We start from the raw sequence: 57,671 nt of genomic DNA, 5'->3' as shown, positions 1-57,671 counted from the left end.
CTGCGCGCGCAGCATGCGGACGCACGTGGAGTGGAAGGTCGACACCCACATGTATGCCGCACGCGGGCCGACCAGGTCGATGACGCGCTCGCGCATCTCCGCGGCGGCCTTGTTGGTGAAGGTGATGGCCAGGATCTGCCCCGGCGTCACGTCCCGCGCGGCGAGCAGGTAGGCGATGCGCCGGGTCAGGACCGACGTCTTGCCCGAACCCGCGCCGGCCACGATCAGCAGCGGCGCTCCCGCGTGCAGCACCGCTGCACGCTGCTGCGGATTCAGCCCGTCGAGCAGGCGCTCGACCCGGTCGTCGGCAGCAGGCGCACCCGAGGAGGAAGACGAGGTGCGGCCGGTGAGCAGGGGGGCGGGAGAAGAGCTGTTCATCGGTAGTTCAGGCTACCCGCACCGACCGACACCGCCCCCCCCGTCGGCCCGGCCCGGCGGGCGTCGTCCTGCGATCGGCGGACCACCTGGGGAGTTGACCCTCGTCGGACCAGTCCCCATGGCTACGATGACCCGGTATCACTGGCTCTCGGGGGCGCCCGTAGATCACGGACGCGTGCCTCGACGACCGAAAGAGGCGACCGAATGAAACGACCGTCCCTTGCCCCCGCCATCGTCGCGCTGGGCGTGGGTGTCCTGGCACTCGTCGCCGCCCTCGTCGTGTCGTTCGTGCCCTTCACCGCCTCCGGCTCGGCCGAGCCGACCGCGGCCTTCCGCGCCCAGAAGAGCCTGGACGAGGTCCTGTTCAAGATGGCCATGAGCCCGGCGGCGAAGTACACCGGCAAGGTCGGCTACAAGTACGACAACGCCGGCGGCGAGGGCACGGTCGAGTTCGAGGACCTCATCGCCACCTCGTCGAACACCGCCGAGGGCACCATCACCCTGGGGTCCAACCAGGCCGAGTACCGCCAGATCGGCAACAACCCGTTCATCAGCGCGCCCGGCGCGTTCTGGAACGACCTGCTCGTCGCCGACGAGAAGCTCAACCTCGACATGGCCCCGCTCGACAACAAGTGGGCGTCCTCCCGTTTCGTGGGCCTGCCCCGGTTGGGCACCGTCCTCGGCCCGGACAACCTCGCCGCGCAGATCGGCAACGTCGAGGAGAACTCCGAACAGCAGCTCGGCGCCGAGCTGCCGAGCCCCAACCGCGGGACCCCCGACGCCCGTCGCTGGCCGACCAGCGACCCGCCCATCGAGTTCATCGGCGACAACAAGGTCAAGATCGGCTCGTGGGAGGTCACCTACGAGCCGGACTCGAAGAACGTCACCCACGTCAAGGGAGAGCTGACCGTCGGGTCGGCGACGTACGACATCGACACCTCGATCGACCTGCAGCCCGCGGATCGGGCGCAGAAGGTGTTCGCCAACCAGCGCGCGCTGGTCGGCGACCTGCTGTCGGTGCCGGCGCCGGGCCTGTGGCCCAAGACGCCGGCGGTCTCCCCGCGTCTGGTCGGCCAGTGCACCACCGCGGCCTGCGCCTACGACTTCACGGTGAACGGCAACACCTGGTCCGACAACGCCCGCGGACACTTCAACTTCGGGCTGACCCTGAACTTCTCCGTCGGCGACCGTCCCGCCGGGGCGCTCGGCGGCGAGTGCAAGCCCGTCGTGCGCGTGGACTTCGGCCAGACCGCCGTCACCCGGTGCACCGCCACCAACCTGCCGGCGAACTCGTCGATCCGTCCGCAGTCCGCGTTCACCTACCTCGGCTTCGTCGACACCACCGACACCGCGCTCAACAAGCTCATCGACGACAACGAGAAGATGACCAACACCGAGGTCGTCTACGTCCGCACCGGGAACAAGAACCCCGAGCAGGCGGCGTACAACTCCAGCGTGACCGGCCTGCCCAGCTACTACGCGGTCAAGCGCGGCGACTACCTGTTCGACGGCATCGGCACCGACGGAAGCCTGCACGTGACCTTCGGTCCCGGCTACAAGGAGCACATCGTCGGCAGCGGCTTCGACCCGTCCTGGGAGGGCACCAAGGTGCTCAAGGACCAGATGAAGGAGCAGTTGAAGGCCGCCGACGACGTCGAGGTCGTGTACTTCACCAAGGAATCGGAGACGGCCCTCGCCCTGCGGTTGCTGGTCGTCCAGGAGGGCCACACCGGCAAGATCGCCGTGGCGCAGGTCGACTGACGCCGGTCGTCCCCGCAGCGGGCCGTCCGGCTGACGCCGGTCAGCCGGCGAAACGCGCCTCGACGGCCTCGCCGACCCGCCCGGTCCCGGTGTGCATCCGCAGGCCGGGGGTCAGGGGCCGGACGGTGACCGCGTCGCCCGCGCCGTCGAGCCGCACGTACACGGCGCCGAGGCCGGCCCGGACCGGGACCCGGACGGCCTCGCCCTCGTCGAGCGACATCTCGATCTCGCCGTCGCGTGTGGCGCAGTAGCCGATCGCGACGGTCCAGGGCCACCGGAACAGCGGACCGTCGAGCCGCAGGCGCGTCGGCCCGTCGACCTCGGGACGACCGCAGTCGCCCGCCCCCTCGAAGATCAGCCGCCGCCGCGTCACGCCGCCGGGCACCGCGTCGCCCGCTGTGTCGAGGACGAGCAGCCGTTCGGTGCCGGCCCCGAACCGCGGGCGCGGCTCGACCCGGCCGAAGATCCGGCTGATCTGGTTGTCGGGATAGACGACCGGTTGGAGGATCTCCAGCGGCACCGACTGGTCGAGCATCGTCTCGTCGGCGTTCTCACGCAGGGCGACGACGGCGGTGTCGAGGTAGTCGCCGGTGGGATTGTCCCGCCACGACGCCGAGAACGAGACCAGCGACACCACCGCCGACACGATCACCAGGGCCGCGGCCGCCGGCGCGAGCAGTTCCCTCGCCGCGTCGGGGCGGCCCGGGTCCGGCCGAGGGGAGTCGGGGTCGCCCCGACCCGCCCGATGGGTGGCGCGGTGGTCGCCGGCCCGGCCCCTGGGCTCGGCGGCGGCGAGCAGCGCGATCACGATGGTCAGCACCAGAGCCGTGTCTGGCAGGTAGCGCATGTGCTGGGCCAGGACGAGCGCGGTCTCGGGGCTCGACCGGTTCCACATGATCGGGATCTGGGCCGCCACCGCGTAGACCAGCCCGAACACCACGATCGGCAGGCCGCCGCGGCGCCGCAGGCAGGCCCAGCCGACCACCGCGACCAGGACGGCCCACCCGGCCACGATCATCCAGGTCGCCGCGAAGCCCGTCGGCGGGCTCGGGGTCCACCGGTCCCACTCCCACGGCCCGCCGACGAGAGACGGCACGATCGCCTGGTTCACCGATCCCCAGACGAGCCGGGCGGTCTGGGCGACCGAGTGCCGGCCGTCGCCCAGGCCGACCGTCGCGAAGTAGACCGCCGCCCACACCACCGTCAGCGCGGTCATCGACACCCACAGCTCGCGCGCGGACCGCAGCGCCCGGCCCACGGCCCGGCGGTCGGCGCCGGCGGCGAGCACGGCGACGACGAGAACCGTCGGGAGGATGAACAGCGACTTCTCGAAGAAGGCCAGCGCCACCAGGAAGACGACCGTCGAGCGGATCCACAGTATCCGCCGCCGGAAGTCGTCCACCTCTCCCCGCACGAGCGTCACCGCGTCGGCGACGATCCAGGCCATCGCGGCCTGCATGGGCAGAGTGTTGAGCGCCGCCGACCACCAGGCGAAGGCGGGCACGGTCATCGGACTGAACAGGTAGAAGGCGAGCGCGACGATCGCCCCCGCGCGTGCCCGCGGCGCGACGGTGCGGATCATCCGCCACACGCAGACCGACGCGATCAGCTGCAGCACGACGAGCGTGGCCGCGGGCAGCAGCCAGTTCAACGGAGCCAGCCACGTCGTCACCCCGGCCACGAGGAAGGCCGCGGGCATGAAATGCCCGTCGTGGGCGTGGCCGAGGAACTCCCAGGAGAGGATGGGGGCCGACGAGGCGCGCGCGATGAGCACCAGGTCGTCCCAGTAGAAGTCGCCGGTCGCCGCGAGCCACCCCCGGACGAGCAACTGCCCCGTGATCAGCGCGACCGCGATCATCGACATCGTGCGCGTGTTGAGCATGCGCTCCAGTGTCCAGATCCGTCGGGCGGATGCGGGTACCCGGTCCGCGACGTGGCAAAATCGGGCCGTGACCGACCGCAGCCCCAGTTCCGGATCCGACGATTCCCCGCAGCCCACCGGAACGTCGTTCGAGAACACGATCGACCTCGAGAAGTACGACCTCACCACCGATGTCGCCGATCTTCCCGACGACATCGACCAGTTGCGACGCGAGATCGACCGTCTCGACGCCGTCATCCTCGCCGCGGTCAAACGACGTTCGGCGGTGTCGAAGAAGATCGGCGCGGCCCGCATGGCGTCGGGTGGTCCGCGACTGGTGCACAGCCGCGAGGTGAAGGTCCTCGAGCGTTTCGCCGACCTCGGCCAGGAGGGGCACACCCTGGCGATGCTGCTGCTGCGCCTCGGCCGCGGCCCCCTCGGCCGCTGATCTGCGGGCGGCCGCGCCCGAATTGTGAGGTTGCACCCACGAGTGTGACGAGCGTCGCGTGGGAGACGGCGACCACATAGGGTTGGATGTCATGAGCACGCAGGCAACCGGAAGTGACTTCACCGGCACCGATCACGGGGACATCACCGCAACGCAGTCCTGGCAGGCTCTCGCGGCGCACCAGCCGCACGTCTACGCGATGCATCTGCGCGAGGTGTTCGCGATCGATCCCGACCGGGGGCGCGACCTGACCGTCGACGTCGGCGATCTCCACATCGACTACTCCAAGCACCGGGTGCTCCGCGAGACGCTCGAGTTGCTGATCGGCCTCGCCCGCGAGGTCGGGCTCGAGGAGATGCGCGACGACATGTTCGCCGGCGCCCACATCAACACCTCGGAGGACCGCGCGGTCCTGCACACGGCGCTGCGGCTGCCGAGAGATGCCGAACTCGTCGTCGACGGGCAGGACGTGGTGGCCGACGTCCACGACGTCCTCGACCGCATGGGCGCGTTCACCGACCGTCTCCGCAGCGGAGAGTGGAAGGGCCACACCGGAAAACGGATCACCGACGTCGTCAACATCGGCATCGGCGGCTCCGACCTCGGCCCCGTGATGGTGTATCGGGCGCTGCGCCACTACGTCGACGCCGGGATCACCTGTCATTTCGTCTCCAACGTCGACCCGGCCGATCTGGTCGGCACCCTCGCCGGACTCGACCCGGAGACCACGCTGTTCATCATCGCCTCGAAGACCTTCACCACCCTCGAGACGCTCACCAACGCCGCCGCCGCACGACAGTGGCTCCTCGACGCGGTCGGCGGCGACAGGGACGCTGTGGCAAAGCATTTCGTGGCGGTGAGCACGAACGCCGACGAGGTCGCGAAGTTCGGCATCGACACCGACCACATGTTCGGCTTCTGGGACTGGGTCGGCGGCCGCTACTCCGTCGACTCCGCGATCGGACTCTCGGTGATGGCCGCGATCGGAAAGGAGCGCTTCGCGGAGTTCCTCGACGGCTTCCGTATCGTCGACGAACACTTCCGCACGCAGCCGCTCGAGCGCAACGCGCCGGTGATCCTGGGCCTGATCGGCCTCTGGTACAACAACTTCTGGGACATCGGCACCCGAGCGGTGCTCCCCTACAGCAACGACCTCGCGCGTTTCGCCGCCTACCTCCAGCAGCTGACCATGGAGTCCAACGGCAAGTCCGTCACCGCGGGCGGACACCACGTCACCACCGACACCGGCGAGATCTTCTGGGGCGAACCGGGAACCAACGGCCAGCACGCGTTCTATCAACTCCTGCACCAGGGCACGCGGATCGTGCCCGCCGACTTCATCGGGTTCGCCGAACCGACCGACGACCTGCCGGCCTCCCCCGACGGATCGGGTTCGATGCACGACCTGTTGATGAGCAACTTCTTCGCGCAGACCAAGGTCCTCGCGTTCGGCAAGACCGCCGACGAGATCGCCGCCGAAGGCGTTCCGCCGCACGTGGTCCCGCACAAGGTGATGCCGGGCAACCGGCCCACCACGTCGATCCTCGCACCCAAGCTGACCCCGTCGGTGGTGGGCCAGCTGATCGCGCTCTACGAGCACCAGGTGTTCGTAGAGGGCTCGATCTGGGGCATCAACCCCTTCGACCAGTGGGGCGTGGAACTCGGCAAGACGCAGGCGAAGGCGCTGCTGGGCACCATCACCCAGCCCGACGCGCCGACCGCCGACGACGACGCGTCGACCAACGAGCTGGTCGCCTGGTACCGCAGGCACCGCGGACGCACTGTCTGACCAACGGCATCGAGACCGCCCACACGAACCGGCCGCGGCGAGTACGACACTCGCCGCGGCCGATGCGTCACGACCGTGTTCCGGCCGGCTCAGTTGCCACCCGCCTCCGTGCTCGGCGGGGCCTGATCGGCCTCGTCGGGGTCGTCGCCCGAGTCGCCGTCGGAGTCGTCGTCGGACGCCGCGCCCCCGCCGTGGTTCGGATTGGTGCAGACGGTGCCCTCACACGGGACGTACCGATTCGCGCCGTCGGGGCTCTTGATCGCGTTGGGTCCCACATAGGTTCCGTGCGGACAGGCCGGATCCTCGTTCTGCGCACAGTATTCGTGGGTCAGGTTGTTGCCCGTCGAGCCGTCCGCACCGGTCGGGCCGCCGTTCACCGGCTTGCCGTTGGCGTCCCAGGCGCCGGTGCCCTCACCGCCACCGTGATTGGGATTGGTGCAGACGGTGCCCTCACACTTGACGAACGAGTGGCTGCCGTCGGGATTGCGGATCGCGTTCGGACCGACGTAGCTGCCCTCGGGGCACGCGGGATCCTGGTTGCGAGCGCAATACTCCTGGGTCAGGTTGTTACCCGTGGAGCCGTCCGCGCCCGTGGGACCGCCGTTCACCGGGTTTCCGTTCGCATCCCAGAAACCGCTCTTCTCGTGCGCGGCGACGTGCGCACCCAGGTAGCTTCCCCTGGGGCACTTGGAATCGACGTTGTGGGCGCAGTAATCCTTGGTCAGGTTGTTGCCGGTGGAGCCGTCGGCGCCCGCGGGACCCCCGTTGACCGGCTTACCCTCCTTGTCCCATGTTCCGGTCTTCGCGACGTTGCTGACCGACGAACTCGACGACGACGCGGAGTCGGTCGAGCCACCCGAACCCGAACACCCGGCGACGACGAGACAGAGAGTGAACACGGCGGCCAGAGCCGCCCAGATCCGTTTCACCCCGACACCTCCGAAACACTCAAAACGGTAGATCGCAGATCTTAAAACACGGACAAGGCGGACGCAAGGGCATTTCGACGCAAAATTGGTCCGACCGGTGCCAGGAATTGCTCCTAGCTGTGCGGTTTCCCGACTACCGCAGCTTCATCGGTGATGCTTCGTCCGGTGCTGCCTCATGCGGCGCTGCTACGCCCGGCGTGGTCTCGGTGCGCTGCTGCCTACTGCCAGTAGCTCTCGTCGAAAACTTCATCGGGGATCTCGTCGCCGGGCTCGACCCCCAATTCCTCCAGGCGCCCCATGATGGCGGCGGAAGTGGCCACGTAGGTCACGAGATCCTCCGGCTCGACGACCCTTTCGGAGGGATCGCCGCCGAGGAACTCGACGAGCGCGGGCGGGACGCAGGAGCCCATGTCGAGGGAGCGGGTGCCGGTCGCGGTGCGCCAGGCGTCGAAGCTGGCGACGTCGACAGCATCGGCGACCTCGCCGGTCCGGACCGCCTCGAGCACCTCGTCGACGGTGGCGAGCTCACCGGAGCTGCCGCTGGACGGATCGAATCCGACCACGGTCTCGGGATCGATGGTCTCGCCCTCGGCCAGCGTGAAGTAGACGACGCCGCGCCAGTCGGCGGCCAGCGCCTCGACGTCGTCACGCCCGAAGACCTCGCCGAGCAACTCGCTCACCTGGTCGCTGCGCTTGCTGCCGAACACCTGGAACGCGCCCGACGCCACCATCTGCCCCTGCTTCTTCGCCACGGACAGTCACCTTACGCAGGTCAGTCGTGGATACCGAGCACGACGACGCGGCCTGTCGTCGGTGACAGAAAGACGGTCGCCGTCCACTGTGCCGACGAGAACGCGGCGTCGAGATTCGCACTCCCCAGGAGGCCTCCGGCGGAACGATAGGGGCGAGTTCGGTGGCGACCGTGCCGGGATCGGGCACCGCGCCTGCGCCGTACGCCTCTGCCCAGGCCGCGACCTGTGCGGTGCCGACGTCGACGATCGCGTCGAACCAGTGGGTCGTCGGGCGGGGACACGGTCCGGTGTGCCCGGCACGCCACCGACGGTGTCGGCGGCCCAACCGTCGACGGAACCATCGGCGAGCATCGGGAATCGGCGTGCGACGGGCCCGGTGTCGCGGGCTGGGCCGGCGGTCACGACCTTGGCGACGGTCGGCGACGTCGGCGTCGACGTGGTCTGGCTCCGCGCGACTCCCGCGGGATCGGTTGCACAACCGACCACGCCCAGCAGGGACAGGCCGGCACACACCAGTGCCGCGGACAAGCGGTGCGCCGGTGCCCGATTCGAGAACATCCCGCCACGCTAGCCATTGTCGGCGTGCTGCGGCCGAAACGTCCTTCGGGCGGATGAAACCCCTCGTGCCGGGCTTCGGATCAGACCAGGCGGCGGCTCAGCGACAGCGGCAGGTACCTCAACGCCGCGGCGATGGGGGTCCACGGCCACGGCGGGACCGGCGCCCAGTTCTTCTCCGCCTCGATCGCCTTCACCAGGGCATCGACGCCCTTGTCGGTGTCGACCTTGAGCTTGGTCTCGACGCCGCGGTTGATGTCGGTGTCGATGTAGCCGGGTGCGATCACCGACACCTTGATGGGCGAGCCGGCGAATTCCGCCTGCAGCCCCTGCCCGAGCGCGGTGAGTCCGGCCTTCGACCCCGAGTACGCGGCCTGCGCCTTCGGCAGCCCGCGGACGCCGGAGATCGAACTGATCAGCACGAGGTGCCCGGCGTTCTGTTCGCGGAAGATCTCGAGGGCGGCCTCGGCCTGTGCGAGGGCGCCGACGAGGTTGGTCTGGACGGTCTCGATGTTGGCTGCGGCCTTGCCGGTGCCCAGCGGGGCGCCCTTGCCGAGGCCTGCGTTGACGATGACGCGGTCCAGCCCGCCGAGCTCGTCGGCGAGCTTGCGGAACGCGAGCGGCACCGCGTCGAGGTCGGTGACGTCGAGCGGGGTCACCGCCACGTGCGCGGCCGACGGCCGGAGCTCGCCGGCGAGCGCCTCGAGCCTCTCGAGACGGCGCGCCGCCAGGCCAAGGGCACGCCCCTGTGCCGCGAATCGACGTGCCATGCCCTCGCCGAGTCCCGAACTCGCACCGGTGATGAGGATCTTCTGCCGTGGGGTCACGCCGCCCAGGCTACCGCGCGGTAAGTTGCGCCGGAAGCCGCTACTTGAGGAGCCGCGACATGCGGCGGTCGGCGAGCACCTTGCCGCCGGTCTGACAGGTCGGGCAGTACTGGAACGAGCGGTCGGCGAACGAGACCTCCCGGATGGCGTCGCCGCACACCGGGCACGGCAGGCCGGTGCGCGCGTGCACGCGCAGGCCGGTGCGCTTCTCGGACTTGAGCCGCGCCACCTCCTGCCCCTCGAGACGGCTGGTGGCATCGGTGAGCACGGTCCGCATCGCGTCGTAGAGGGCGCTCACCTGGTCCGGCTTCAGGGTTTTCGACGACGCGAACGGCGACAGCCGTGCGGTGTGCAGGATCTCGTCGGAGTAGGCGTTGCCGATGCCGGCGATCACGCGCTGGTCGGTGAGCACGTTCTTGATGCGGCCGGTCGTCGAGGCCAGGATCTCTGCGAGGCGCTCCTCGGTCAGCTCGAGGGCGTCCGGGCCGAGTCCGGCGACGCGATCGATCTCGGCGGGGTCGCGGACCAGCCACACCGCGAGCCGCTTCTGGGTGCCGGCCTCGGTGACGTCGAATCCCTCGCCGGGCAGGCCGCAGTGCACCCGAAGCGCGATCGGCGACCTGCCGCCGGGCCGCAGCGGTTTGGGCGAGAGGTCCTCGCTCCAGCGCACCCAGCCGGCCCGCGAGAGGTGGACGACCATCGCGATCATCGGTTCCGACGCGGCGGCCTCCGAACCCGGGACGGTGCGGATGACCAGGTACTTACCGATCCGGCCGACGGATTCGACGATCCGGCCGGCCAGGGCGGTGTACGGCGGGTCGGCGGTCTTCAGGACCGAGAGGGATGCGACATCGACGCGCCGGATCGGGAGTCCGGCCGCCCGGCCGTCGACATAGTCGGCGATGGCGGCGACCTCAGGAAGCTCGGGCATGCCTCCAGTGTGCTCTAGTAAAGGGATGAGTTCCCGTCTTTCCGACGCCGAGCTGGCCGCCCGGATCGCGCAGGGCGCCGGGGAGATCCTGCTCGGGATCCGGTCCGGCGACCTCCTCGGCGGGGGAATGCTCGGCGACGTCGGCGACGCGCTGGCACAGGCGTGGATCTCCACCGTGCTGCGCAGGCACCGCCCGAACGACGCCGTGTTGTCGGAGGAGGCCGCCGACGTGGGCGACCGGGCGACCGCCGAGCGCGTGTGGATCATCGACCCCCTCGACGGCACAAGGGAGTTCGCCAACGGCACCGCCGATTGGGCCGTGCACGTGGCCCTGACCGAGAACGGCAGGGTCATCGAGGCCGCCGTCTCGCTGCCGGCCACCGGCGAGCTGTTCCGGGCCGACACCGTCGCCGAGACCGACGGCCCGCTGACCCGGCGCCTGGTGACCTCTCGCTGGGGAGGCTCGTACGAGACGAGTTTCGTGGCCAACCGCCTCGGTCTGCAGATGGTGCCGGTCGGTTCGGCCGGAGCGAAGGCGATGGCCGTCGTCCGCGGCGACGCCGATGCGTACGTGCACGCCGGCGGCCAGTACGAATGGGACAACGCCGCGCCGGTGGGAGTGGCGCTGGCCGCGGGCCTGCATTGCAGTCGCCTCGACGGTTCGGAGATCGTCTACAACAACCGCCACCCTTACATGCCCGACTTCGTGATCTGCCGCAGCGAGATCCGCGACGACATGCTCGCGGCCCTGCAGCAGATCTGGTGAACTGGCCCGTGTGAACGGAGTCGGCGACGCCGTCGTCAACATCGGTCCGGCCCTCGCGGTCGCGATCGTGTTGCTCGCCGTCGTCGCCGTACTGGTCAACCGGCGTAGCGGCCTCGCGACCGACACCCTGGTGGCGTCGGTGCGCGCCGTCGTCCAACTGGCCGCATTGGCCGGCGTCTTGGCGGTGGTCATCGAGTATCTGTGGGCGTCGGCGCTGTTCGTGCTCGTGATGGCGACGGCTGCCGCGTTCACGTCGGCCAGGCGTATACGGCAGGCGGCTCCCGACGTGCGTGCGATCGGCTGGTGTGTGGGACCGGTCGCGGTGCCGACGCTGATCCTGGTCGTGGTACTGGTGCTCGTGGGCGTGCTCCCCGACCGCGGTATCGCCGTGATCCCGACGGCTGGCATCCTGCTCGGCAACGCCATGGTCACCACGTCGCTGACGGGGCGCCGGGCGCACGACGAATTGACCACCCGCGCAGGCGAGGTCGAGGCCGCGTTGTCGTTGGGGCTGCTCCTTCGCGACACGCGACTGGAGATCTGCGCGACCGCCGCGGCGACATCGCTCATCCCCGGGCTCGACCAGACCCGCGCGGTCGGGCTGGTTACGATCCCCGCGCCTTCGTCGGCATGGTCCTCGGCGGCGCGTCCGTGTGGTCCGCGGCCGCCATGCAGTTGTTCGTGCTGATCGGCCTGCTTGCGGTGAGCTCGATCGCAGCACTGGTGACTGTGGAGTTGGTGGCACGGGAGCTGATGTGAGAACCACGGACCGGGCACGCGTGAGTCCTGATGGGGGCTCGCACCTGTTCGGCCCGGCAGATCGAGGCCACCCCCGCTACCCCTTGCGCAACAGGTAGATGTCCATGATCCAACCGATCCGTTCGCGCGCCTCGGCACGCGCGGCCACGATCCGGTCGGTCACGTCACCGACCCGGCCGCTGATCAGGATCTCGTCGGCGGTGCCGACGTAGGCACCCCACCAGATGTGGTCGTCGGGGTCGGCGGTGTGCCGAAAGGCGAGATCCCCGTCGAGCATGACGATCTGGTTGGCGTCCGCACCCGCCGGGGTCTCGGCAAGCCGACGGCCGGTGGTGATGTGAATCGGCTCGCCGACGCGGTTGGCCACGATGCCGTGCGCCGCGGTGAGCGCACTCGCGCTGGTCACACCCGGGATCACCTCGACGTCGAGGTCGAGGTCGTCGTGGGCGGACAGATCCTCGACGATGCGGAGCGTGCTGTCGTAGAGCGCCGGGTCGCCCCACACGAGGAACGCGGCCACCCCGCCGTCGCCGACCTCGTCGCGCAGTGCGCGGGCGATCAGATCCGCACGTGCCGCATGCCAGCGCCGGACCTCGGCGTCGTAGTCGACGGGATCGCGGTCGCGGGGCGGGTCGGGGATCTCGACGAGCGAATATCCCTGCCGCGCATGGGCGTCGAGGATCTCACGACGGGCCTGCAGCAGACCGCTCTTGGCCGCCCCCTTCTCCAGCACGAGGAAGGCGTCGACGTCGGCCATCGCGTCGACGGCCTGAAGGGTGATCTGGCGCGGGCCTCCGGGGCCGATCCCGATGACCCGCAACGTGATCCGCACGGTCAGATCTTCACCTTCGGCAGGCCGTGCTTGCGCGCGGTCATGTCCAGGACGAGCTGACGCGGCGCGAGGCGACGCAGCAGGAAGACCAGCGGGGCGTTGTTGCCCCGGGCATAGAAGGGTTTCGGGTGGTCGGCGAGCGCGGCGTCGACGATCTGTCGGGCCATCGACTCGGCACTGATGCCGGCGTCCTCGTTGCGACGCGTCGCCGCGGCCAGGGTCTCGTACTCGGCACGGTAGGGCGAGTTCTCGCCGATGTGGATGCTGCGCCGGTCGCCGATACCGGTCGCGATGGTCCCCGGCTCGACCGCGATCATGCGGATCCCGTACGGCGCCACCTCACGCCGGGTCGCGAAGGCGAAGGCCTTCAGCGCCGACTTGGTGGCCGCGTAGTTGGAGCGGAATGCGACCGGGAAGCTCGACAGCATCGACCCGACCATGACGACGGTTCCGCGACGCCGCTCCCGCATCCCGGGCAGCACCGCCTTCGTGAGGGCGATCGGCCCGAAGACGTTGACGCGGAACAGATCCTCGATCGCCTGCATCGACGTGTCCTCGAGGGCGCCGGCCTGCGACTCGCCGGCGTTGTTGACGAGGATGTCGACGGCCCCGACGGTCTCGGCACACGCGGTGGCCGAGTCGTAGTCGGCGTTGTCGAGGCGGACATAGGTGACGCCCGGGATCGGGTCGCGCACGGTGTCGGGGTTGCGGGTGGTGCCGAAGACGCGGTGCCCGCGGGCGACGAACTGACGGGCGACCTCGGCGCCGATGCCGCTGGTCGCGCCGGTGACGAGAACGGTCTGTGAGCTCACGCCCGCTACCGTAGCGCAGCCCTCGGCGGGCACACCGGACCCACGTCAGACGAGTCGGTCGTGGCGACGGGTGAGAATGCTCAATTCCGCTGCGACACGGTCGGTGTCGGGACCGTAGGGCAGCCGGGGATCGCGCGTCCACCAGTCGACGAGGCGCTGGAGAGGCGTGCGGCGGCCGGGCGGGGTCCGACGGGTCAGGACGACGAGTCCGATCACGGCGACGAGGACGGCGGCGGCGAGGACGAGGGCTGCGATGATCATGGCAGCAATTTTCCGCCCGCAGGAATTTCGCTAACAGTGGCATGAACGTCAATATGCGCAAATCTTCTGCCATACTGGCGGGATGCTGAAATCCGTCGGCGTCCTCCTCCACGGCAACGTCGCGCTCTTCGAGTTCGGCGTCGTCTACGAGGTGTTCGGCCTCGACCGCTCCGACGACGGCGTCCCGGTGTTCGACTTCCGCGTGGCTGCGCCCGAACCGTCGCAACCGCTCACCGTGGGTCGCGGCATCTCCGTGCAGGTGTCCCACACACTCGACGAGTGCTGCGACGTCGACCTCGTCGCGATCCCGGGCGGCAAGACCGACGGCAACTACCCCGAGGAGATCCTCGACACCGTGCGTGCGGTCGTCGACAACGGCGGGCGTGTCCTGACCGTGTGCTCCGGGGCGTTCGTCGCGGGTGCGGCCGGACTCCTCGACGGCCGCCGCTGCACCACCCACTGGCGCTACGGCGAGGAACTCGCCCGGCAGTTCCCGAAGGCGCAGGTCGACACCGACGTCCTGTTCGTCGACGACGGACCGGTGACCACCAGCGCGGGCACCGCCGCCGGCATCGACGCGTCGCTGCACCTGGTCCGCGAGGCGTGGGGAGCGAGCGTGGCCAACCGCATCGCCCGGCGGATGGTGGTGTCGCCGCACCGCGACGGCGGCCAGCGCCAGTTCGTCGACATGCCGATGCCCGCTTGCTCCGACGAGGGGTTCGGCGAGCTGCTCGGCTGGCTGCTCGAACATCTCGACCGCGACGTCACCGTCGACGCCATGGCCGAACGCATGCACATGTCGAGCAGGACGTTCGCCCGGCGATTCGTCGACGAGGTCGGGGTGTCACCGCGGCGATGGCTGACCGAACAACGGGTGCTCGCCGCCAAGGAGCTGCTCGAATCGACCGATGCACCGGTCGAGGAGGTGGCGCGCCTCGTCGGGTTCGCGTCGGCGACGCTGCTGCGACATCACTTCGCGGCGTCCGTCGGGGTCTCGCCCCTCGTGTACCGGAGACGGTTCGCCCGGTCGCCACGCCACTAGTGGAGCGGAAAAGTCTCAGGTCAAGGCCGGTTCGGTGCCCTCGGTAGGATTCGAACCTACGACCTACCCTTTAGGAGAGGGTTGCTCTATCCCCTGAGCTACGAAGGCGTCGCGCCCGCGCGGGCGGCACCGGAGAGTCTACGGCAGCAACCCGGGTGCACACCGCACCCACCCGTCACTTCCGTTTACGCCCACCGCCGCGTCACCGAGTACCGGCACAGCGACGAGGCGCGTACGCCCGACAGTGGCGGCAAGCAGATCGCGCGTGAGATGGGTCTCGCTCCGGCGATCGCGCGCGACAGCCTCGCGCACCGGTTCCACGGGTCGGCGGCGCGCACGCGCGGCGTACGTCCAGATACCCCTTGACCTGCGCGGACGCCGTCCGGGTGCCGCCGCCTACGACGCTGGGTACAGTGGTCGGCGACACGGAACCGGGCGATCACGGCTGCGTTCCGGGACCGCCGCACAGCCCTCGGCGACGAGGCCGTTGCCGGAATCGGTCCGTACACTTCGTATCGGTAACAGTTTGGTCAACCGGGGAGGGTTCTTTCTTGGTGCACGCAGCGAGCTCGGCGCGCACCGCCGGCGACGACGTTTCGACGTCCGAGGTCTCTTCGACCTCCGTCGCCGAAACCGCGCCCGCCACCGCCGAGACCGACCCCTCCCCCGCAACCGGCACACCGGACGCGGGCTCCGCCGCCACCGCGGCTTCCGACGCAGACGGGAGCGACGAGGCCACACGCCGTGACTCCGCCCGACAGGGTGCCGTCGACGCTGCGGCGATCAAGAAGGCCCGCTCCCGCGCGCACACCGCAGACTTCGTCCGTGTCGCGCTGTTCGCCTTCGTCGTCGTCGCCCACAGCGTCAACGCCATCAACGGCGGCCCCGACGAGGTGCGCGCCGCGAACCTGATCGGCACGCTGTGCCATCTCACCCGCTACGGCTTCGTCGCGGTGACCCTGTACGTGCTGGTCCTCAGCACCCAGGGCCGGGACATGTCCCCGGTGCAGTTCTGGCGCCGCCGATTCGGCCTGGTGATCTGGCCGTACCTGGCTTGGACCGTGATCTACACGATCACCGATCACGTCATCATCCGGGACAACCCGTTCCCGCCGATGAACGAGCTGTTCCCCCAGCTCGCCCACGATCTGCTCGTCGGCGAGGGCAAGTACCAGCTGTACTTCCTGCTGATCTCGATGCAGATCTACCTGTTCTTCCCGCTCATCTCGTGGATCTTCGAGCGCGGCCGCAACCACCCGTGGACGCTTCTCTCCATCGGCGCGGTCATCCAGGTCGCGATGTTCGTGGTGTACCAGTACCTCCCCCGGCCCTCCGGACAGTTCTGGGACGTCACCTACCAGCACCTGTGGAAGACGCTGCCGATGTACGCGCTGTTCATCGCGATGGGCGTGCTCGCCGCGCAGCATCAGCAGGCCGTCGACAAGTGGCTGCGCGACCACATGGCGGCGGTCTTCCTGGTCGCCGTGGGCGCTGCGGCGTTCACCTCGGCCGCCTACCTGCTCGCGACCTCCCCGGGCAACGTGCCGTGGAAGGCCAACACGGCCTGGAACCCGGCCAGCCTGCCCTGGTACGTCGCCGGCTTCGTCCTGCTCTGGCTGATCGGCCTGCTCTGGGACGACCGCCGTGCGTCCGGCCGGCCGGCCGCGGCGAACGTGGTCACCAAGGCGACCCTGCGCGCGTTCGGCGTGTTCGCCGTGCACCCGCTGATCCTCGACGTCCTCGGGCGCGTCGGCTTCCTCAGCGGACTGTTCGAGTGGTTCCCGAACTCGGCCACCCTGCGTTCGGTGATCCTCGTCGTCGTGGTCCTGACCCTGTCGCTGCTGCTCGTCGAGCTCTTGCTGCGCCTGCCGTTCAGCAAGTACCTGACGGCCCGGCCCCGCATCCCGCTGCGCCTCGGGCGCCGCACCAAGGACGACGGCCGCAAGACCGACGACCAGAAGACACCGACCGAGGCCCCCGTGGCGGCCACCCGGAACTGACAGCCGGCGCCGGGCGCCTCAGCCGGGTCACTTGTACTTCGGGTTGTTCATCACCGGGATCTCGATGTTGATCGGCATCCGCAGCTCGGACATGTACCAGAGGACGAACTGCCTCAGGAACTCGTCGATCGCCCAGTAGGCCTCGCGCGGCATGCCGAGGTCGAGCAGGCCCTCGCGCACGAGCACGTACGGCGTCCACGCCGTCTCGAGCAGTGGGCTCCAGACGGGCTCGCGCGGGATCTGCAGCCAATCGGCCGCCTGATCGCCCAGCACGAATCGCGTCAACGCGCCCAGCACGCCGCGGGACAGCAGCGTGAGGTCGAGATTCATGCCGAGGTCGAGCAGCATGTTCGCGAGCTTGCGCCCCTCGGGGGTGGGCTGCAGGATCGGGTCGAGCACCTGCTTGGCCTGCGATTCCGCGGTGGCCCAGGAGTTGGGGATGTACTCGTCCTTCACGCCCAGCATGTGGGCGGTGACCTGCCACGAGTGCAGGAAGCCCTCCGACTCGTCGGGTGCGATCGGCACCTTCCACGTGCGGAAGTTCCGCATCACCGTCGTCGGCAGGCTGTGCCACGTGACCATGATGTCGGCCTGACTGATCGGCACCGACTCGTCGGCGGAATGCACCCAGTGGGGCGACTGCGGCAGCAGATACCGGACGCCGGCGTGCGCCATCCGGGTCTTCAGGCAGGTCACGATCATCTCGCCGCCGGGCTGATACGCGTTGAGCGAACCGATGTCGTAGCCGAGTTTCGCCGTCTTGGTGATGCGGTCCTTGAGGTCCCAGCCGCCCTTCGAGTAGTAGACCGACCGCGCCTCGCGGGGGATGAGCGTGCTCATCATGCCGCTGGCGAAGCCGTAGATGACGCCGAGGTAGGTGCCGCGCTTCTGGTTGAACTTCACTGCGGTGGCGAGCTTCGCCCGGTCGGTCCACGGCGGCAGCTGCCGTGCGTGTTCCATGAAGTCCCGCAGTTCCTTCGGCAGTCCGGCGGGCAGGGGCTGCGAGTTCTTGTGCCAGGTGCGCAGGAGTCTGTTCACATGCGGGGCCTGTCCGCTCTCGATGACCTTCGCGATCACCGGGTCGGCCTCGTCGTCCCAGACCTGCCTCGGGTCGGCGCCCGTTCCACGCCCCGGCAACGAGTTCGCCGGCGACCAGGTCCACGGCGTCGCCGGGGCGACCGCGGCAACGGCTCCGGCCGCACCGACCATCCCGCCCGCCTTCAGCAGCTTGCGCCTGTTGAGTGCTTCCATCGTCCCCGTCCCCATCCTCGTCGAGGCGCATCCCTCGGCGATGTATCAATGTGACAATCTGCGTAACCTTGTATCCTTACGTACCATCGTGTGACCGAGGGCACACCGGAATCGAGATAATTCGGGATTGTTGATCCGGGCGGAGGATCGCCGGAGACGCAGGAGGGACTCGTCTGATGACATCCAACGCCGCCGAGCTGACCGGCACCGTGAAGCCGCCGCACGGATCGTCGTCGAGCTCGGTGATCCAGCGGGCGTTCCTGGGGTCGATGACCCCGACCGCCGCGGAGAACGACCCGACCGCCGAGCGTCTGCTCGACGCCGCCTACGACCTCTTCTGCAGATTCGGCATCCAGCGCACGGCGATGGAGAAGGTCGCCAAGGCCGCAGGCGTGACCCGCGTGACCCTCTACCGCAAGTTCGCGACCAAGGACGCCCTGGTCGACGAGGTGGTGCTACGCGAGTTCCGGCGCTATTTCGACCAGTTCCGGGCCGACATCCCGAAGGCGAGGACCGCCGCCGACCGCGTGGTGCTCGGATTCGTCGGCTCGCTGCGCGCCTTCGCGGGAAACCCGCTCATCAGCGGCATGGCGCACACCGAGTCGAGCATGCTGATCGAGTCGATGATCGGCGACGACGGACTCCTGCTGTCGGTGGTGCAGCAGTTCGTCGCGGCCCAGCTCCGCCGGGAACAGGCGGCGGGCAACATCTCCGCGGACCTCGACGCCGAACTCGTCGCCGAGATGTTCGTGCGGATCTCGGCGTCGTTCCTCACCGTCCCGAGCCGCGTCGTCGACATCACCGACGACGCGCAACTGGCCGACATCGCGCGCCGGTTCCTGGTCCCGATGCTCGAACCGCGCCACTGAGACGAACGAGCCGGGGCCGTCGCGGACGACGACCCCGGCTCGATGTGCTGAGTCGGTGGTGACCGTCAGCCGTGATCGGCGAACTTCTTCGCGATCGTCTCCTCGCTGTGCTTGACGGCCTGGTCGGCGAACGGGCCGATGAGACCGCCGAGCAGCTTGCCCGCGATGCCGCCAGGCAGCTTGAAGTCGAATGCCACGGTCATCTCGGTGCCGCCGTCCTCGGCGTCGGCGAACTTCCACGTGGAGTTGGCGCTGAACCCCTCGACGGCCCTGAGTTCGATCAGTTCGTTGGGGATGTACTGGGTGCACTTGACGACGCTCTTGAGCGTCTTGGGGCCGACGTCGATCGCGACCTCGAAGGTCGAGCCCAGTCCCTGGGTCTGCTCCGTGGTCGGGGTGAACCGCTTCACCCCGAAGAGATACTCCGGGACGTTCTGATAGCCGTCGACGTACTCGAAGACGCGCTCACGCGGCGCATCGACCTTCACCTGGTGGCTTACCACTCCCACGCTGGTCCCCGTTCCTGCAGTGTCGGTGACCCGGCTCGTCCGGGTCGGTGTCCGAGAGATTAGAGACTATGTCCTCGACGCGGCCGAGGTCCCGTCCGACACGACGGCGATTTGCCAGTCCGGCTGCGGGTCGGATATCCCTTCAGACGATGTCGACGACAACGGGCGGATGGTCCGAACTACTCGCCCGCGAGCACCGGGCCGCGGTCTCCGTCTTTGCTGGCGGCATCCTCGTCTTCGCGATCAACACCTTCCTGACCTCCGCGTCGTTGCCGAGCACCGTCGCCGACATCGGCGGCGAGGAGTTCTACGCCTGGGTCGTCACCGTCTTCCTCATCGCCTCGGTCGTCTCGTCGATGCTGGTGACCCGCTCGCTGGCCCAGTTCGGCGCGCGCGGCGCCTACCTGATCGGGTTCAGCGCGTTCGCCGTCGGCTCGGTGATCTGCGCGCTCACCCCGACCATGGGAATCCTGCTCGCCGGACGCCTCGTCCAGGGCCTCGGCGGCGGCCTGCTGACCGGGTTGGCCTTCGCGGTCGTGCAGATCGCGCTGCCGCGACGCATCTGGTCCCGTGCGGTCGCGCTGATCTCGGCGATGTGGGGCGTCGGCAACCTGGTGGGACCGGCGCTCGGCGGCATGTTCGCCGAACTCGGACTGTGGCGGGGATCGTTCTGGTTCCTCGCGGCGCTCACCGCCGCGATCGCCGTCCTGGCCGCGCGGGCCCTGCCCCGGGGTCGCGGGTCCGGCGACCGGCATCCGCTGCCGTGGGCGTCGCTCGCGGCGGTGACGGTGGTCGCGGCCGCCGTCTCGGTGGCGTCGGTGGCGGCTTCGACGACGGTGATCGTGCTGCTGGGCGTGCTCGCCGCCGCCGCGATGACCGGTTTCGTCGCCGTCGACCGTCGTGGGGACACGGGCCTGCTCCCCCGCCTCGCCTACACCCGCGGCAACCCGCTCAAGTGGATCTATCTGTCCGTCGCGGTCCTGGCCATCGGGTCCACCACCGAGGCGTTCCTCCCACTGTTCGGCCAACAGGTCGGCGGGCTGTCGCCGTTCGCCGCCGGTCTGTTGCCCGCGGCGCTGTCGTCGGGGTGGACGATCGCGCAGATCACCAGCAGCACCTGGGCGCACGGTCGTGCGGCGTCGGCGGCGCGGGTTGCCGGCCCCGGGTTGCTGGCCGTCGGCCTGAGCGGCTACGGCGTGCTGCAACCGCTGTCCGGGGCAGCAGCCGTCTTCGGTTGGTACGCATGCCTCGTCCTCGCCGGGACCGGGATAGGCATGGCGTTCCCCCACGTCGCGACGGCCGCCATGGGCATCACCACCGATCAGGCCGAGGCCGCCCGCGCGTCGGCCGGGGTGAACTCGGTGCAGATGGTCGCCAACACCGTGGGCACGGCGGTCGCCGGCCTGCTCGTCAGTCTCGGCTCCGATCCGGCGTCGTCGACCCGGTTGCTGTGCTTCGGGTTCGCCGGGCTCGCCGTGCTCGGCGTGGGGATCGCGATGCGGTCGGTACGGCCCGCAGGACCGTCCGCGGACTGAGACATCGGTGAATCCGCGCGTCCTACCGCAACGAGGAGGCCTTGTTGCGGTAGGACGCGGACTCATTCGCGGATGGTCATGCCCGTCACCAGATCGCCCTCGATGGCGAAGGTGAATGTGGACGGACCGTTGAAACCGTCGCCGCCCACTGTCGCGGTCAGGGTGACCGATTCGGAATCACCGACCGCACCGAGCGGCGCAAGCGTCGCGCGCTTACCGATCAGCTCCGCATCGCTCCAGCGCCGGATCTCGTCACGACCACTGAACACTCGGCCCCAGTCGTCAACACGACCGTTGACGGCGAACGCATCCAGAAAGGCGTCCGTGTCACCGCTGTTGACGGCATCGAGCAGTCGCTGCACAGGTGTGGGCACATCGACCATCTTCATCTCCTTGCGTCGCAATGAAATCAGCGTGTGGTGTAGCCGCCGTTGGCGAACAGGGTCTGACCTGTGATCCACCAACCCTCGGTGCACAGGAACGTGACGATCGGTGCGATGTCCTCGATCTTGGTCAACTGTCCGCCCATGGCCTGCGACTTGTGGAACTCGACACGCTCGGGGGTTTCCTGTGGATAGAAGAACGGCGTGTCCATCGGACCGGGGCCGATCGCATTGACCGATATTCCGCGGTCGGCGAATTCCTTCGACGCCGCGCGGTTGAAGTGTTCGACCGGACTCTTGCCACCCGCGTAGGTGGAGTAACCGTCCGTGTACGCGGCGAGCAGGCTCGTCACGATGGTGATCACCTTGCCACCCCGCTCGAGATGCGCGCCTGCCTCCTTGATGAAGAAGTACGCGGCCTTCGCATTGACGTCGAACATCACGTCGTAGTCCGCCTCGGTCGTCTCGAGGATCGGCTTGCGGAGGACCTTGCCCACGGTGTTGACCGCGATGTCGAGACGACCGAACGCAGCGGTTGCGGCGTCGAAGAGATCGGTGACCGCAGACGCAGTCGTGAGATCTGCCTGGTGGGCGGCGGCCTGCCCACCCATGGCCCGGATCTCGGCGACGGTGTCGTCGGCAGCAGCCTTCGTCGCGTCACTGTTGTAATGAATCAACACATCGGCTCCCCGACGCGCGAGATCGAGCGCAACCAGCCTCCCCAGGTTCTTTGCGCCGCCGGCCACGAGCGCACCCTTCCCGTCGAGCCGGGTGATTTCTGCTGATTTCTCCTGTGTGGTCATGCACCCAGTCTTTGCGGACCAAACACAAAGATCAATCGATGTTTTATGGTGCTAACACAAACACGACTTGTATAAGGACATGCATGCCCCTTCCTGAGACCGAACTCCTCGACACCCGCCGTCTCCATCAGTTCGTGGTGGCGGTCGAATCTGACACGTTGTCCGCGGCCGCGGCTCGACTGTTCCTCACACAACAGGCCTTGTCCGCGTCGATACGCCAGCTCGAGCGCGACGTCGGCGTTCCGCTCTTCGACCGGCGCCGCCGCAAACTCCACCTGACCGATGCCGGCAACGCGCTCTTTTCCGGCGCCAAGTCACTGCTCGCGGGCAATCACGCGCTACTCACCCAGGTGCGTGAGACGGCAAAAGGCGAAAGCAAACCCTTCGTCGTGGGGCACTCGCCCGCCATCTCCGGCGACGAGGTCTACCGTCTCATCACGCCCGCGATCGATCTGATGCCGCATCAGCCGATCACAGCCAGGCAGGTCTTCCCTGGTCAGCTCCGTGATCTGTTGTTCGCCAACGAGATCGACGTCGCGCTCCGTCGCGGCGTCGAGTCGTCGGCGAATCTCGTCTCGGCCGTGTTCGCCTACCACGAGTTGAGAATCGCGGTCGTCGCCGACCATCCCCTCGCGCACCGCAATTCCGTCTCGGTTCCCGACCTCATCGATACGCCCATTGTCGTGTGGGCACCCGAGCGACGGTCCTTCTACACAGACTTTCTCGTATCGTTTTGCCGCCGTGGAGGTTTCGAACCAACTCTGATCGTGAATCCGGTCCAGGGCACACCGCCTGCCACGGCAGTTGCGCGATTCCCCGAAGCCTGCGCGTTCGTCACCGACCCTCCGGGTGACCTGCACGGTGGGTCGGTTCGCGTCGTCTCGTTCGACGATCCGCCACTGGCCCCGGTGCAAGCGCTGTGGTTGCCATACACCCACTCACCGGTTCGAGACGCGATCGTGCGCGGCCGACCGGACTCGGACTGGGCCAGGGGCTCCGGGACGCGGCCGGGAGCCGGCCCCGCATCGCGCGCGAGACCGTAGTTTTCCTCCACGTCACACAGGGGCAACGGCGGGCATACACCCAGCTCATAGCGTCGAGGCGCTCGCAACCGCGTCACCCCAGCGTCGTCGTCGCACCCACCGGAACCGGAGGTCGGCGTGAAACACCAGGAGCAACCAATGAGTGGCAGCAGGTCCCGCCGTCAGGCCATCGAGGCCGTGACCTCCTACGAGGTATCGCCCCCCGGCTTCACCGAACCTCTGGCAGACACGTTCGGCCGCAACGTCTTCGGTCTGTCGGAGATGAAGAAGCGCCTTCCGAGGCACGTCTTCAAGGCGGTCGCGGCGACCATCGACACCGGCTGCCCGCTCGACCCCACCCTCGCCGACTACGTCGCGGTCGCGATGAAGGACTGGGCGATCGAGAAGGACGCCACCCACTACGCACACGTCTTCTATCCGCTCACCGGCCTCACCGCCGAGAAGCACGACTCGTTCCTGGAACCCGATTCCAGCGGGACGTCGATGGCCGAGTTCGCCGGCAAGACCCTGCTGCAGGGTGAGCCGGACGCGTCGAGCTTCCCCAACGGCGGCCTGCGCGGCACCTTCGAGGCCCGCGGCTACACCGGCTGGGACGTGACCAGCCCCGCGTACATCCTCGAGAACCCGAACGGCAACACCCTGTGCATCCCCACCATCTTCATCTCCTGGACCGGTGAGGCGCTCGACAAGAAGACCCCGCTGCTGCGCAGCCAGCAGGCGATGAGCAAGCAGGCGATGCGGCTGCTCAAGCTCTTCGGCCACGACGATGTCGACACAGTCGTCTCCTACGCCGGCGCCGAGCAGGAGTACTTCCTCATCGACGAGCACTTCTTCTACGCCCGACCCGACCTGATGACCTCCAACCGCACCCTCTTCGGCGCACCGCCGTCGAAGGGCCAGGAGTTCGACGACCACTACTTCGGCGCCATCCCGGATCGCGTGCTGTCGTTCATGATCGAGCTCGATCGCGAGCTGTTCAAACAGGGCATCCCGGCCAAGACACGCCACAACGAGATCGCCCCGGGTCAGTTCGAGATCGCCCCGGTCTTCGAGCGTTCGGTCCTCGCGCACGACCACCAGCAGTTGATGATGACGACGATGAAGAACGTCGCCGAGCGGTACGGGATGAAGTGCCTGCTGCACGAGAAGCCGTTCTCCGGCGTCAACGGCTCGGGCAAGCACGTGAACTTCTCGCTGGGCAACGCCAACCAGGGCAACCTGCTCAACCCCGGTGACACGCCGCACGAGAACATGCAGTTCCTGACCTTCTGCGGCGCCATCATCCGTGCCGTCCACAGGTACGGCGGGCTGTTGCGCGCAGCCGTCGCATCGGCGTCGAACGATCACCGACTCGGCGCCAACGAGGCACCGCCGGCGATCATCTCGATCTTCCTCGGCGAACAGTTGATGGACGTCTTCGAGCAGATCGCGAAGGGCGGCGCGACCGGGTCGAAGGCCGCCGGCGTCATCGAGCTCGGGGTCGACACCCTGCCGCCGCTCAAGGCCGATCCGGGTGATCGCAACCGCACCAGTCCGTTCGCGTTCACCGGCAACCGATTCGAGTACCGCGCACCGGGATCCAACCAGTCCATCTCGGATCCGATGGTCGCGATCAACACCATCCTGGCCGACTCGCTCGACCACATCTCCAGCGAACTCGAGAAGCTGCTCGACGCCGGCGTCGACCTCAACGACGCCGTGCAGAAGGTGCTGCAGCAGATCGTGATCGACCACGGTGCGGTGATCTTCAACGGCAACGGCTACTCCGACGAATGGCAGCACGAGGCCGCCGCCCGCGGACTGAAGAACCTGCGCACCACCGTCGACGCGGTGGTCGAGTACACCTCGCCGGAGGTCGTGGAGATCTTCGAGAAGTACGGCGTCCTGTCCAAGCGCGAACTCGAGGCCCGCGAGGACGTGATCTTCGAGTACTACGCGTTGACGCTGCTCGTCGAGGCCAAGGAGACCTCGGAGATCGCCAAGACGCTCGTCATGCCCGCCGCGATCCGCTACCAGGGCGAGCTCGCCGGGACCGCCGCATCGCTCAAGATGGCCGGGATCGACGCCCCCACACCGCTTCTCGAGGACCTCACGGCACTCATCGGGAAGTTCCAGGAGGCGATCGCGACCCTCGACGCCGGGATCGCCGAGATGCACGGCGAGAACACCTACGAGGAATCGAAGTACGCTCGCGACGTGCTGATCCCGGCGATGTCGGCGGTGCGCGAGGTCGCCGACACGCTCGAGGGCATCGTTGCCGACGACCTGTGGCCGCTGCCCACCTACAACGAGATGCTCACGATTCTCTGACCAGCGGCGTCGGACAGGGACCACTGTGCCCGTCGGATCCACTCCGGCGGGCACAGTGCTGTGTCGGCGGCTACCGCACCCGCAACGACAACGCCACGACGAGCCGGGTGGCCGGATCGGCGAGGTCCATACCGGTGAGGGTCTCGATGCGACGGATGCGGTAGCGCAACGTGTTCGGGTGGACGTGCAGGTCGTCGGCCGCCGCCCGGACGTCGCCGAACCGGTCGAGATAGGCGCGCAGCGAGGCGGTGAACCCGCTGCCGGTCCGCTCGTCGAGATCGGCGAGTTCGGTCACGCGCGGATCGACGAGGTCGGGGTTGTCGGCGAGCAGCGCCACGATCTCGCCGAGCAGCACGCCGGTGCGGGAGGCGGCGACGGTGGTGACCTCGTCGATCAGCTCCCCTTCCAGGGTGGCGGCGTCGAGGACGCGGTCGATCTGCGCGCGTAGGCGCGGCACCGACGCGAGCACGTCCGGGCCGGCCACCACGGCCCGGATGCGGGCGTCGAACTGGCGGGCCGTGGCGTCGACCGAGACCCGTGCCCAATCCGTCGCCGCCTCCCCGGCCACCCCGGGGAGCACGGCGTAGGCGCGGTCCCCGATCGTCGCCGTCACCGACGACGGGCTGAATGCGCTGGCATGCAGCGTGAGTGCCGACAGGCGGCTGCGGTCGGCGGCCAGTGGCGCCGGCGGTCCGTCCGGGTTGCCCCGGCCGGCGAAACCGACGACCGTCACCGGTTCCGTCGTCCTCAGGTGCAACTGCGCTGCGAGGTCGTCGACGTCGATGACCTCGCCACGCGCACCGAGGAGTCGCCGGACGAGTTCGTCGTGCCCGGTTCCCGCCGTTCGGCGGCGGGCGATCACGCGGGCCGCGACCGCCGCGGCGCCGACGAGCACCTCGTCGGTGTCGGGCGCGAACGGTCGGGCGGCCTGTTGCAGCCACACGACGCCCAGGAACTCCCCGCTCCCGGGCGCACGGATGGCGGCGGCACGTCGTGGACGCAGGCCGAGGTCCGCACGCTCGGACACCGCCACCACACCGCTCGACGTGCGCAGCGCGTCCATCACACCCCACTGCCGCAGCCACGCGAGCATGTCGGGTGGACCCTCCCGCCCGAGGATCGACAGGCGCCGCAGCTCGTCGGCCTCGTCTCCGGCGGAGCTGTAGGCGAGCACGTGGGATCGCTCGTCCTCGATGCTGACCAGGCCGTTGGTCCGGCGCGCGAGCTCGGCGGCGAGTTCGAACAGGTCGCCCGTCGCCCCCGACTCCATGGACTCGCCGGCGGCCGCGTCGGCGCGCGCGGCGTCGAGGACGTGGGCGACGAGATTGTAGACGCGTTCCCAACGGGCGTGGCGATCTATCCCGACGACGGCGGTCCCGAGACGGGCGGCGACCTCGGTCAGCAGTTCCGACGGAGCCTTGCCGAGTACGGCCACCGGGCGATGGCTGCCGAGGCCGCCCAGCAGGACCGCGCTCTCCTCGTCGGAGAGCCCGACCAGGAGGTGGACATCGGCGGTGCGCGCGGCGTGGTCGAGACCGAACCGGACGTCGTCGGCGTCGATCAGCGCCACCGACCGCACCGGGACGTCGAGTCCTCGGGGTGCGGTGACCAGGGTCGCGACGGTCCGGTCGAGCGCCAGGACGAGTCGTCCGAGCGCCACCCCCGACGATTTGTCCATATGGACAATTCTACGGAGTACGGCTTTGCCGATCGGCCATATCGACAGAAGGCGACCTCAGGTGAACTCTCGATATGGACGCCATCACCTCTCCCCCGCCGCCGGCCAACGAGCCGGTCCACAGCTATGCACCCGGTTCGCCGGAGCGCACCCGGCTTCTCAACGAGCTCACCACCCAGTCCGAAAGGGGTAAACGCGAGCTGCCGCACATCATCGGCGGACGACTGCGGCTCGGGCACGGCGAGCACATCGACGTCGTCCAGCCGCACGCACACCGCGAGGTGCTCGGCTTCATCACCAACGCCACGCACGACGACGCGCGGGCCGCGGTCGACGCCGCGATGGCCGCCGCCGACGACTGGGCGCACACGGGTTTCGACGACCGCGCCGCCGTGCTCCTGCGCGCGGCGGAGCTGTTGTGCGGTCCGTGGCGCGAACGGATCGCCGCGGCGACCATGCTCGGGCAGTCGAAGTCGGTGCAGCAGGCCGAGATCGACGCGCCGTGCGAGCTCGCCGACTTCTGGCGGTTCAACGTCCACTTCGCCCGGGAGATCCTCGCCGAGCAGCCGATGTCGTCCCCGGGCGTGTGGAATCGCCTCGAGTACCGGCCGCTCGACGGCTTCGTGTACGCCGTGACGCCCTTCAACTTCACGGCCATCGCCGCGAACCTGCCGACCGCGCCCATGCTGATGGGCAACACGGTGGTCTGGAAACCGTCTCCCGCCCAGGCATATTCGGCGCAGTACACGATGGCGCTGCTCGAGGCCGCCGGCCTGCCGCCCGGGGTGATCAACCTGGTCCACGGCGACGGCAAAGCCGTCTCGGATGTGGTTCTCGCGGACGAGAACCTGGCCGGCATCCACTTCACCGGGTCGACGACGACGTTCAAATACCTGTGGCGGCAGGTCAGCGCCAACATCGACCGCTACCGCAACTACCCGCGCCTCGTCGGCGAGACCGGCGGCAAGGACTTCATCGTCGCGCACCCGTCGGCCGATCCCGCCGCGTTGCGGACCGCGTTGATCCGCGGCGCGTTCGAGTACCAGGGTCAGAAATGTTCGGCGGCCTCCCGCGCCTACATCGCCCGGTCCATGTGGGAGAAGATGGGCGACGACCTCCTGAGCGAGACGACGCAGATCACCTACGGCGACGTGCGCGACCTGTCGAACTTCGGCGGCGCGCTGATCGGCCAGAAGGCCTTCGACAAGCAGATCACGGCGCTGCGGCGGGCCAAGTCGTCGCCGCGGATCACCGTCGCGGTCGGAGGCCAGGTCGACGACTCGGTCGGATGGTTCGTGCAGCCCACCGTCCTGCTGGCCGACGACCCGACCGACGAGGCGTTCTCCGTCGAGTACTTCGGCCCGATCCTGTCGGTGTACGTCTACGACGACTCCGACTACGAATCCGTTCTCGGACTGGTCGACTCGACCGCGGGCTACGCCCTCACCGGAGCGGTCTTCGCCACCGACGTCGCCGCGGTCGCGCTCGCCTCCGACCGGTTGCGCAACGCGGCGGGCAACTTCTACATCAACGACAAGCCCACGGGCGCCGTCGTCGGACAGCAGCCGTTCGGCGGCGGCCGCGCGTCGGGCACGAACGACAAGGCCGGGTCGAAGCAGAACCTGCTGCGCTGGACGTCGACGCGCACGATCAAGGAGACGTTCACCCCGCCGACGACCTGGCGCTATCCGCACATGGGCACCGACCTCACGGGGATCTGACGTGGGCGCCTTCGACACGCTGCTCCGGCCGGGGATTCTCGCTGCCGCCCGCAGCGACCGGATGAAACAGATGTCGCAGCGGTGGGCGGCCACCGAGAGGGTGGTCCGGCGGTTCGTGGCGGGCGAGACGCTCGACGACGTGCTCGCCGCGATGCGGCGCGAACTCGACGACGGCCTGTCGGTCACGGTGGACCACCTCGGCGAGGACACCACCGACGAGGCGCGCGCCGAGGCGGCGGTCGCCGCGTACGTCACGCTGCTGGAGGCGATGCCGACGCTCGGCGATCGCCCGCCCGGTTCGCTCGAGGTATCGCTCAAGCTGACCGCGCTCGGGCTGCGCCTGCCCGAGCACGGGGCGAAGATCGCCGAGGAGAACGCACGGACCATCACCGCGGCCGCCCGTCGGGTCGGCGCGCTGGTCACCGTCGACGCCGAGGACCACACCACCGTCGACGAACGGCTCGCCATCGTGCGGTCGCTGCGTCGCGACTTCCCCGACGTCGGAACCGTCCTGCAGGCGTATCTGCGTCGGACCGAGGACGATTGCGCGGAGTTCGCCGCCTCCGGAGCGCGCATCCGGCTGTGCAAGGGCGCCTACGCCGAACCGCCGTCGGTCGCCTACCCTGATCGGCGCCTCGTCGACGAGTCGTACCTGCGGTGCCTTCGGATCCTGATGAAGGGCGACGGATATCCGATGGTCGCGAGCCACGATCCGACGATGATCGAGGCCGCATCCGTGCTGGCCGACGAATTCGACCGCGCACCGGACGGCTGGGAGCACCAGATGCTCTACGGCATCCGCACCGACGAACAGCGTCGGCTGGCCCGGTCCGGGGCCCGAGTGCGGGTGTACATCCCCTACGGCACCGAGTGGTACGGCTACTTCGTGCGGCGGCTGGCCGAACGACCGGCCAACGTGGGGTTCTTCCTGCGGGCGCTGGCCGGGTGATGCGCCATCCGTCGGCCGCGGGCACCACCGCCTGGACCCCGCCTGGACCGTTGCCTTTCCGCTCATCGGATCGAATCAGCGGCAACGAAGCCGGTCAGATGGCGTGCGACGGTAGTTCGGTTGTCCTACAACGGCTGCGGACGCCGAACCGGGTAGGCGGCGCGGGCGGGATCCAGCTCGACGTCGGCGAGGAGGGTCGCGGGTCCGACGCTCAATGTCCCGGACGTGAGCGGTTGCGCACGCAGGCCGCCGCGTCCGATCAGCGCCTTGCGAACCCCCTCGCCCGCGACGGTGTCCATCCACGCGCACGGGTGCGCGGGCCGACCGCCGCGGAACCGGACGGGTCCGGAGCCGGTGTCGAGCGAGAACTCCCGTCCCCGTAGCGGGTCCAGTTCGAGGCCTCGCACCAGGATGTTGCGTCGGGCGAGCACCGGATCGGCGTCACCGGCCGCAGCCGTCCAGGCCTCGAGCGCCAAGAAGGAGACCGCGGCCTCGGTGTGGGCTCGCACGCCGAAGAACCTGTCGCCGCGAATCCCCTTGTCGGCGACGACCTCCACCGTTCGCGGGCTGTGGGTCTCGACCTCGTCGGCGGGTCCGTCCTTGGGCCGCCCGAAGTACGCGTGAGCCGGCGACACCACGAAGGTGACGATCTCACAGGGGTATCGGCGGGACATCAGTACCCCGCGAACGAGTCGGTGTGAATCCGCCACGGCCGCAACCGTGTCGCCGCGTCGAATCGGCGGACGGTCGCCGTGGTGCGCTCGACGAACACCGGGGCACCCGAGACGTAATAGTGGACGGGTTCCTCTCCTCGGTCGCCCGCCCCGAGTGGGCCGACGAGCTCGGCCAGGCGGCCCGGATCGTCGATGCCGTCGGCGAGCTCGGGCCCGACGACCGTCACCACCTGCGCGCCGGCCGAACGCGCCTGCTCGAATTCGGCCTCGTAGACCGCTCGTTGCGGCGACCGCAGCACGTGCACCAGGGTCAGTCGCGACAGATCCGCGCCGGCGAGCGACCGCACCATCGACACGAACGGGGTGATCCCGATCCCCGACGCTAGGAGCACCACCTGCCCGGTCGACGGGAATCCGCGCGGCAGGACGAAATCCCCGCCGATCTCGTCGACCCACACGCGCCGCGCGCGGCCGTCGAGGAGCGCCGCCTTGAACGCCGAGGGCTCCCCGGAGACCGTGAAACCGAACTCGACCGGCGTCCCCTTCGGCGCGGACACGAACGAGAAGACCCGCCGGGATCCGACCCACACCGGAGCCCGCCAGCGCGGCACGCTCACGCTCGACCACTGTCCCGCACGGAAGGCCGGTGCGCCGCCCGCGGGTTCACCGTGCAGCGCATACGTGTTCTCGGCGAGCGGTTCGGCGGTCACGTCCAGACGCACGCGCCGGGCGGTGCGCGTCGCCAGGCGGACGACGAAGGCGTACGAGCACCCGACCAGCAGCGCGACCTCCGGCACGAAGGCCAGGGTGTAGGAATCGGTCACCTCGACGGTGTACTGGCAGTGCATCAGGACGCCGACGAGCGCGGCGTAGATCAGGCGGTGCAGTCGGGTCGCCGGCGATGTGAGCGGCTCGGGCAGCATGATCGCCGCGACGAACAACATCGGGCTCGACACAATCCAGGTCCTGAGATCCTGTCCGCCGCGGACCAGTTCGACGACCCCGATGGTCACCAGCGAGGCGACGACGAAGACGGTCACCAGCTGCCAGTCGCGGATCAGCGTCACCACGAGGGCGCCGACGACGATCATCGGGATCAGCATCGGTTCGGCGGCCACCCACCAGAACGGGAAGTCGACCTGCCCCACCCCGGCGTAGGCCAGGGCATAGCATCCCACGGCGCCGGCGACCGCCGGGTTGACGATCAGCCGTCGCCGCCAGGCGACCAGGAATTTCGACGCCGACGCGATCACCGCGCCGGTGGCGACCGTCGCCACCGCGGTGTCCTCCGAACCGCCGGGCAACACGAAGAACAGGATCAGAGCGGTGATGAGCCACGAATCCGAGTTCGGCGGCACCCGCAGGACCGCGGCGATCGCGTAGCTGGAGACGAAGCCCGCGACCACCGCGACGACCAGCCACACCGCGAGATCGGCGGGCCGGTAACCGAACTCGGCGTCGACCGCGGAGACCACGAACGCCGCCACCGCCAGCACGACGAGACCGCACAGCACCGCGCGGTACGGGGTCAGCAACCGCCGCGCCGCATCGACCGGCGCTTCCAGGCGCACGAGTACCGACTTCACAGGAACAACTCCAATCCCGGGACCGCCGTGTGCTCGACGCTCCCGTTGCGGCGGACGGTGACGTGGTGGAACCCGTCGGCGTGATGGTCGAAATGTCCGCGCAGCCGGGCCGCCGGGGTGAGGAACAGTGCGGTGGCCAGGCCGTCGGCCTCCATCGCCGACGGCGCGATCACCCAGGTGGCCAGCACCTCCCACGCCGGCGAGGCGGTCCGGGGGTCGACGATGTGATGCCAATCCGCCCACGCCCGCCGGTTCGACGCCGAGGCGCAGATCGCTCCGCCGTCGAGGGTCACGACCCCGATCGCCTTGGCCGGGTCGAGCGGGTGCTCGAGTGCGATCCGGACCGGCTGCTGCCGCGCCGAGACGACCATGTCCCCGCCCGCGTCGACGATGTACTCGTCGACGGCGTCCGCGACGATGCCGGCGACCCGGTCGACCGCGAACCCCTTGCCCGCCGCGCCGACGTCGATCAGCGCGGGCCGTCGCAACTCCAGAACGCCGTCGTGACCGGCGATCACGTCGTCCCAGGCGGGGACCGGCGGAACGGATTCCGCGGGGCGCAGCGCATAGTCGGCGTCGTAACCGGCTGCGGCGAGGGTCCCGCCGACGAGCGGGGTCACCGCGCCGCCGGTCAGGTCGTACAGCCTCCGGTACCAATCGAGCAGCGGCTGGTCGGTGGCCTCCACCCGGTGGCTGCCGCCGGCACGGGCCATCTCGGCGACGGCGGAGTCGTCGCGAAACCTCGACCACGCCCGATCGATCCGCTCGATCTCGGCACCCACCGCCGCGACCACGGGCGCCGCCAGTGGCGCCGGGGTCGTGATCGTCCATCGGGTGCCGATCGCCTCGAAGACCCAGTCGTGCACGGAGAGGGGATTCCTCGAGCCGGGACTCAGCCGGCCGCCTCCCGCTTGATCTTCTCGATCGCCTCGTTGAAGCCGCCCGAGGTGAGCGACGATCCCGACACCTTGTGCACGTCGATGTCGTCGATGTTCTTGCCCACCACCACGTCCGCGATGCCGCCGGCGAACTTGCCCTGGTACTTCAGCGACGGGCCCTTGGTCTGGCTGGTGTCGACCGACACCGACTTGATGACGTTGTTCGACAGGGTGACGGTGACGCCCACCTTCTGCGGGCCTCCGGGCGAGATGTAGCCGCCCTCCGCGGTGTATTCGCCGTCCTTGTAGTGGACGTCGTGCGAGGCGTCGTGTCCGGCCGGATGGGACGTGGCCGAGGTGGCCGAGGACGACGAGTCGTCGGACGAACACGCACCGGCGACGAGGCCGACCGCCGCCATCGCGGCGACCACGCCGCCGGTTCGGGTCAGCACCGCACGGCCGGAGCGGGCCGACTCGGCACGCGCGGCGTCACCGGACACCTCGGCCGCACCGGACAGATCGGGATCGATGCTCGAATCACGGGTCATCGGCCCATTGTCCCCGATGACCTGCACTCCGGTGATCCCACCCGCGCCCCGGCGCGTCCGGGTCCCGGCGTCCGGGTCCCGGCGCGTCCGGGTCTCGGCGTCCGGGGTCCCCGGCGCGTCAGCGACCGGCGGCCGCGACGCGCGCCTGGATCGCGTCCACGAACACGGTGCGGATGTCGGCGGCGTCCTTCGCGACGTAGGTGGTGCCGCCGGTGGCCTCGGCGATCTTCGCGAGCGCCTCGGTGTCGGCGTCGTCGGAGATTCCGATGGTCAGGACGAGCACCGGGCGTGCCGGGTCCTCGAGGCGCTTGAGCTCGGCCAGCAACTCGTCGAGCGTGATGCTGTTCGGGTCGTCGTTCTGGCCGTCGGTCATGACGATGACGCTGTTGGAGTAGTTGGGGTCGTAGGTGTCCTGGACCTTCTTGAACGCGGCCAGCGTCGTGTCGTACAGGCCGGTGCCGCCACCGAGATCCGACAACCCGTCCTCGACGGCCTCGGCGAGGGCCTCGCGGTGGGTGCCGCGGCCGGAGGGTGCGTCGAGGCGCTTGATCGGAGCCATCTCCACCCAGTCCTGGCCGTTGCCGCCCTTGTCGACGCTGAACGCCCAACCGCCGATCTGCGTGTTGTTGGGGAACAGCTTCAGGCCGGTCTTCGACGCCTCGATCAGCAGTTCGGCGCGCGTCGCGCCGCCGGCCGCCGCTGCCATCGAACCCGAGGTGTCCTGCACCACCAGGCTGCGGATCGGCACGCCGAGAACCTGCCACTGGCGCAGCGCCTTGTCCACCGAGGCAGGATCTCCCAGCAGGAGGCGTTTGACCGGCTCGCCCACCCCGTTGCCCTCGGGGTCGCGGTACCCGGCGTCCGCGAGCGCCTTGCGGCCCGCCTCCGAATCGAGCGCGGCCACCAGGGCCGCGCCGGCCTCGGCGGCGACCTCCTGCCGGGCCGTCGCCGCGGTGTTCACGAGCGGGTAGTCGAGGGTGACGGTGCCCGACTCCGGGACGCTCGACTTCAGCTCCGATCCCGGGTGGGTGCGCACGAACTGCTGGTACTGCTGCTCGGTGGTCACCACCGGCACACCTTCGCGGTCGGCGAGGTTGAGCCGTGCGCCCTCGCTGTCGTTCTGCAGGCGCGCATTGTTCTGTTGCACGGCGAGCACCGTCATCGCCTCGGTGAACTTCTCGTTCGTCAGCTCGCCCGCGTCGACGGCTGCGAGGGCGCCGATGATCGGGGCGTCGCCGGTGCTGGTGTCGATCGGGCTGCCGGTTCGGAGGTTCGGCAGCTTCATGACGTCGACCCAGGTCTGCAGCTCGGGTACGTCGCTGCCGACGACGACCGCCGGGGTCGAGGCGATCGACGGGGACACGAGGTCGAGTTCACGACGCACCTGCGTCGTCACCCGGCGGGCCTGCACCTGGGAGTCCGCGACCCACAGGTCCGGCGCCGCGGCGCCCTGCGTCATCAGGCCCGGCACGTCGGCGCCGGCCGCGGTCTTGACGTCGAAATCGAAGCAGGAGTCCTTCGACGCCTGCCGCGCCACCTCGCTCAGCGCGTTGGTCATCGCGGCGTCGGAGACGACCGCCACCTTGGTGCGCTCGCCGCATCCCGACGTACTGGTCTTCCAGATGACGAATCCGGTCACGAGTGCCGCGACGACCACCAGCGCGACGATGCCCCACAGCCACGGACTGCGGCGACCGGTCCGCGGCTCGCGGTGCTCGAAACCGAAATCGTCGTCGCCCGCGTCGGCGGCATGACGAAAGCCCCCGGTGTCCGACGCGCGGGGGCTGCCCGACGCGGCCCGGAAACCGCCGCTGTCGGATGCGCCGCGGGAGCGCCCGGTGTCGGATGCGCCGCGGGAGCGCCCGGTGTCGGATGCGGCGCGGGAGCGCCCGGTGTCGGATGCGGCGCGGGAGCGCCCGGTGTCGGATGCGGCGCGGGAGCGCCCGGTGTCGCTCTCGGCACGGGGGCGTCCGGGGTCACCCGCAGCGCGGAACCCGCCGGTGGCCCGTCCTGTCGGGTTCTGCCCTGCTGGATTCTGCCCTGCTTGATTCCTCGCCGCCGGATTCTTCTCCGACCGGCTCCACTCGTTGCCCGCGCGATCGCCGTCTGAGCTGTGACGCCCCATAGATGTTCTCGTTCCCCTCGTGCGGCGGTGCCCTCACACCGCCCGACGCATCAGCGCCGACAATCGAAGCCCCCGACGCGGCGCGTCACTCGAATACTTCCCGGAATTGCTGCAGCGACTTCGTCAGGTCCCCCGACACCATCTCCGCGACGGCCTTGCCCACGGGACCGATGAGCGGCAGCCCACCCAGATCAACTGTGAACGTTACTTCGGTTCCCTTGGCGGTGGGAGCCACGCCCAGGTCCAGCTTCGCCTTGATCCCGGCCTTGGCCTTGCCCTTGAGACGCACGTGCGAGGCGTGGTCGAGCTTCTCGACCACCCAGTCGAACTTCCAGTGGAAGCCGTTGATGTCGAAGATCGAGGAGACCTTGGTGCCCTTCCGGAGTTCCGCGGAAGTCGGGATCGGCCCGTTCCAGCCCTCGAGGATCACCAGCCACTCGGGATACCGGGAGAGATCCGTCAACCCGGCCCAGGTATCTTCCGGGGACAGCCCGATCTCGATGGAGTTGCTCGTCTTCGCCATGGCCCCAGAGCCTAATGTCCCCGTGACGCGGGCCACCGCACCGGTGGCCGAACAGGCGCGCGGACTCCTCGGCGCCCGACTGGTCGGGCACGGGGTGACGATCGTGCTCACCGAGGTCGAGGCCTATGCGGGCCCGGACGACCCGGCGTCGCACGCCTACACGCGCACGCCCCGCTCGGAGATCATGTACGGCCCGCCGGGACGGCTGTACGTCTACCGCATCCACGGCCACCACTGCGCCAACATCGTTGTGCGCGGCACCGGTCCCGCCGCGGCGGTCCTGTTGCGGGCGGGCGAGGTGGTCGGCGGCGCGGAGATCGCACGCGAACGGCGGCATGCGACGCGGTCGACGCCGGTGCCCGACGCGCATCTCGCCCGCGGCCCGGGAAATCTGTGCCGGGCTCTGGGGATCACGATGGACGATCTCGACACGGACCTCACCGACCCCGCGTCCCCGGTGCGACTGGAGACCGCGAGCCGTCGGCCGGGTCGGATGCGGGTGGTCGCCGGCCCCCGTGTCGGGGTCCGGCTCGCCGCGGACCGGCAGTGGCGGTTCCACATCGACGGCCACCCGTCGGTGTCGCCCTACCGGCGCCATCCGCGCGCCGGAGGGTGACAGCCCGTCACTTGTCGTTCTCGGGCGCCTTCTGCTCGGCTCCGACCGCCTTGCGGACGGCGTCCTGCGCCTTGTCCACCTGCTCGGCGTACTTGTTGCCGGTGGCCTTGTCGATGGCGTCGCCGCCCTTCTCGATGAGGTCCGGGTTCTTGCGCAGGGTGTCGCGCGCCTTGTTGACGAGGCCCTTCAGATCCATGTCTCTCCTGGGTCGACGGGCCGGACTCCTTCCGGCCACCGCGTGAGTCTATCCGCGTTCAGCGCGGACTCACGCGGTCGGCGTCACCGGTTCGGCGTCGCGATCCGCGGGATGCACGTGGTGCGGATCGTGCGCGGCGATCCACCGCGGCGCCAGACGAGAGACCACCTCCACCAGTGCGATGCCGACGGCGGCCGACACGAACGCGACCGAGTTCATCGTCCAGTTCGACGAGTCGAGCTCGAACAGGTCCTGGGTGAACGGCCAGGAGAAGATCAGCACGTAGGCTCCTGCCGACACGGCCAGCAGGAGCACCTTCCACCAGGTGTAGGGGCGCGCGACGACCGCGAGGACGTAGACCGCGACCGCGATCAGGGTCATCAGCGACGCGGTGGCCGCCTGCGTCTGCTCCGGCGAGAGGTTGACGCTGTCACCGCCCACCTGGACGCCGGGTCCGCCCGGATTGACGATCACGTAGGTGACGAAGGTGCAGAGGCCGACGATGATGCCGTTGGGGACGGCGGTCAGCAGCACGCGGCGCACGAAGCCGCGCCTAGCGCGTTCGTTGTTGGGCGCCAGCGACAGGATGAACGCCGGGATGCCGATGGTGAACCAGGCCGAGATCGTCACGTGGATGGGCTGGAAGGGGTAGCTCAGCGGCTCGGTGTCGAACAGCTTGCCCAGCACGCCGCCGATGCCCACGAAGAGCGCCAGCAACACCGCGTACACGGTCTTGGTGAGGAACAGGTTGGAGACGCGCTCGATGTTGCCGATGACGCGGCGACCCTCGCCGACGACGTAGGGCAGGGTGGCGAACTTGTTGTCCAGCAACACGATCTGCGCCACCGATCGGGCGGCCGAGCTACCCGATCCCATCGCGACGCCGATGTCGGCGTCCTTCAGCGCGAGCACGTCGTTGACGCCGTCACCGGTCATCGCGACGGTGTGCTCGCGCGACTGCAACGCCTTGACCATGGCCCGCTTCTGGTCGGGACGGACCCGCCCGAAGGTGACCCCTTCCTCGACGGCCTCGGCGAGTTCGTCCGTGTCCGATGGGAGTCGGCGCGCATCGACCGAGGTGTCCACGGAGCCGAGGCCGAGCGACTCGGCGACCGCGCCGACCGAGCGCGCGTTGTCGCCGGAGATGACCTTGACCGCGACGTTCTGGCGCTCGAAGAACTCGAGGGTGTCGCGGGCGTCGGGACGGACACGCTGCTCGAGCAGGACGAGCGCGACCGGTTCGACGTGGCCGGGCGCGATCGCGCCATCGCCGGGTTCGGTGTCGACAGGGACGTCGGTGCGGGCGAGCAGGAGCACCCGCAGACCGGTCGCGCCGATGTCGGAGGCGAGTTGGGCGGTCTCGCCCGCCGGGTCGAGGAGCACGTCGGGCGCGCCGACGATCCAGTGACCCATCGCGGCGCCGGACTCGTCGTGGAAGGACATGCCGCTCCACTTGGTGGCCGAGGTGAACGGCTTGATCGCCGACACCGTCCACGCCGGCGGCGTCGGGTAGGCCTCGGCGATCGCCTGCATGGAGGCATTCGGGCGCGGATCGTGTGCGGCGAGCGCTCCGAGCGCCCGGGCGGCGTCCTCGTCCGGCACGTCGCCGACCATGCGCAGCTCCGACAGGCGCATGCCGTTCTCGGTGAGCGTTCCGGTCTTGTCCGCGCACACGACGTCGACGCGGGCGAGGCCCTCGATCGCGGGGAGCTCGTTGACGAGGCACTGACGCTGGCCGAGCCGCACGACGCCGACCGCGAAGGCGATCGAGGTCATCAGCACCAGCCCCTCGGGCACCATCGGCACGAGGGCCGCGACCATGCCGAGCAGCGCCTGCTTGAGGCCGTTCTCGCTGATGAACAGCTGGTTGACGATGGTCAGGATGCCGGCCGGGATGAGCAGCCAGGTGATGACCTTGAGGATCTGGTCGATGCCCGCGCGGAGCTCGGAGGAGACGAGCGTGAACTTCGACGCCTCGGCGGCCAGCTGCGCGGCATAGGCGTCGGCGCCGACCTTGGTCGCCCGGTAGGCGCCGCCGCCGGCGACGACGAAACTGCCGGAGAGGACGCGGTCGCCGGGAGCCTTGTCGATGGGGTCGGCCTCGCCGGTCAGCAGCGACTCGTCGACGTCGAGCGCGGTGGCCTCGACGATCTCGCCGTCGACCACGATCTGATCGCCCGCGCCGATCTCGATGATGTCGTCGAGGACCACCTCGTCGGGGGCCACCTCGGTGACCTTGCCCTCGCGCCGGACGCGGGGACGCGTCTGGCCGACGATGGCGAGCTTGTCGAGAGTGCGCTTGGCGCGCACCTCCTGGATGATGCCGATGCCCGAGTTGGCGATGATCAGCAGGCCGAACAGGCCGTTGATGAACGATCCGGTGAAGGCGACGATCGCGAAGAGGATGCCGAGGATCGCGTTGATGCGCGTGAAGACGTTGGCGCGGACGATGTCGGCGACGGTCCGGCCGGACTTGTCGGGCAGGGTGTTGACCTTGCCCTCGGCGACCCGCTGGGCCACCTCCTGCGCGGACAACCCCGGATCGATCGTCTCAGCCGTGGTGCTCACGCCGAAACCTCCCACCAACTCGGATGCGCCACACCGGTTCCGGTGCGGTGTTCGAGGTCGATCGAACCACCGGGCTGCGGGACCAGCACAGTCGGGTCCCCGCGGCGCGTCCCGGCCTGCAGTCGCGCGATGGGCTCACCCCACGGGTGACGGGCGAGATTGAACGTCCCCCAATGGATCGGGATCATCACCGAGTCCGCGCCGGCGCCGGGTGACACCATGCGATGCACCGACAGCGCCTCTTCGGGGTTGACGTGGATGTCGGGCCACATCTCGTCGTAGGCGCCGACGGCGATGAGGGTCAGGTCGAACGGCCCCAGGCGCGCTCCCAGGTCCTCGAACCGCTCGGTGTGCCCGGTGTCGCCGGAGAAGAAGACCTTGTGCGTGTGCCCCCTGATCGCCCAGCTGCCCCACTGGGTGAGGTTGCGGGCCAACCAGCGTCCGGAGAAGTGACGGGCCGGCCCGCAGGTGAACCGCAGGTCGCCGGCGGGCGTGCCGACGACGATTTCCTCCCACCAATCCGTCTGCCGGATACGATTTTCCGGGATTCCCCAGGCGATGAGGTGCGCGCCGACCCCGATCGTCGTCACGAAAACGGCATCGGGCTGGCCGGCCGCGATGGCGGTGACGGTGTCCATGTCGAGGTGGTCGTAGTGGTCGTGGCTGATGACCACGACGTCGATCGGCGGGAGCCGGCGCGCCGCCACCGGCGCGGGGTGCATCCGGGCCGGTCCGATGAGTTGGCTCGGCGAGCAGCGGCGGCTCAGCACCGGGTCGGTGATGATCCGGGCTCCGTCGACGTCGACGACCGCGGTCGCGTGCCCGAGCCAGGTGACCGCCAGCGGGGCCGGCGCCCCGAACCGCGGGGTGGTGACCATGACCGGACGCCGCGGCCGGCCCGGCCGGCGTGCCATCTCGGTGAGAACCTGCAGGTCGGGATCGATGGAGCTCTGCGGCTCGGGATTGTCGAACACCCCGTCGCGCTGATGCGGCGAGTTTCGGACGTGCGGTGCGATCTCCTCACGGCTCGCGCCCACCGCACGCGCGGGTCCGACACCGCCGGCGGCGAGACGTTCGAGGGCGAGGTCGGCCATCATGGCCCCCGCCGAGGTCACCCGCCCGAGTACCCGCGAGGCCGATTCCGTGGTCCGTCCGACGTTCGAGGTCACGATCACACACTAGTGCGTTCGGACAGTGAAGGTCGGCAGGCGCGATCCCGCGGGGCACGGCCTGCCGACGGGCCCCGGGCACTCGTGAGCGATGGGACGATCCGTGCGTTTTCGGCGGTGAACCGCGCTGACGGCCCTTATCGCACTGCTAAGCTTCGCGAAACCGTTCAGACCACATGCGCTGGCGCATGCTCACCCGAAGGTAGACCGTCGTGGCCCGGATGTCCGTTGAAGAACGTCGTCGCGCGCTCATCGAGTCGGCCTACCGCGTGATCGCCGATCACGGCGTGGAGGGTGCCACCACCCGCCGGATCTGCGCACACGCCGGTATGCCCCTCGCGAGCTTCCACTACGCCTTCGAGAGCCGCACCGCGCTGCTGAACGCGGTCATGGAGCAGGCGGTACCCGTCGACATCGAACGGATGCTCAACGCGGTGCTCCCCGCCGCCGACTACGAAGAGCCCACGACCATAGAGGTCATCCGCCGGAACATGGAACGGCAGTTCCACGCGTTCTACGACCTGCTCAAGGCCGACCCGGGCCGCATGCAGGCGGCGATCGCGCTGGGCATCTACGCCCACAACCACCCGGAGCTGCAGGAAGTCGGGCAGACGATGTACCGCGAGCTCTACCGCATCGCGGCCGAGGGCCTCCGGGCCATCTCCGACAACGCCCCGGTCACCTGGAACCGCCCCGTCGAGGAGCTCGGGCCGTTCGTCATCGCCGCGACCAACTCCATCACCCTGATCCACCTGAGCACCGGGGACGAGAAGGTGATCGACTCGATCATCGGCGCCGTCTCCGATCAGCTGTCGACCTATGTCACAGTCGACTGACCGTCGGCCCGACCCCTCCGCGCGAGGCCCGCTCGGCGACGGACTGTGGGTGCGCGACCCCGACGGATACTGGGCCGCAATCGATCAGGCGGTCCGCGACGCCGGGCTCGACGCCCCGGTGCTCGCCCTCGACCGGTCGGCGCTCGAGCACAATGCCGCCGATCTGCTCCGACGCGCCTCCGGCGTCCCGATCCGAATCGCCAGCAAGTCGCTGCGGGTCCGGTCGGTCGTCGCCGACCTCGCCACGCGCCCAGGGTTCCACGGCGTGCTGGCCTACGACCTCGCCGAGGCGCACTGGCTGGCGACCACCACCGACATCGCCGACGTCCTCGTCGGCTATCCGACGGTGCGGCGGGATGCGCTCGCGGCCTTCGTGACCGACGAGGTCGCCACGTCGCGGGTGACGTTGCTCGTCGACTCGGTCGACCAGCTCGACATCGTCGACTTCGTCGCACCGCCCGCATCGCGCCGCCCGGTGCGCGTCGCCCTCGACCTCGACGCCTCGTACCGACTGCTCGGCGGTCGCGTCCACGTCGGCGTCCGCAGGTCGCCGGTCCACTCACGACGGGAGGCCCTCGACCTCGCCCGGACCGTCGCCGCCCGTGACGGCTTCGACCTGGTCGGGGTCATGTCCTACGAGGCGCAGGTGGCCGGGGTCGCGAACAGGGTGCCCGGCCGCGCCGCGATGAACAAGGTCGTCTCGCTGATGCAGCGTCGTTCGATGGCCGAGCTCCGCCGCCGGCGCGGCAAGGTCATCGCCGAACTCCGGGAGCTCGCCGACCTCGAGTTCGTCAACGGGGGCGGCACGGGCTCGCTGGAAGAGACCGCGCGCGATCGCTCGGTGACCGACATCGCCGCCGGCAGCGGCCTTTTCGGCGGTCACCTCTTCGACGGTTACGCCCACTTCCGGCCCGCGCCCGCGCTGGCGTTCGGACTCGACGTGGTCCGCAGGCCCGCGCGCGACATCGTCACCTGCGCCGGCGGCGGCTGGATCGCGTCGGGCCCGCCCGGCGCCGACCGGCTCCCGAAGCCGGTGTGGCCGCGCGGCCTCGACTACCTCGGCGCCGAGGCCGCCGGCGAGGTCCAGACCCCGCTGCGCGGACGTGCCGCTTCCGCACTCGCCGTCGGTGATCGAGTATGGTTCCGGCACACCAAGTCCGGTGAGGTCTGCGAGCGCGCCCGGCAGGTGGCCGTGATCGACCTCGACGACGCCGGACGCGCAGTCGTGACCGAGGTGATCCCGACCTACCGGGGTGAGGGGAAGTGCTTCCTGTGAAGGCGACCACGGCGAGTCCGGCGGACCGCTGGCGCAATTGGGGCGGCACCGCGAGTTGCACACCGAACCGGGTGATCTCGCCGTCGAGCGCCGAGGAGATCGCGACGATCGTGCGCGAGACCGCCGAACGCGGCGGGACGGTCAAGACGGTCGGCGCGGGACACAGCTTCTCCCCCATCGCCGTCGCCGACGACGTGCAGCTCGAATTGTCCGGTCTGCGTGGCCTCGTCGGCGTCGACGGCAAGCAGGTCACCCTGAAGGCCGGCACCCACCTGCACGAGATCCCCGCGCTGCTGGCGCCGCATGGTCTCGCGATGGCCAACCTCGGCGACGTCGACCGGCAGACCATCGCCGGCGCGACCTCCACCGGAACCCACGGCACCGGACTGGCGTTCGGCGGCATCGCCACCCAGATCGCCGCGGTCACCCTGGTGGACGGCACGGGCGAGATCGTGCGACTGGGCCCCGAGGATCCCGACTTCCCGGCCGCTGCACTCGGTCTCGGCTCGCTGGGCGTGCTCGTCGAGATCACGCTGAACTGCGTGGACGACTTCCGGCTGCACGCGGTGGAGGGACCGGCGTCGGCGACCGAGGCGATCGAGGGCTTCCTCGACCGGGTCGCAGCGGCCGACCACCACGAGTTCTACTTGTTCCCCCACACCGACTGCGCGCTGGTGAAGACCAACACGCGCCTGCCCGCGGACGCCGCGGTGAGCGGGCCGTCGGGATTCCGCCGCTACCTCGACGACGAGCTGCTGAGCAACAAGGTGTTCCGGCTGTTGTGCGAGATCGGCAGGCGCGCACCGGACCTGGTTCCGAAGATCAACGCGTTCGCCGGGCGCAGCCTCTCGGCGCGCGAGCTCACCGACGCCTCGACGAAGGTGTTCGTCTCGAATCGCGACGTCCGCTTCCGCGAGATGGAGTACGCGATCCCGCTCGAGGACCTGCCCGATGCGCTGCGCGAGATCCGCTCGATGATCGACCGGCGGGGATACCGGGTCAGCTTCCCGATCGAGGTGCGCGCCGCGGCCGCCGACGACCTCATGCTGTCCACGGCGTCGGGACGCACCAGCGGCTACATCGCCGTCCACCGCTACCACCGCGACGACCCGGCCGACTCCGACGCCTACTTCGCCGACGTCGAGGCGATCCTGACCGCGGTCGGCGGACGCCCGCACTGGGGCAAGATGCACACGCGCGACGCCGAGTACCTGCGGAGCGTCTACCCCCGTTTCGACGAATTCCTGAGCGTGCGAGATCGTTTCGATCCGTCGCGGGTGTTCGCGAACGGATACCTGCGCCGGGTGCTCGGCGACTGAGGCGCACAGTTTCACGGTTCGACGACGCGTCGAGCGCGGCCTCGAGCTATCCGCGGTGACCGCATACCACTTCCCTGGGCGCAGCCTAACCTCGCGCTTTCACGCTGAATTCGTGTCGTGAATAAAGAATGGTGCCCTGAACTGGGATGATTGAACTTGCGAAGGTATCAATCGGACCAGATCGAGGAGCACCATTCAGGTGAGCAAGTCTACGTCGCCGTACCCCACGCTGTCTGCAGATGGCACCGGAACCGGGGTCGTGTCGCACGCCGGCGCCGCGGTGTTACTCCGGGCTGCGGAGAAAACGGGTCTGACCAGCCGATTATCCGAGGCGTTGGCGCCGTGGCGCAAACCTTTGGCGACTCATGATCCGGGCAAGATCATCTCGGACCTGGCCGTGGCGGTCGCGATCGGTGGCGACTGTTTGGCCGACATCAACCAGTTACGCGCCGACCCGGCGGTGTTCGGTCAGGTCGCCTCTGATCCGACGGTGTCGCGCCTGATCTCGACGTTGGCCGATGATGCGCCGGCGGCGCTGTCGGCGATTGCGACCGCGCGTGCTGCCGCGCGGGCAGCGTGCTGGTCAGCAGCCGGTGCCACTGCTCCCGACCATGACGCCGACGTCGCTGACCCGGTGATCGTCGACCTCGACGCCACTTTGGTGACCGCGCACTCGGAGAAACAGGATGCGGCACCAACCTACAAGCGGGGGTTCGGTTTTCACCCGCTGTGTGCGTTCGTCGATCACGGCAGCGACGGCACCGGCGAACCCCTAGCGATCGAGTTGCGCCCGGGTAATGCTGGTGCCAATACCGCTGCCGATCACATCGCGGTCACCGCCGCCGCACTCGAGCAGCTACCGCACGTGGCGGGCTATCGGGTTGGCAAGTCGGTGCTGGTGCGCACCGACTCGGCCGGCGGCACCCACGAGTTCGTCGACTACCTCACCCGACGACGCCTGGCGTACTCGGTCGGGTTCGGGCTCACCGAAGCGACCGCAACCGCGATCGACCGGATCAGTCCCGAGGCCTGGACCCCGGCCTACGACGCCGAGGGCATCGAGCGCGACGGGGCGTGGGTGGCCGAGTTGACCGGGCTGATCGACCTATCGGGCTGGCCCGAAGGCATGCGAGTGATCGTGCGCAAGGAGCGCCCGCATCCAGGTGCGCAGCTACGCTTCACCGATCGTGATGGGTTGCGGGTGACCGCGTTCGCCACCAACACCGTTCGTGGCCAACTCGCCGATCTGGAACTGCGTCACCGGCGACGCGCACGCTGCGAGGACCGGGTCCGCACGGCGAAAGACTGTGGCCTGACCAATCTTCCGTTGCACGGATTCGATCAGAACCGCATCTGGTGTGCCATCGTGATGCTCGCTTGCGAGCTGATCGCCTGGACCCAGCTGCTGGCCTTCGCTGATCATCCCGCTCGCCGGTGGGAACCCAAACGACTGCGCCACCGCGTGTTCTCGATCGCCGCCAAGATCAGCCGCCACGCCCGCCGAACCCGGTTGAAGCTTGCCGCCCACGCACCACATGTTGGACTGCTGCTCGACGGGATCTCAAGACTCGCAGCACTTCCCGCACCTGCCTGACATCAAGCCAACCTGACCTCTGATCCAGAAAGGACGTTCCACCTCGGGGCCGTGAACCCCGACGCCCACCGACGCGTCGGGCACCTCTCACGGCCTACGCCCGGAGATCCGGTCCTCAGACCACCCACCCGGGCCACCCAACAGACGACCGCCACCTCACGAAAGATCGAGGCTAATAGCGCACAAGGTTTCAGCGAAATTCGTCGGTTACGTATGTGATCATGACTGAATCAGCGGTTCTATCGGAGGTGGTCGAGGTGGCAGAGCGCAGCCCAAAGGTTAAAGAGAAGAAGGCAGAGAAGTGGTGCGCTACTCTGGCCGCCGACTTGTTACCAGGCGAGACAATCTGGGCAATCACCAATGCAACACGATTCAAACCGGTGACCGTCGGTACTGCGATCACGAACGCCAGGATAATCGGCTTCTATCCTGCTGGACAGAACGCTCAGCAGCGCATTCCCGTTGAGGTCTTTGCGGACCAAGTGCGCGCAGTCGAGTTCCCAACCAAGGCGGGCAGCACGAGCATGCGCGTCCTGACAGACGAGGGCGAGGTCAATTTCGGGCTCCTCCATAAGGAGGAAGTGGACTTCGCGCGCTACTACGCCGAGTATCTGCACAGGACCGGAGTTGACCCCCAGGTTGCTCGAGAATTGGCCGAGCGACGTCACGAAACGAGCGCATCACTCCAGGCCGAAAAGGATCGGATCAGTAGGCGCGATCAGGTCGAGATCTTCGGCTCACCAATGAAAGACAAGTGGTGGGAGGACATCGACCGTCACTCACGCCCAAATGAATTGCCTTGGTTCATAATCAACGCCGGAAGCGGGGGAAGACTCGTAGCATTCGAAGACCGCCTATTGATAAGTAAGACCGGGGGAATGACCAGTTTCATGGCTGGATCGCTTGGCGGTGGCCGAGAGACAACATTTCCGTACGCCGAGATCACAAACATCGAGTACAACGGAGGATTCGTGAACGGCGTCCTAGAAGTGCTGACCCCGAGCTACCAGGGGTCCGGAAACCACGATTTCTGGCGGTCCACGAACAAATCACGCACTCAGGCAAGCGACGACCCTTACACGCTGTCGAATTGCCTTCCCCTGGGAAAGCCAACTTACCGGGAAGCTCAGCCGACTTTGAACGAACTGCAACAGAGAATCATGGAATACAAGCGTCCTCAGGTGGTGGTTCACGAGCGACCGGCATCGACGCCTGTATCCGAAGCCAATACAGCCGGTGTCGGTTTGGCCGACGAATTGGAAAGACTCGCTGATATGCACCTGCGTGGCCTACTCGATGACGACGAGTTCAAAGCTGCCAAAGCCGCCGCAATCGCAAGATTGTCGTAGGCCAAGCACGGACCCCGGACTACAGGCGGTACTGAGCATTTCCGACTGACCGCGCCCACCGATCGGGTTCTAAGCTCGCAAAGCCCGACGCGGTGCGCAACTGACCACCCGCCACCAATCGCTCCGACGTCGCTCATCTGACCACGAACAAATTCCTGCTGTTGGTTTCGGTGTACTGCGTACCAACGCCTGTTTGGTTCGACACAGTGGCCTAGGTCATCCTCGCAATACTCAACCAGGAGGCCGGCTGTGATGGATCGGCCCGGTCGTCACGTGCAACGGCGCCGCCGAGGCGCCCTGGCGTTCGGCGATGAGCTGTGCCGCGATCGACACCGCCACCTCGTCCGGGGTGTGGGCGCCCAGGTCGAGTCCGAGCGGCGACCGCAGTCGAGCGAGTTGCTGCTCGCGAACGCCCTCCTCACGGAGGCGACGGTTGCGATCGTCGACTGTCCGCCGCGATCCGAGCGCGCCGATGAACCCGAATGTGCCCGACTGCAGGGCTGTTCGCAGGGTCGGCACGTCGAACTTGGGATCGTGGGTCATCACGCACAAGGACGTCGTCGTGCCGACGCGCCCGCCCCGGAGCTGCTCGGCGAGGTAACGGTCCGGCCAGCCGACGACCACCTCGTCCGCGTCGGGAAACCGCTGCCGGGTGGCGAACACCGGACGGGCGTCGACGACGGTCACCCGCATGCCGAGCCGCGCACCCAGCGAACTCAGCGCGCGGACGAAGTCGTTGGCGCCCACCAGGATCAGGCGCGCGGGCGGCGCAAAGCTCTGCACGAAGGTCCGGGGACGCTCCTGAGCGTCGGCGGGATCGGCCGTCTCGCAGTCGTCGACGCCGATGATGCCGCTGCGTCCGGTCGCCAGCATGTCGGCGACGTCGCGGTCGAGGCGGCGCCACGGCTCGTGGGTCTCCGACGTGCCGAGATACCAGTCGGGTCGCCCGGTGAGCGTCGTGGCGAGTGCGATCGGCCGGTGGGCGTCGAGCGCATCGACGAGAAGCGTGAGTTGCCGCAGCCGTTCGGGGCTCGCCTCCACCCGCTCGACGAGGACCTCGATCTGCCCTCCGCAGGTCAGTCCCGGTGCCGGGTCTTCCGGGTCGGCGACGCCGAACGGTTCGACCACCGCGGTGCCGTCGTCGAGGACCTGCCGCGCGGTGTGCACGAGCGCGCCTTCGACGCATCCGCCCGAGACCGAGCCGATCACGGTGTCGTCGGCGGTCACGACCATCGCCGCCCCGAGGTCGCGCGGCACCGAACCCGCCGTCGACACGACGCGGCACAGCGCCACCGGCCGGGCGTCGGCCCCGGTCAGGAGGCCGACGAGCTCGGGCAGGATGTCGCGCATGCAGTCCAGTGTGCACGCGCCCGGCACGACGTGCCCGCCGTCGGCGCCCCGGCACCGGTCGGCCTCAGCGGCGCACGCGGGTCATCGCCGACGGCCGCGAACGCGTCGGCTCAGCGTCCGACGAACCGGGGAGCGCGCTTCTCCTGGCGCGCGGCGCGCCCCTCGAGCATGTCGTCGCTCTCCCAGGCGCGACGCATGGCGGCATCCCGCTCGGCCGGAGCGGGATCACGTGCGCCGTCGCCGTTGAGAACGAGCTTGTAGTGCTGCAGGGTGAGCGGCGCTAACTCGGCGATGGTCGCGGCCCAGTGCTGTGCGTCCGCGAGATCGCCGATCCGGTTGGCGAAGCCCAGTGCGTGTGCACGGTCGGCGTTCAGCGGCTCACAGCCGATGAGCATGCCGCGGGCCTGTCCCGCCCCCACCAGGGAGACCAGCCGCCGGATGGTCCATTCGTCGACGGCGACACCGATCTTCGCGGCCGGGATGGCGGCGATCGCGTCGGGCGCCATCACCCGCAGGTCGGCGGCCATCGCCAGCTGCACGCCGGCGCCGATGGCCGCGCCGTTCAGTGCGGCGATGACCGGCACGGGCGTGCGCTCGATCCGCTCCAGCGTCCCGACCAGTCTCTCGAGGAAGCCGGGGTCGTACACCGGGCCGGAGAGGTCGGCGCCGGCGCTGAACACCGAACCGCGCCCGGTCACCACGATGGCCCGCGCACCGCCTTCGACCGCGACGTCGAAGGCGTCGGCGAGGCCGGTCAACAGCTCCTCGTTGAAGGCGTTGCGCCTCTCGACCCGGTCCAGCTCGATGGTGACGACGGCGCCGTCGGTGGTGGAGTGAATCATGGTCGCACAGCCTACCGATGAACCGTGTGTGGACGGTCATGACAGGGTGGTGACGTGCAGAACACCGGCGCAGGCGCACCCGGCGACACTCCCCCGGCACAGATCGCCGACCACTCGGACGTCCTGGTGATCGGCGGCGGCCAGGCCGCGCTCTCGGCGGCGTACTTCCTGCACCGCTTCGGTCTCGGTGAGCGCTACCAGGTCCTCGACCACGCCCCCGGCCCCGGCGGCGCCTGGCAGTTCCGCTGGCCGTCGCTGACCCTGGCCACGGCCAACCGGGTCCACGACCTGCCGGGCTGGGGCATCGTCGACGCACTGGGGCTCGACTGCGACCACCTGCCCGCCGCGGCGGCGGTGCACGACTACTTCGGCCGCTACGAGGCGAGATTCGGACTCAACGTCCACCGGCCTGTCCACGTCCGTTCGGTCCGGCGTGACGGCGACGGGTTCCGCGCGGAACTCGGCGACGGGCGGCGCGTGACCGCCGACGTCATCGTCAATGCCACCGGGACGTGGGACCGGCCGTTCATCCCCCACATCCCGGGCAGGGCCGACTTCTCGGGCCGCCAGCTGCACACACACGACTACCGGAGCCCCGCCGAGTTCGCCGGTCAGCGCGTGCTCGTCGTCGGGGCGGGGATCTCGGCGATCCAATTGCTCATCGAGATCGCGCGCGAGGCCCCGGGCGTCGAGACCTTCTGGTGCTCACGGCGAGAGCCGGTGTTCGATCCGGAGCCGTTCACGCCGGAGCAGGGCCGCGAGGCCGTGGCCCGCGTCGAACGCCGTGTCCGCGCCGGCCTGCCGCCGACGTCGGTGGTCTCGGTGACCGGTCTCGCTCTCACCCCGACGATCGCGGCCGCCCGGCGCGACGGCATCCTGCAGTGGCGGCCGATGTTCACCCGCATCACCGAGACCGGGGTGTGCTGGGATTGCACCACCGAAGGCGGCGGCCCCGAACACCTCGACGTCGACGTCATCTTCTGGAACACCGGCTTCCGCTCTGCGCTCGACCACCTTGCTCCCCTGCGTCTTCGTGCGCCCGGCGGAGGCATCGTCATGACCGGACGCCTCGCGACCGTGGTCGAGGCCGATCCGCGCGTCCAACTCCTGGGCTACGGCCCGTCGGCGTCGACGATCGGCGCCAACCGGGCGGGCCGGGAGGCGGCCCGGGTGGCAGCGGAGTTGCTCGGCGTGAGGTGAGCATCGCTCCTGGCGCACGCCGTCCCGGCGGCGCCGCGCGGCCCGTCCGGCCCGCTGACCTGCAGCGACCTCTTTTCGCTTCCCAACTATTGACAAACTGTTGTGTTTTCCCAACACTGAGTGAGGTGAGTCCAATACGGCGTGGGGCGAAGCTCCCCATCTACAACCGCATCGGCGTCCTGCGTGCCGAGCGGGGGATGTCCCGGGCCGACCTCGCAGCGCTCGTCGGCATCAACGTGCAGACCGTCGGCGCCCTCGAGCGGGGCGACAACTACCCGAGCCTCGACCTGGCGTTCCGCATCTGCGATGTCTTCGACCTGCCGGTGGAGGCCGTGTTCAGCCGTACGCCGTTCGGCGCCATGTCCGCCGAGTTGTACCGACGCGCACCTCGGGTACCCGGAGGCGACGTGACCGCAACCGACTCGGCCGCCAACGACAACGGAGGTGAACGATGAACGACCCCAACTCGGCGTTCCCGGAAGAGGCGAAACCACAGGTCTGGCGACGTTACGAGGACTGGCGGGGTCGCCGGCACCAGGCGTTCAACGCCAAGCACGCCCACCGGTTGACCTCGTGGCGCAACCGGCGATCGTTCCGGCGTCTCGTGGTCGCACTGCTGTGCGCGCTGGCCTTGGTCATCGTCAGCTCGGGCTTCGCCTTCGTCGGCACGCCCTGGTTCATCCTGCCGTTCGGCTTCAGCCTCGTCGCCGCGCTGACGATCTTGACGATCCTGCGCATCGTCACGGGGTCGGTGGCCGACGCGCCGGTGACCGCTCTCGACGAGATCCAGCTGGCACAACGTAATTCGGCGCGGTCGTTCGGGTTCTTCGTCCTGTCCGCAGCGATGTTCATCCCCTACGCCGTGCTCATCGCCCTCAGCAGCCAGGACGAGGTTCCCGGCCAGTGGGTCTACGGATCGGCGATCCTGCTCATCTCACTCGTCCTCACCGCGGTGTGCGTCCCGACGATGCTCATCGCCTGGTGGATGGCCGATCCCGACCCCGAGGACTTCGCCGTCGCCCTTCCCGACACCGTCCGAGAGGACCACCTCCAACGATGAACGCACCACTGATCGTCGACGGATTGCACAAGCGCTACGGCGAACTGATCGCGCTGCGCAACATGACCTTTCATGTCGACCCCGGAGAGATCTTCGGCTTCGTCGGCAGCAACGGCGCCGGCAAGTCGACCACGATGCGCATCATCCTCGGCGTTCTCGCCCCCGACGCGGGCCGCGTGCTGATCGGCGAGGACGTCATCGACCTCGATCTGCGGCGCCGCATCGGCTACATGCCCGAGGAACGCGGCCTGTACCCGAAGATGAAGGTCGGAGAACAACTCACCTTCCTCGCGAGACTCCATGGGATGGAGACCGCCGAGGCCGCGGAGTCGGCGCGGCGCTGGGCCGACCGCCTCGGTGTTGGTTCCCGATTCGGCGACGACGTCGCCGACCTCAGTCTCGGCAACCAGCAGCGCGTGCAGCTCGCCGCCGCACTCGTGCACGACCCCGATGTGCTCGTGCTCGACGAGCCGTTCTCCGGACTCGACCCGGTCGCCGTCGACGTGATGAGCGACGTCCTCAAGGAGAAGGCGGCCGAGGGCATCCCGGTGATCTTCTCCTCGCATCAGCTCGACCTCGTGCAGCGGATCTGCGATCGGGTCGGGATCATCGCCCGCGGCGAGATGCGCGCGCTCGGCACCGTGGAAGACCTGCGCACACGCAGCGGCCTCACCCTCGAGGTGAGCGGACCGCGTACCGACACCGCCTGGGCCGACCATCTGCCCGGCGTGCGCGACGTCGAGTACGGCGAGACCACCCGGCTGCTCATCGACCCGCAGTTGGCCGACGACCAGCAGATCCTCGCCGCCGCACTGGAACAGGGACCCGTCCACCGATTCGCGACCTCGGCCCCGTCCCTGACCGAACTCTTCCGAGAGGTGGTCTCCGCATGACCGTGCTCCACGACCCCACCACCCAGAACCCGCCCGCCGCCGGCGCGGCGCAGGCGATCCGGCTGGTCGCCGAACGCGAGATCACCACCCGCGTGCGGACGAAGTCGTTCCTGGTCAGCACCGGGCTGCTGATGGTCCTGCTGATCGCGGGGGCGATCGTGCTCAAGATCTTCGCCGGCGGCGACTCCGCCGAGAAGATCGCCGTCGTCGCCCAGCCGCAATCGGTCACCGACTCGATCGTCGCCGTCGCCGATTCGGCCGGCACCACCATCGATGTGGAACCCGCCTCGTCCGTCGACGAGGCCAGGCGGCTCGTCTCCGACGGCGACGTCGCGGCCGCGCTCGTCCCCGGCCATACCGCCGGCTCCTACGTGATCCTCGGCAAGGACGGGATCGACCCGGCCGTCGAGGGGCCCATCCGCACCGCGGTGTCCCAGGAGGCCCTGTCCCGCGCGCTCGCCGACCGGGGCGTCGACGCCGCCTCCCTGCCCGCGGTCGACGTCACCGTGACCAGTATCGACCCAGCCCGGCCCGACGAGGGCCAGCGGATCGTCATCGCCATGGTCGGTTTCGTGCTGCTCATGCTCGCGATCACGATGGGCGGCACCATGGTCGCCGTCGGCGTCGTCGAGGAGAAGACCTCGCGCGTCGTCGAGCTCCTGCTGGCGACGATCAAGCCGCTGCATCTGATGTGGGGCAAGGTGATCGGCATCGGGGCCGTCGTGCTGACGCAGGTGGTCCTGCTCGGCGCCACCGCCGTGATCGCGGGGACGGCGACCGGCATCCTCACCGTGCCCGGCGCGGCCGTGAGCATGTTCGCGGCCTCGCTGGCATGGTTCGTGCTCGGGTTCTTGTTCTTCGCGTCCCTTTATGCCGCGTCCGGCGCGATCGTCTCCCGGCAGGAGGAACTCAGCTCGTCGTCGGCGCCGCTGACCGTGTTGTCGCTGGCGGTGCTGTACTCGGGGATCTTCGGTGTGCAGGCACTGGATTCGACGATCGTCGAGACGCTGAGCTGGATTCCGCCGTTCAGCGCGGCGCTCATGCCGATCCGCATCGCCACCGGCGACACGGACGTCGTGCAGATCGTGGTGACCTACCTGCTGATGGCACTGGCCACGGCCGCCGCGACCTGGGTGACCGCGCGGATCTACCAGCGATCAATCCTGCGCACCGGATCGCGCATGAGCTGGGGTGAGGTGCTCAAGGGGATTTCGTAGAAAAGGAACGCACATGGCGCGCACCGGTTCTACGCCTCGCCGATCTCGCCGTACCTCCGCAGCGCCTCGGCCCGCTCGGCGCTGTGGTCGACGATCGGCTCCGGGTAGTCGTCGGCCTCCACGTCGCCGACCCAGCGGCGGACGTACTCGCCCTTCGGGTCGAACTTCTTCGCCTGCGTCTGCGGGTTGAACACCCGGAAGTACGGCGCCGCATCGGTTCCCGTGCCCGCAGCCCACTGCCAGCCGTGGTTGTTCGAGGCCATGTCGCCGTCGACGAGTTGCTCGAGGAAGTACTCCGCGCCCCACCACCATGGCAGGTGGAGATCCTTCACCAGGAACGACGCGGTGATCATGCGAACCCGGTTGTGCATCCAGCCGGTCTCGTTGAGCTGCCGCATGCCGGCATCCACGAGGGGAAAGCCGGTCCGACCGGCCTTCCACACCTCGAATCGCTCATATGCCGCGTCGTCGGTGTCGAGTTCGATGGCGTCGAACCGACGATTCCAGTTGTGCCACAAGCTGTGTGGCCAGTGCCAGAGGACGTCGGCGTAGAAGTCGCGGAAGGCCAGTTCGCGCAGATACGCCTGCGCCCCTTTGCCTTTCCCGAGATCAACGGCGAGCGTGCGGGGATGGATGTTGCCGTACTTGAGATATGCCGACATCCGGCTCGTCGCGTCGGCGGCCGGGTCGTCGCGGATCTCGTCATAGTCGGCGAGGTCGGCGTCGACGAACTCCGCCCAGCGTTGCCGCGCGGCGTCCTCCCCGGCGGGGAAGGACAGCTTCACCGGCGCCGTCGGGACGGCGATCCGCCCGCTGTTCGCGATGTCCGCCGGGTCGACCACCGCAGAGGACGGCACCGAGGACTCTGCGGGCCTGCGCCACCCGTGGTCGCGCCACCGGCGGAAGAACGGCGTGAACACCTTGTACGGTTCGCCGTCGTCCTTCGTGACACGTCCCGGCGAGACCAGATACGGAGATCCCGTCGCCTCGAGCGGCACCTCGCCGAGGGCTTCGGCGACCGCCTCGTCGCGGCGTCTGCCGAACGGGGTGAAGTCGGCCGAGATGTGCACGGCCTCCGCGTCGACGGCGCGCGCGAGACGCGGGATCTCCTCGTCGGGACGCCCGCGCACGACCAGCAACCGGCCGTCGAGCCTGTCGTCGAGCTCGCGCAGCGAGTCGAACAGGAACGCAAGCCGCCGCTCCCCCGACGACCGCGCCAGCCGAGGGTCGACCACAAAGCACAGAAGGACCGACGAATCGTCGGTCCCTCTGGCAGCTTGTAACGCCGGTAGGTCACCCAGGCGCAGGTCGCGCCTGAGCCACACCAGGTTGGTGGCCGTCAGGCCACCCCGAGCAGGTCGATGACGAACACGAGGGTGCGTCCCGACAGCCGGTGGCCCGCGCCGGCGGGCCCGTAGGCCAGCTCCGGCGGAACCGTGAGCTGACGGCGGCCGCCGACCTTCATGCCGGGGATGCCTTCCTGCCAGCCGGGGATCAGCCGGTCGAGCGGGAAGTTGGCCGACTGGCCACGATCCCACGACGAGTCGAACTCCTCGCCGGTCTCGTAGTCGACACCCACGTAGTGGACGTCGACGACGCCGCCGCGCACGGCTTCGGCGCCCTCACCGACGATCAGGTCGGTCATGGTCAGCTCGGACGGCGGCGGACCCGCCTGGAACTCGACCTCGGGCTTTTCGGTGCTGGTCACTGGGACTCTCCTTTGAGTCGGCGGTCAGTCGATGTTCCGGGCGGATCGGACCGAGCGGCTCAGCGATCGCTCATCGGCACGTAGTCGCGCTCGGTGTAGCCGGTGTAGAGCTGACGCGGACGGCCGATCTTGGTGGTCGGATCCTCGTGCATCTCACGCCAGTGGGCGATCCAGCCCGGAAGGCGACCCAACGCGAACAGAACGGTGAACATGCGCGTCGGGAAGCCCATCGCACGGTAGATGACACCGGTGTAGAAGTCCACGTTCGGGTACAGCTTGCGCTCGATGAAGTAGTCGTCGTTGAGGGCGACCTCTTCGAGACCCTTGGCGATCTCGAGCAGATCGTCCTGGACACCGAGGGTTTCCAGGATCTGGTCGGCGGTCTTCTTCACGATCGCGGCGCGCGGATCGTAGTTCTTGTAGACGCGGTGACCGAAGCCCATCAGCTTGACGCCGGCTTCCTTGTTCTTGACCCGCTCCATGAACTTCTTGGTGTCGCCGCCGTCGGCCTTGATGGCGTCGAGCATCTCGAGGACCGCCTGGTTGGCGCCGCCGTGCAGCGGGCCCCAGAGGGCGTTGATGCCGCCCGAGATCGAGGTGAAGAGGTTGGCCTGCGACGAGCCGACGAGGCGGACGGTCGAGGTCGAGCAGTTCTGCTCGTGGTCGGCATGCAGGATGAACAGCATGTCGAGCGCCTTGGCGACATCCGGGTTGACCTCGTAGGGCTCGGCCGGGAAGCCGAAGGTCATCCGCAGGAAGTTCTCGACGAGGCTCAGCGAGTTGTCCGGGTACAGGAAAGGCTGACCGGCCGACTTCTTGTAGGCGTAGGCGGCGATGGTCGGCAGCTTCGCCAGGAGGCGGATGGTCGACAGCTCGACCTGCTCGTCGTCCTTGGGATCGAGCGAGTCCTGGTAGTAGGCCGACAGGGCGTTGACCGCGCTCGACAGCACCGGCATGGGGTGCGCGTTGCGGGGGAAGCCGTCGAAGAAGCGCTTGAGATCCTCGTGCAGCAGGGTGTGCCGCTGGATCTTGGTGGTGAACTCCTCGAGCTGGGTCGGGGTCGGGAGCTCGCCGTAGATGAGCAGGTAGCTCACCTCGATGAAGGTCGACTTCTCCGCGAGCTGCTCGATCGGGATGCCCCGGTAGCGGAGGATGCCCTGCTCACCGTCGATGTAGGTGATGGCCGACTTCGTCGACGCGGTGTTCATGAACCCACTGTCGAACGTGGTCAGGTTTGTCTCGGCCAGGAACTTGCCGAGAGCGACCGAGTCTGTCCCCTCGGTGGCCTTCAGGATCGGGAGCTCCAGCTTTCCACCGGGGTAGGTGAAGGTCGCTGAGGCCGTGTCGGACGCCTGGTCGGCTGGGACTGTTTCAGCAGACACACGAACCCCTTATTCGAATCAGAAGTTTTGACAGTGTCCGGGTAGGACACACAGCTATAAACTAGCCGCTTCTCAGCTCGCTTGCCCAAGGAGGGTCTGCACCCGGACGCGAGACCGTGATCGCAGCCACCTGAGCTGCGAATTCGGCGACGTCACGCCATCGGCTGATGTCCAGTGCGCGAACCGAATCGGGCGACAACGCCCCCAGTCGGTCGAGCTGGTGCACGATCCCGCCCAGGACGCTGTCGCCGGCCCCGATCGTGTCGGCGACCTCCACGGCGCACGCGGGCACCGTGATCTCACGGTCTGGCGTCGTCACGCTGATGCCCGCCGACCCGCAGGTGGTGACCACCGCCGCGACGCCCTCCTCCAACCATTGGCTCGCCGAGCTGCCAGCGGCCCCCTCGCCCAGCCAGGCCGCGTCCTCGTCGGAGAGCTTCAGGACGTCGACGAACGGCAGCCACCTGCGAAAACGCCGGCGATAGGCGTCGGCGTCGTCGATCACCGCCGCGCGGATGTTCGGGTCCAGGACGACCAACCGGCCTTCGTCGTGGCACCGGCGCATGAGGGCCTCGTAGGCGCTCGCGCCGGGTTCGAGGACCAGCGACAGCGTCCCGAACGTCACCGCGCGGACCGTCGGCGGGAGCCCGCCGGGGTCGGCGACGCGGCGGTCGGCGGTTCCCTCGACGTAGAAGGTGTAGCGCGCGGAACCGTCGTCGCCGATGGTCGCGAGGGCGAGCGAGGTGGGCTCCGGGCGTCGCTGCAGCAGGGATGTCCCGACACCGGCGGACTGCAGCGCGCCGACGATGGCGTCGCCGTAGGTGTCGGTGGAGACCGCCGACAACAATGAGACAGCACTCCCCAAGCGTCCCAATGTGATCGCCGTGTTGAACGGGCCGCCACCGAGTACCGGCCGCAACGGAGCGAGCGTTCCGTCGTTCGGGGCGTCCGGCGCACGTTGTTCCACGACGTCGACGAGCGCCTCGCCGCACACGACGATCTCCCTCA

The 57,671-nt window shown here is 68.9% G+C and carries 52 protein-coding genes, 1 tRNA gene and 1 pseudogene (2 of these 54 running past the window's edge); 24 read left to right on the top strand and 30 right to left on the bottom strand.

The window, feature by feature from the left end; genetic code table 11:
- Positions 1-378 carry the 5' end (the start) of a UvrD-helicase domain-containing protein gene (locus E1P53_RS17765; protein WP_131735049.1) on the bottom strand. 2,115 nt of this gene lie to the left of the window's left edge, so 378 of the gene's 2,493 nt are visible here — the first part of the coding sequence; it begins with the start codon at positions 376-378; its stop codon lies off the left edge, out of view.
- Between the two features lie 204 nt (positions 379-582).
- Between E1P53_RS17765 and E1P53_RS17760 the strand changes: the two genes are divergently transcribed.
- Positions 583-2,139, top strand: coding sequence for a hypothetical protein (locus E1P53_RS17760; protein ID WP_131735048.1), 1,557 nt, complete (start codon positions 583-585; stop codon positions 2,137-2,139).
- Positions 2,140-2,179: 40 nt separating this feature from the next.
- Here E1P53_RS17760 and E1P53_RS17755 read toward each other — a convergent pair whose 3' ends face one another.
- Positions 2,180-4,021 carry a hypothetical protein gene (locus tag E1P53_RS17755; RefSeq protein WP_131735047.1) on the bottom strand — a complete coding sequence of 614 codons (1,842 nt, stop codon included), beginning with the start codon at positions 4,019-4,021 and terminating at the stop codon, positions 2,180-2,182.
- Positions 4,022-4,088: 67 nt separating this feature from the next.
- On the opposite strand from E1P53_RS17755, the gene E1P53_RS17750 reads away from it, so the two are divergent.
- Together E1P53_RS17750 and pgi are read left to right on the top strand one after the other, a co-directional pair.
- Positions 4,089-4,448: a chorismate mutase gene (locus tag E1P53_RS17750; RefSeq protein WP_006898836.1), complete on the top strand. Its 360-nt coding sequence runs from the start codon at positions 4,089-4,091 to the stop codon at positions 4,446-4,448.
- Positions 4,449-4,539: 91 nt separating this feature from the next.
- Positions 4,540-6,237, top strand: a complete 1,698-nt coding sequence (gene pgi / locus E1P53_RS17745) for a glucose-6-phosphate isomerase (RefSeq protein ID WP_131735046.1) — start codon at positions 4,540-4,542, stop codon at positions 6,235-6,237.
- Between the two features lie 89 nt (positions 6,238-6,326).
- On the opposite strand, the gene E1P53_RS17740 is transcribed toward pgi, so the two are convergent.
- The 4 genes from E1P53_RS17740 to E1P53_RS17720 form a co-directional block, all read right to left on the bottom strand.
- Positions 6,327-7,166, bottom strand: a complete 840-nt coding sequence (locus E1P53_RS17740; protein WP_131735045.1) for a Mesocentin — start codon at positions 7,164-7,166, stop codon at positions 6,327-6,329.
- Between the two features lie 218 nt (positions 7,167-7,384).
- Positions 7,385-7,918 (bottom strand): hypothetical protein, encoded by a 534-nt coding sequence (locus E1P53_RS17735; RefSeq protein ID WP_131735044.1) that lies wholly within the window; start codon positions 7,916-7,918, stop codon positions 7,385-7,387.
- 638 nt (positions 7,919-8,556) lie between these two features.
- Positions 8,557-9,300, bottom strand: coding sequence for an SDR family oxidoreductase (locus tag E1P53_RS17725; protein WP_131735043.1), 744 nt, complete (start codon positions 9,298-9,300; stop codon positions 8,557-8,559).
- A gap of 40 nt (positions 9,301-9,340) precedes the next feature.
- Positions 9,341-10,231 carry a DNA-formamidopyrimidine glycosylase family protein gene (locus tag E1P53_RS17720; RefSeq protein WP_131735042.1) on the bottom strand — a complete coding sequence of 297 codons (891 nt, stop codon included), beginning with the start codon at positions 10,229-10,231 and terminating at the stop codon, positions 9,341-9,343.
- A 25-nt stretch (positions 10,232-10,256) separates the two neighbouring features.
- On the opposite strand from E1P53_RS17720, the gene E1P53_RS17715 reads away from it, so the two are divergent.
- A complete protein-coding gene (locus E1P53_RS17715) occupies positions 10,257-10,997 on the top strand; it encodes a 3'(2'),5'-bisphosphate nucleotidase CysQ (RefSeq protein ID WP_006898829.1) in 741 nt (246 codons plus the stop codon).
- Positions 10,998-11,007: 10 nt separating this feature from the next.
- Positions 11,008-11,756: pseudogene (locus E1P53_RS17710) on the top strand (ABC transporter permease).
- 76 nt (positions 11,757-11,832) lie between these two features.
- Here the strand turns inward: E1P53_RS17710 and cobF are convergent.
- Genes cobF through E1P53_RS17695 form a run of 3 tightly spaced genes read right to left on the bottom strand, consistent with a single transcriptional unit; the run spans position 11,833 to position 13,661 of the window.
- On the bottom strand, positions 11,833-12,588 hold the full coding sequence (gene cobF / locus E1P53_RS17705) for a precorrin-6A synthase (deacetylating) (protein ID WP_006898827.1): 756 nt from the start codon (positions 12,586-12,588) through the stop codon (positions 11,833-11,835).
- Between the two features lie 2 nt (positions 12,589-12,590).
- Positions 12,591-13,400 carry an SDR family oxidoreductase gene (locus tag E1P53_RS17700; protein WP_040526241.1) on the bottom strand — a complete coding sequence of 270 codons (810 nt, stop codon included), beginning with the start codon at positions 13,398-13,400 and terminating at the stop codon, positions 12,591-12,593.
- 45 nt (positions 13,401-13,445) lie between these two features.
- The gene (locus tag E1P53_RS17695) at positions 13,446-13,661 is read right to left on the bottom strand and encodes a hypothetical protein (protein WP_006898825.1); all 216 of its coding nucleotides are present in this window, start codon (positions 13,659-13,661) and stop codon (positions 13,446-13,448) included.
- 82 nt (positions 13,662-13,743) lie between these two features.
- On the opposite strand from E1P53_RS17695, the gene E1P53_RS17690 reads away from it, so the two are divergent.
- On the top strand, positions 13,744-14,703 hold the full coding sequence (locus E1P53_RS17690) for a GlxA family transcriptional regulator (RefSeq protein WP_131735041.1): 960 nt from the start codon (positions 13,744-13,746) through the stop codon (positions 14,701-14,703).
- A gap of 35 nt (positions 14,704-14,738) precedes the next feature.
- Here the strand turns inward: E1P53_RS17690 and E1P53_RS17685 are convergent.
- A tRNA-Arg gene (locus tag E1P53_RS17685) sits at positions 14,739-14,811 on the bottom strand.
- Positions 14,812-15,485: 674 nt separating this feature from the next.
- On the opposite strand from E1P53_RS17685, the gene E1P53_RS17680 reads away from it, so the two are divergent.
- Positions 15,486-16,703: an acyltransferase gene (locus tag E1P53_RS17680; protein ID WP_244941235.1), complete on the top strand. Its 1,218-nt coding sequence runs from the start codon at positions 15,486-15,488 to the stop codon at positions 16,701-16,703.
- Positions 16,704-16,730: 27 nt separating this feature from the next.
- On the opposite strand, the gene E1P53_RS17675 is transcribed toward E1P53_RS17680, so the two are convergent.
- Complete coding sequence (locus tag E1P53_RS17675) at positions 16,731-17,954, bottom strand: oxygenase MpaB family protein (RefSeq protein ID WP_109237224.1); 1,224 nt, start codon at positions 17,952-17,954, stop codon at positions 16,731-16,733.
- A gap of 176 nt (positions 17,955-18,130) precedes the next feature.
- Here E1P53_RS17675 and E1P53_RS17670 point away from each other — a divergent pair, with 176 nt between their 5' ends.
- On the top strand, positions 18,131-18,823 hold the full coding sequence (locus E1P53_RS17670; protein ID WP_006898820.1) for a TetR/AcrR family transcriptional regulator: 693 nt from the start codon (positions 18,131-18,133) through the stop codon (positions 18,821-18,823).
- 65 nt (positions 18,824-18,888) lie between these two features.
- On the opposite strand, the gene E1P53_RS17665 is transcribed toward E1P53_RS17670, so the two are convergent.
- Positions 18,889-19,332: an SRPBCC family protein gene (locus tag E1P53_RS17665; protein ID WP_006898819.1), complete on the bottom strand. Its 444-nt coding sequence runs from the start codon at positions 19,330-19,332 to the stop codon at positions 18,889-18,891.
- A 149-nt stretch (positions 19,333-19,481) separates the two neighbouring features.
- On the opposite strand from E1P53_RS17665, the gene E1P53_RS17660 reads away from it, so the two are divergent.
- Positions 19,482-20,867, top strand: coding sequence for an MFS transporter (locus tag E1P53_RS17660; RefSeq protein WP_131735039.1), 1,386 nt, complete (start codon positions 19,482-19,484; stop codon positions 20,865-20,867).
- Between the two features lie 62 nt (positions 20,868-20,929).
- Here E1P53_RS17660 and E1P53_RS17655 read toward each other — a convergent pair whose 3' ends face one another.
- Together E1P53_RS17655 and E1P53_RS17650 are read right to left on the bottom strand one after the other, a co-directional pair.
- Positions 20,930-21,250: a nuclear transport factor 2 family protein gene (locus E1P53_RS17655; RefSeq protein ID WP_006898817.1), complete on the bottom strand. Its 321-nt coding sequence runs from the start codon at positions 21,248-21,250 to the stop codon at positions 20,930-20,932.
- A gap of 26 nt (positions 21,251-21,276) precedes the next feature.
- Complete coding sequence (locus tag E1P53_RS17650) at positions 21,277-22,053, bottom strand: SDR family oxidoreductase (protein ID WP_006898816.1); 777 nt, start codon at positions 22,051-22,053, stop codon at positions 21,277-21,279.
- Positions 22,054-22,187: 134 nt separating this feature from the next.
- On the opposite strand from E1P53_RS17650, the gene E1P53_RS17645 reads away from it, so the two are divergent.
- Both E1P53_RS17645 and E1P53_RS17640 read left to right on the top strand, forming a co-directional pair.
- Positions 22,188-23,096: a LysR family transcriptional regulator gene (locus E1P53_RS17645; RefSeq protein WP_230824587.1), complete on the top strand. Its 909-nt coding sequence runs from the start codon at positions 22,188-22,190 to the stop codon at positions 23,094-23,096.
- 138 nt (positions 23,097-23,234) lie between these two features.
- Entirely contained in the window at positions 23,235-25,406 is a 2,172-nt protein-coding gene (locus E1P53_RS17640; protein ID WP_131735038.1) for a glutamine synthetase III family protein, read from the top strand.
- Positions 25,407-25,476: 70 nt separating this feature from the next.
- Here the strand turns inward: E1P53_RS17640 and E1P53_RS17635 are convergent, their stop codons facing one another.
- The gene (locus tag E1P53_RS17635) at positions 25,477-27,084 is read right to left on the bottom strand and encodes a PucR family transcriptional regulator (protein WP_109237230.1); all 1,608 of its coding nucleotides are present in this window, start codon (positions 27,082-27,084) and stop codon (positions 25,477-25,479) included.
- Positions 27,085-27,158: 74 nt separating this feature from the next.
- On the opposite strand from E1P53_RS17635, the gene pruA reads away from it, so the two are divergent.
- Positions 27,159-28,805, top strand: a complete 1,647-nt coding sequence (gene pruA, locus E1P53_RS17630) for an L-glutamate gamma-semialdehyde dehydrogenase (RefSeq protein ID WP_131735037.1) — start codon at positions 27,159-27,161, stop codon at positions 28,803-28,805.
- A 61-nt stretch (positions 28,806-28,866) separates the two neighbouring features.
- Positions 28,867-29,754: a proline dehydrogenase family protein gene (locus tag E1P53_RS17625; protein ID WP_230824689.1), complete on the top strand. Its 888-nt coding sequence runs from the start codon at positions 28,867-28,869 to the stop codon at positions 29,752-29,754.
- A gap of 125 nt (positions 29,755-29,879) precedes the next feature.
- Here the strand turns inward: E1P53_RS17625 and E1P53_RS17620 are convergent, their stop codons facing one another.
- The 6 genes from E1P53_RS17620 to E1P53_RS17595 all read right to left on the bottom strand — a co-directional run bounded on the left by E1P53_RS17620 (position 29,880) and on the right by E1P53_RS17595 (position 36,088).
- Positions 29,880-30,428, bottom strand: coding sequence for a molybdenum cofactor biosysynthesis protein (locus E1P53_RS17620; RefSeq protein WP_131735035.1), 549 nt, complete (start codon positions 30,426-30,428; stop codon positions 29,880-29,882).
- Positions 30,428-32,014 carry an FAD-dependent oxidoreductase gene (locus E1P53_RS17615; RefSeq protein ID WP_131735034.1) on the bottom strand — a complete coding sequence of 529 codons (1,587 nt, stop codon included), beginning with the start codon at positions 32,012-32,014 and terminating at the stop codon, positions 30,428-30,430. The genes E1P53_RS17620 and E1P53_RS17615 overlap by 1 nt, the downstream gene beginning before the upstream one ends.
- Positions 32,011-32,880 carry an FAD:protein FMN transferase gene (locus E1P53_RS17610; protein ID WP_131735033.1) on the bottom strand — a complete coding sequence of 290 codons (870 nt, stop codon included), beginning with the start codon at positions 32,878-32,880 and terminating at the stop codon, positions 32,011-32,013. The genes E1P53_RS17615 and E1P53_RS17610 overlap by 4 nt, the downstream gene beginning before the upstream one ends.
- 26 nt (positions 32,881-32,906) lie before the next feature.
- The gene (locus E1P53_RS17605; protein WP_131735032.1) at positions 32,907-33,440 is read right to left on the bottom strand and encodes an FMN-binding protein; all 534 of its coding nucleotides are present in this window, start codon (positions 33,438-33,440) and stop codon (positions 32,907-32,909) included.
- Between the two features lie 118 nt (positions 33,441-33,558).
- Entirely contained in the window at positions 33,559-35,565 is a 2,007-nt protein-coding gene (locus E1P53_RS17600) for a substrate-binding domain-containing protein (RefSeq protein ID WP_131735031.1), read from the bottom strand.
- A gap of 85 nt (positions 35,566-35,650) precedes the next feature.
- Positions 35,651-36,088, bottom strand: coding sequence for a type II toxin-antitoxin system Rv0910 family toxin (locus E1P53_RS17595; RefSeq protein ID WP_006898805.1), 438 nt, complete (start codon positions 36,086-36,088; stop codon positions 35,651-35,653).
- Between E1P53_RS17595 and E1P53_RS17590 the strand changes: the two genes are divergently transcribed.
- Positions 36,066-36,704 carry a DNA-3-methyladenine glycosylase gene (locus tag E1P53_RS17590; RefSeq protein WP_006898804.1) on the top strand — a complete coding sequence of 213 codons (639 nt, stop codon included), beginning with the start codon at positions 36,066-36,068 and terminating at the stop codon, positions 36,702-36,704. The two genes, E1P53_RS17595 and E1P53_RS17590, sit on opposite strands and share 23 nt — an antisense overlap.
- 7 nt (positions 36,705-36,711) lie before the next feature.
- On the opposite strand, the gene E1P53_RS17585 is transcribed toward E1P53_RS17590, so the two are convergent.
- From E1P53_RS17585 to E1P53_RS17575, 3 genes are all read right to left on the bottom strand, one after another.
- On the bottom strand, positions 36,712-36,900 hold the full coding sequence (locus tag E1P53_RS17585) for an antitoxin (protein WP_006898803.1): 189 nt from the start codon (positions 36,898-36,900) through the stop codon (positions 36,712-36,714).
- A 69-nt stretch (positions 36,901-36,969) separates the two neighbouring features.
- Entirely contained in the window at positions 36,970-39,468 is a 2,499-nt protein-coding gene (locus E1P53_RS17580; RefSeq protein ID WP_006898802.1) for an HAD-IC family P-type ATPase, read from the bottom strand.
- Positions 39,465-40,643 carry an MBL fold metallo-hydrolase gene (locus tag E1P53_RS17575; protein WP_131735030.1) on the bottom strand — a complete coding sequence of 393 codons (1,179 nt, stop codon included), beginning with the start codon at positions 40,641-40,643 and terminating at the stop codon, positions 39,465-39,467. The genes E1P53_RS17580 and E1P53_RS17575 overlap by 4 nt, the downstream gene beginning before the upstream one ends.
- A 215-nt stretch (positions 40,644-40,858) precedes the next feature.
- Between E1P53_RS17575 and E1P53_RS17570 the strand changes: the two genes are divergently transcribed.
- From E1P53_RS17570 to E1P53_RS17550, 5 genes are all read left to right on the top strand, one after another.
- Positions 40,859-41,473 carry a TetR/AcrR family transcriptional regulator gene (locus E1P53_RS17570; RefSeq protein ID WP_174320686.1) on the top strand — a complete coding sequence of 205 codons (615 nt, stop codon included), beginning with the start codon at positions 40,859-40,861 and terminating at the stop codon, positions 41,471-41,473.
- A complete protein-coding gene (locus E1P53_RS17565; RefSeq protein WP_040526236.1) occupies positions 41,457-42,749 on the top strand; it encodes an alanine racemase in 1,293 nt (430 codons plus the stop codon). Before E1P53_RS17570 ends, E1P53_RS17565 begins: the two co-directional genes overlap by 17 nt.
- Positions 42,746-44,068, top strand: a complete 1,323-nt coding sequence (locus E1P53_RS17560) for a D-arabinono-1,4-lactone oxidase (RefSeq protein WP_131735371.1) — start codon at positions 42,746-42,748, stop codon at positions 44,066-44,068. The genes E1P53_RS17565 and E1P53_RS17560 overlap by 4 nt, the downstream gene beginning before the upstream one ends.
- 199 nt (positions 44,069-44,267) lie before the next feature.
- Entirely contained in the window at positions 44,268-45,662 is a 1,395-nt protein-coding gene (locus tag E1P53_RS17555) for an IS1380 family transposase (RefSeq protein ID WP_131733946.1), read from the top strand.
- Between the two features lie 257 nt (positions 45,663-45,919).
- Positions 45,920-47,011: a hypothetical protein gene (locus E1P53_RS17550; protein ID WP_006898797.1), complete on the top strand. Its 1,092-nt coding sequence runs from the start codon at positions 45,920-45,922 to the stop codon at positions 47,009-47,011.
- A gap of 231 nt (positions 47,012-47,242) precedes the next feature.
- On the opposite strand, the gene E1P53_RS17545 is transcribed toward E1P53_RS17550, so the two are convergent.
- Positions 47,243-48,361, bottom strand: a complete 1,119-nt coding sequence (locus E1P53_RS17545; RefSeq protein ID WP_131735029.1) for an XdhC family protein — start codon at positions 48,359-48,361, stop codon at positions 47,243-47,245.
- A 110-nt stretch (positions 48,362-48,471) separates the two neighbouring features.
- Positions 48,472-49,203 carry an enoyl-CoA hydratase gene (locus E1P53_RS17540; RefSeq protein ID WP_131735028.1) on the bottom strand — a complete coding sequence of 244 codons (732 nt, stop codon included), beginning with the start codon at positions 49,201-49,203 and terminating at the stop codon, positions 48,472-48,474.
- A 54-nt stretch (positions 49,204-49,257) separates the two neighbouring features.
- Between E1P53_RS17540 and E1P53_RS17535 the strand changes: the two genes are divergently transcribed.
- The 5 genes from E1P53_RS17535 (at position 49,258) to E1P53_RS17515 (ending at position 53,573) form a co-directional block, all read left to right on the top strand.
- Complete coding sequence (locus E1P53_RS17535) at positions 49,258-50,403, top strand: NAD(P)-binding domain-containing protein (RefSeq protein WP_244941218.1); 1,146 nt, start codon at positions 49,258-49,260, stop codon at positions 50,401-50,403.
- Positions 50,404-50,528: 125 nt separating this feature from the next.
- Positions 50,529-50,858: a helix-turn-helix transcriptional regulator gene (locus E1P53_RS17530; protein WP_109237242.1), complete on the top strand. Its 330-nt coding sequence runs from the start codon at positions 50,529-50,531 to the stop codon at positions 50,856-50,858.
- Positions 50,855-51,463 (top strand): hypothetical protein, encoded by a 609-nt coding sequence (locus E1P53_RS17525; protein WP_131735027.1) that lies wholly within the window; start codon positions 50,855-50,857, stop codon positions 51,461-51,463. Before E1P53_RS17530 ends, E1P53_RS17525 begins: the two co-directional genes overlap by 4 nt.
- A complete protein-coding gene (locus E1P53_RS17520) occupies positions 51,460-52,356 on the top strand; it encodes an ABC transporter ATP-binding protein (RefSeq protein ID WP_131735026.1) in 897 nt (298 codons plus the stop codon). Before E1P53_RS17525 ends, E1P53_RS17520 begins: the two co-directional genes overlap by 4 nt.
- On the top strand, positions 52,353-53,573 hold the full coding sequence (locus E1P53_RS17515; RefSeq protein ID WP_131735025.1) for an ABC transporter permease: 1,221 nt from the start codon (positions 52,353-52,355) through the stop codon (positions 53,571-53,573). Before E1P53_RS17520 ends, E1P53_RS17515 begins: the two co-directional genes overlap by 4 nt.
- A 29-nt stretch (positions 53,574-53,602) precedes the next feature.
- On the opposite strand, the gene E1P53_RS17510 is transcribed toward E1P53_RS17515, so the two are convergent.
- The 4 genes from E1P53_RS17510 to E1P53_RS17495 form a co-directional block, all read right to left on the bottom strand.
- A complete protein-coding gene (locus E1P53_RS17510; protein ID WP_131735024.1) occupies positions 53,603-54,898 on the bottom strand; it encodes a cryptochrome/photolyase family protein in 1,296 nt (431 codons plus the stop codon).
- 14 nt (positions 54,899-54,912) lie between these two features.
- Complete coding sequence (locus E1P53_RS17505) at positions 54,913-55,218, bottom strand: FKBP-type peptidyl-prolyl cis-trans isomerase (RefSeq protein ID WP_210755584.1); 306 nt, start codon at positions 55,216-55,218, stop codon at positions 54,913-54,915.
- Between the two features lie 122 nt (positions 55,219-55,340).
- A complete protein-coding gene (locus E1P53_RS17500) occupies positions 55,341-56,663 on the bottom strand; it encodes a citrate synthase (protein ID WP_006898787.1) in 1,323 nt (440 codons plus the stop codon).
- Positions 56,664-56,724: 61 nt separating this feature from the next.
- Positions 56,725-57,671, bottom strand: partial view of a carbohydrate kinase family protein gene (locus tag E1P53_RS17495; RefSeq protein ID WP_131735023.1) — the 3' portion only. It continues 1 nt past the right edge of the window; only the last 947 of its 948 coding nucleotides appear in the window; the start codon is cut by the window's right edge — 2 of its three bases fall inside, at positions 57,670-57,671; the stop codon is at positions 56,725-56,727.

Source organism: Gordonia paraffinivorans (genome assembly GCF_900683595.1).
Lineage (GTDB): Bacteria > Actinomycetota > Actinomycetes > Mycobacteriales > Mycobacteriaceae > Gordonia > Gordonia paraffinivorans.
The sequence above is the reverse complement of the archived record's forward strand: the minus strand, read 5'-3'. Positions and strand labels throughout refer to the sequence as shown.

Coding starts and splice junctions, on each gene's coding strand:
- E1P53_RS17760 (WP_131735048.1), top strand. CDS start 583: ATGAAACGACCGTCCCTTGCCCCCGCCATCGTCGCGCTGGGCGTGGGT.
- E1P53_RS17755 (WP_131735047.1), bottom strand. CDS start 4,021: ATGCTCAACACGCGCACGATGTCGATGATCGCGGTCGCGCTGATCACG.
- pgi (WP_131735046.1), top strand. CDS start 4,540: ATGAGCACGCAGGCAACCGGAAGTGACTTCACCGGCACCGATCACGGG.
- E1P53_RS17720 (WP_131735042.1), bottom strand. CDS start 10,231: ATGCCCGAGCTTCCTGAGGTCGCCGCCATCGCCGACTATGTCGACGGC.
- E1P53_RS17715 (WP_006898829.1), top strand. CDS start 10,257: ATGAGTTCCCGTCTTTCCGACGCCGAGCTGGCCGCCCGGATCGCGCAG.
- E1P53_RS17695 (WP_006898825.1), bottom strand. CDS start 13,661: ATGATCATCGCAGCCCTCGTCCTCGCCGCCGCCGTCCTCGTCGCCGTG.
- E1P53_RS17690 (WP_131735041.1), top strand. CDS start 13,744: ATGCTGAAATCCGTCGGCGTCCTCCTCCACGGCAACGTCGCGCTCTTC.
- E1P53_RS17675 (WP_109237224.1), bottom strand. CDS start 17,954: ATGGAAGCACTCAACAGGCGCAAGCTGCTGAAGGCGGGCGGGATGGTC.
- E1P53_RS17670 (WP_006898820.1), top strand. CDS start 18,131: ATGACATCCAACGCCGCCGAGCTGACCGGCACCGTGAAGCCGCCGCAC.
- E1P53_RS17660 (WP_131735039.1), top strand. CDS start 19,482: ATGTCGACGACAACGGGCGGATGGTCCGAACTACTCGCCCGCGAGCAC.
- E1P53_RS17655 (WP_006898817.1), bottom strand. CDS start 21,250: ATGGTCGATGTGCCCACACCTGTGCAGCGACTGCTCGATGCCGTCAAC.
- E1P53_RS17650 (WP_006898816.1), bottom strand. CDS start 22,053: ATGACCACACAGGAGAAATCAGCAGAAATCACCCGGCTCGACGGGAAG.
- E1P53_RS17640 (WP_131735038.1), top strand. CDS start 23,235: ATGAGTGGCAGCAGGTCCCGCCGTCAGGCCATCGAGGCCGTGACCTCC.
- E1P53_RS17635 (WP_109237230.1), bottom strand. CDS start 27,084: ATGGACAAATCGTCGGGGGTGGCGCTCGGACGACTCGTCCTGGCGCTC.
- pruA (WP_131735037.1), top strand. CDS start 27,159: ATGGACGCCATCACCTCTCCCCCGCCGCCGGCCAACGAGCCGGTCCAC.
- E1P53_RS17625 (WP_230824689.1), top strand. CDS start 28,867: ATGAAACAGATGTCGCAGCGGTGGGCGGCCACCGAGAGGGTGGTCCGG.
- E1P53_RS17620 (WP_131735035.1), bottom strand. CDS start 30,428: ATGTCCCGCCGATACCCCTGTGAGATCGTCACCTTCGTGGTGTCGCCG.
- E1P53_RS17605 (WP_131735032.1), bottom strand. CDS start 33,440: ATGACCCGTGATTCGAGCATCGATCCCGATCTGTCCGGTGCGGCCGAG.
- E1P53_RS17600 (WP_131735031.1), bottom strand. CDS start 35,565: ATGGGGCGTCACAGCTCAGACGGCGATCGCGCGGGCAACGAGTGGAGC.
- E1P53_RS17590 (WP_006898804.1), top strand. CDS start 36,066: ATGGAGTTGCTCGTCTTCGCCATGGCCCCAGAGCCTAATGTCCCCGTG.
- E1P53_RS17595 (WP_006898805.1), bottom strand. CDS start 36,088: ATGGCGAAGACGAGCAACTCCATCGAGATCGGGCTGTCCCCGGAAGAT.
- E1P53_RS17585 (WP_006898803.1), bottom strand. CDS start 36,900: ATGGATCTGAAGGGCCTCGTCAACAAGGCGCGCGACACCCTGCGCAAG.
- E1P53_RS17570 (WP_174320686.1), top strand. CDS start 40,859: ATGTCCGTTGAAGAACGTCGTCGCGCGCTCATCGAGTCGGCCTACCGC.
- E1P53_RS17565 (WP_040526236.1), top strand. CDS start 41,457: ATGTCACAGTCGACTGACCGTCGGCCCGACCCCTCCGCGCGAGGCCCG.
- E1P53_RS17545 (WP_131735029.1), bottom strand. CDS start 48,361: ATGCGCGACATCCTGCCCGAGCTCGTCGGCCTCCTGACCGGGGCCGAC.
- E1P53_RS17540 (WP_131735028.1), bottom strand. CDS start 49,203: ATGATTCACTCCACCACCGACGGCGCCGTCGTCACCATCGAGCTGGAC.
- E1P53_RS17525 (WP_131735027.1), top strand. CDS start 50,855: ATGAACGACCCCAACTCGGCGTTCCCGGAAGAGGCGAAACCACAGGTC.
- E1P53_RS17520 (WP_131735026.1), top strand. CDS start 51,460: ATGAACGCACCACTGATCGTCGACGGATTGCACAAGCGCTACGGCGAA.
- E1P53_RS17515 (WP_131735025.1), top strand. CDS start 52,353: ATGACCGTGCTCCACGACCCCACCACCCAGAACCCGCCCGCCGCCGGC.
- E1P53_RS17505 (WP_210755584.1), bottom strand. CDS start 55,218: ATGACCGACCTGATCGTCGGTGAGGGCGCCGAAGCCGTGCGCGGCGGC.